General features: G+C 70.9%; 54 protein-coding genes and 1 riboswitch (1 of these 55 only partly in view). Of the genes, 21 read left to right on the plus strand and 33 right to left on the minus strand.

Annotated features, from left to right (window positions below):
* The 6 genes from ACZ6SA_RS25035 to lhgO form a co-directional block, all read right to left on the minus strand.
* Positions 1-1,706: YfjP family GTPase (locus ACZ6SA_RS25035; RefSeq protein ID WP_465830752.1), on the minus strand; the 1,706-nt coding region annotated here is incomplete at its 3' end.
* The gene (locus tag ACZ6SA_RS25040; protein ID WP_465830754.1) at positions 1,703-3,520 is read right to left on the minus strand and encodes a GTPase family protein; all 1,818 of its coding nucleotides are present in this window, start codon (positions 3,518-3,520) and stop codon (positions 1,703-1,705) included. The genes ACZ6SA_RS25040 and ACZ6SA_RS25035, both read right to left, overlap by 4 nt.
* A gap of 62 nt (positions 3,521-3,582) precedes the next feature.
* Positions 3,583-4,239 (minus strand): response regulator transcription factor, encoded by a 657-nt coding sequence (locus ACZ6SA_RS25045; RefSeq protein ID WP_347645859.1) that lies wholly within the window; start codon positions 4,237-4,239, stop codon positions 3,583-3,585.
* A gap of 65 nt (positions 4,240-4,304) precedes the next feature.
* Complete coding sequence (locus tag ACZ6SA_RS25050; RefSeq protein WP_347645606.1) at positions 4,305-5,714, minus strand: sensor histidine kinase; 1,410 nt, start codon at positions 5,712-5,714, stop codon at positions 4,305-4,307.
* Complete coding sequence (locus ACZ6SA_RS25055; RefSeq protein WP_347645605.1) at positions 5,714-6,406, minus strand: response regulator transcription factor; 693 nt, start codon at positions 6,404-6,406, stop codon at positions 5,714-5,716. Before ACZ6SA_RS25055 ends, ACZ6SA_RS25050 begins: the two co-directional genes overlap by 1 nt.
* A gap of 17 nt (positions 6,407-6,423) precedes the next feature.
* Positions 6,424-7,662: an L-2-hydroxyglutarate oxidase gene (gene lhgO / locus ACZ6SA_RS25060; protein WP_465830757.1), complete on the minus strand. Its 1,239-nt coding sequence runs from the start codon at positions 7,660-7,662 to the stop codon at positions 6,424-6,426.
* Positions 7,663-7,696: 34 nt separating this feature from the next.
* Between lhgO and ACZ6SA_RS25065 the strand changes: the two genes are divergently transcribed.
* Positions 7,697-8,095, plus strand: a complete 399-nt coding sequence (locus ACZ6SA_RS25065; RefSeq protein WP_347645603.1) for a hypothetical protein — start codon at positions 7,697-7,699, stop codon at positions 8,093-8,095.
* A 135-nt stretch (positions 8,096-8,230) separates the two neighbouring features.
* Positions 8,231-8,797, plus strand: a complete 567-nt coding sequence (locus ACZ6SA_RS25070; RefSeq protein ID WP_347645602.1) for a hypothetical protein — start codon at positions 8,231-8,233, stop codon at positions 8,795-8,797.
* Positions 8,798-8,803: 6 nt separating this feature from the next.
* Here the strand turns inward: ACZ6SA_RS25070 and ACZ6SA_RS25075 are convergent, their stop codons facing one another.
* The gene (locus ACZ6SA_RS25075; RefSeq protein ID WP_465830760.1) at positions 8,804-9,814 is read right to left on the minus strand and encodes a hypothetical protein; all 1,011 of its coding nucleotides are present in this window, start codon (positions 9,812-9,814) and stop codon (positions 8,804-8,806) included.
* Positions 9,815-9,948: 134 nt separating this feature from the next.
* Here ACZ6SA_RS25075 and ACZ6SA_RS25080 point away from each other — a divergent pair, with 134 nt between their 5' ends.
* The gene (locus ACZ6SA_RS25080) at positions 9,949-10,266 is read left to right on the plus strand and encodes a hypothetical protein (RefSeq protein WP_347645600.1); all 318 of its coding nucleotides are present in this window, start codon (positions 9,949-9,951) and stop codon (positions 10,264-10,266) included.
* A 3-nt stretch (positions 10,267-10,269) separates the two neighbouring features.
* Here ACZ6SA_RS25080 and ACZ6SA_RS25085 read toward each other — a convergent pair whose 3' ends face one another.
* A complete protein-coding gene (locus tag ACZ6SA_RS25085) occupies positions 10,270-10,449 on the minus strand; it encodes a hypothetical protein (RefSeq protein WP_465830762.1) in 180 nt (59 codons plus the stop codon).
* 224 nt (positions 10,450-10,673) lie between these two features.
* On the opposite strand from ACZ6SA_RS25085, the gene ACZ6SA_RS25090 reads away from it, so the two are divergent.
* The gene (locus tag ACZ6SA_RS25090; protein WP_347645598.1) at positions 10,674-10,988 is read left to right on the plus strand and encodes a hypothetical protein; all 315 of its coding nucleotides are present in this window, start codon (positions 10,674-10,676) and stop codon (positions 10,986-10,988) included.
* A gap of 14 nt (positions 10,989-11,002) precedes the next feature.
* Here ACZ6SA_RS25090 and ACZ6SA_RS25095 read toward each other — a convergent pair whose 3' ends face one another.
* Positions 11,003-12,259, minus strand: a complete 1,257-nt coding sequence (locus ACZ6SA_RS25095) for an MATE family efflux transporter (protein ID WP_465830765.1) — start codon at positions 12,257-12,259, stop codon at positions 11,003-11,005.
* A 97-nt stretch (positions 12,260-12,356) separates the two neighbouring features.
* Between ACZ6SA_RS25095 and ACZ6SA_RS25100 the strand changes: the two genes are divergently transcribed.
* Positions 12,357-13,325 carry an aldo/keto reductase gene (locus ACZ6SA_RS25100; protein WP_347645596.1) on the plus strand — a complete coding sequence of 323 codons (969 nt, stop codon included), beginning with the start codon at positions 12,357-12,359 and terminating at the stop codon, positions 13,323-13,325.
* Between the two features lie 97 nt (positions 13,326-13,422).
* On the opposite strand, the gene thpR is transcribed toward ACZ6SA_RS25100, so the two are convergent.
* The 4 genes from thpR to ACZ6SA_RS25120 form a co-directional block, all read right to left on the minus strand.
* Positions 13,423-13,980, minus strand: a complete 558-nt coding sequence (gene thpR / locus ACZ6SA_RS25105; RefSeq protein ID WP_465830767.1) for an RNA 2',3'-cyclic phosphodiesterase — start codon at positions 13,978-13,980, stop codon at positions 13,423-13,425.
* Positions 13,981-14,016: 36 nt separating this feature from the next.
* Positions 14,017-15,240, minus strand: a complete 1,224-nt coding sequence (locus ACZ6SA_RS25110; RefSeq protein WP_347645594.1) for an MFS transporter — start codon at positions 15,238-15,240, stop codon at positions 14,017-14,019.
* A 26-nt stretch (positions 15,241-15,266) separates the two neighbouring features.
* On the minus strand, positions 15,267-15,773 hold the full coding sequence (locus tag ACZ6SA_RS25115) for a MarR family winged helix-turn-helix transcriptional regulator (protein WP_465830769.1): 507 nt from the start codon (positions 15,771-15,773) through the stop codon (positions 15,267-15,269).
* Positions 15,774-15,884: 111 nt separating this feature from the next.
* Positions 15,885-17,327, minus strand: coding sequence for an NCS2 family permease (locus ACZ6SA_RS25120; protein ID WP_347645592.1), 1,443 nt, complete (start codon positions 17,325-17,327; stop codon positions 15,885-15,887).
* An 82-nt stretch (positions 17,328-17,409) separates the two neighbouring features.
* Between ACZ6SA_RS25120 and ACZ6SA_RS25125 the strand changes: the two genes are divergently transcribed.
* Both ACZ6SA_RS25125 and ACZ6SA_RS25130 read left to right on the plus strand, forming a co-directional pair.
* Entirely contained in the window at positions 17,410-17,622 is a 213-nt protein-coding gene (locus ACZ6SA_RS25125) for a DUF2530 domain-containing protein (RefSeq protein WP_347645591.1), read from the plus strand.
* A 116-nt stretch (positions 17,623-17,738) separates the two neighbouring features.
* Entirely contained in the window at positions 17,739-19,208 is a 1,470-nt protein-coding gene (locus ACZ6SA_RS25130) for an alpha/beta fold hydrolase (protein WP_465830772.1), read from the plus strand.
* 150 nt (positions 19,209-19,358) lie between these two features.
* On the opposite strand, the gene ACZ6SA_RS25135 is transcribed toward ACZ6SA_RS25130, so the two are convergent.
* Both ACZ6SA_RS25135 and ACZ6SA_RS25140 read right to left on the minus strand, forming a co-directional pair.
* On the minus strand, positions 19,359-22,391 hold the full coding sequence (locus tag ACZ6SA_RS25135) for a sacsin N-terminal ATP-binding-like domain-containing protein (protein ID WP_465830774.1): 3,033 nt from the start codon (positions 22,389-22,391) through the stop codon (positions 19,359-19,361).
* A 195-nt stretch (positions 22,392-22,586) separates the two neighbouring features.
* Positions 22,587-23,387: a DUF3027 domain-containing protein gene (locus ACZ6SA_RS25140; protein WP_465830776.1), complete on the minus strand. Its 801-nt coding sequence runs from the start codon at positions 23,385-23,387 to the stop codon at positions 22,587-22,589.
* A gap of 125 nt (positions 23,388-23,512) precedes the next feature.
* Here ACZ6SA_RS25140 and ACZ6SA_RS25145 point away from each other — a divergent pair, with 125 nt between their 5' ends.
* Positions 23,513-25,057, plus strand: a complete 1,545-nt coding sequence (locus ACZ6SA_RS25145; RefSeq protein ID WP_465830778.1) for an MFS transporter — start codon at positions 23,513-23,515, stop codon at positions 25,055-25,057.
* A gap of 5 nt (positions 25,058-25,062) precedes the next feature.
* On the opposite strand, the gene ACZ6SA_RS25150 is transcribed toward ACZ6SA_RS25145, so the two are convergent.
* Positions 25,063-25,458, minus strand: a complete 396-nt coding sequence (locus tag ACZ6SA_RS25150; RefSeq protein WP_347624328.1) for a cold-shock protein — start codon at positions 25,456-25,458, stop codon at positions 25,063-25,065.
* 94 nt (positions 25,459-25,552) lie between these two features.
* Positions 25,553-26,173 (minus strand): HAD family hydrolase, encoded by a 621-nt coding sequence (locus ACZ6SA_RS25155; protein ID WP_347645586.1) that lies wholly within the window; start codon positions 26,171-26,173, stop codon positions 25,553-25,555.
* Between the two features lie 101 nt (positions 26,174-26,274).
* Here ACZ6SA_RS25155 and ACZ6SA_RS25160 point away from each other — a divergent pair, with 101 nt between their 5' ends.
* Both ACZ6SA_RS25160 and ACZ6SA_RS25165 read left to right on the plus strand, forming a co-directional pair.
* A complete protein-coding gene (locus ACZ6SA_RS25160) occupies positions 26,275-26,670 on the plus strand; it encodes a hypothetical protein (RefSeq protein WP_465830781.1) in 396 nt (131 codons plus the stop codon).
* A gap of 60 nt (positions 26,671-26,730) precedes the next feature.
* The gene (locus ACZ6SA_RS25165) at positions 26,731-27,348 is read left to right on the plus strand and encodes a TetR/AcrR family transcriptional regulator (protein WP_465830783.1); all 618 of its coding nucleotides are present in this window, start codon (positions 26,731-26,733) and stop codon (positions 27,346-27,348) included.
* Here ACZ6SA_RS25165 and ACZ6SA_RS25170 read toward each other — a convergent pair.
* The gene (locus ACZ6SA_RS25170; RefSeq protein WP_465830785.1) at positions 27,341-28,318 is read right to left on the minus strand and encodes a hypothetical protein; all 978 of its coding nucleotides are present in this window, start codon (positions 28,316-28,318) and stop codon (positions 27,341-27,343) included. The two genes, ACZ6SA_RS25165 and ACZ6SA_RS25170, sit on opposite strands and share 8 nt — an antisense overlap.
* Before the next feature lie 45 nt (positions 28,319-28,363).
* Here ACZ6SA_RS25170 and ACZ6SA_RS25175 point away from each other — a divergent pair, with 45 nt between their 5' ends.
* Complete coding sequence (locus ACZ6SA_RS25175; RefSeq protein ID WP_465830787.1) at positions 28,364-30,946, plus strand: helicase-associated domain-containing protein; 2,583 nt, start codon at positions 28,364-28,366, stop codon at positions 30,944-30,946.
* 27 nt (positions 30,947-30,973) lie between these two features.
* Here ACZ6SA_RS25175 and ACZ6SA_RS25180 read toward each other — a convergent pair whose 3' ends face one another.
* Positions 30,974-31,657 (minus strand): hypothetical protein, encoded by a 684-nt coding sequence (locus ACZ6SA_RS25180; RefSeq protein ID WP_465830789.1) that lies wholly within the window; start codon positions 31,655-31,657, stop codon positions 30,974-30,976.
* A gap of 340 nt (positions 31,658-31,997) precedes the next feature.
* On the opposite strand from ACZ6SA_RS25180, the gene ACZ6SA_RS25185 reads away from it, so the two are divergent.
* From ACZ6SA_RS25185 to ACZ6SA_RS25195, 3 genes are all read left to right on the plus strand, one after another.
* Positions 31,998-33,476, plus strand: coding sequence for an AMP-binding protein (locus ACZ6SA_RS25185; protein WP_465830791.1), 1,479 nt, complete (start codon positions 31,998-32,000; stop codon positions 33,474-33,476).
* Between the two features lie 95 nt (positions 33,477-33,571).
* Positions 33,572-33,928, plus strand: a complete 357-nt coding sequence (locus tag ACZ6SA_RS25190; protein ID WP_347645579.1) for a DUF4190 domain-containing protein — start codon at positions 33,572-33,574, stop codon at positions 33,926-33,928.
* Positions 33,929-34,076: 148 nt separating this feature from the next.
* Positions 34,077-35,723 (plus strand): DNA repair helicase XPB, encoded by a 1,647-nt coding sequence (locus ACZ6SA_RS25195; protein ID WP_465830793.1) that lies wholly within the window; start codon positions 34,077-34,079, stop codon positions 35,721-35,723.
* Positions 35,724-35,945: 222 nt separating this feature from the next.
* On the opposite strand, the gene ACZ6SA_RS25200 is transcribed toward ACZ6SA_RS25195, so the two are convergent.
* Positions 35,946-36,278, minus strand: coding sequence for a hypothetical protein (locus ACZ6SA_RS25200; RefSeq protein WP_465830795.1), 333 nt, complete (start codon positions 36,276-36,278; stop codon positions 35,946-35,948).
* A gap of 124 nt (positions 36,279-36,402) precedes the next feature.
* Between ACZ6SA_RS25200 and ACZ6SA_RS25205 the strand changes: the two genes are divergently transcribed.
* Positions 36,403-38,466, plus strand: coding sequence for a HelD family protein (locus ACZ6SA_RS25205; RefSeq protein ID WP_465830797.1), 2,064 nt, complete (start codon positions 36,403-36,405; stop codon positions 38,464-38,466).
* A 64-nt stretch (positions 38,467-38,530) separates the two neighbouring features.
* A complete protein-coding gene (locus tag ACZ6SA_RS25210) occupies positions 38,531-39,061 on the plus strand; it encodes a YbhB/YbcL family Raf kinase inhibitor-like protein (protein WP_465830799.1) in 531 nt (176 codons plus the stop codon).
* Positions 39,062-39,113: 52 nt separating this feature from the next.
* Here the strand turns inward: ACZ6SA_RS25210 and ACZ6SA_RS25215 are convergent, their stop codons facing one another.
* From ACZ6SA_RS25215 to ACZ6SA_RS25240, 6 genes are all read right to left on the minus strand, one after another.
* Complete coding sequence (locus ACZ6SA_RS25215; protein ID WP_347645574.1) at positions 39,114-39,311, minus strand: hypothetical protein; 198 nt, start codon at positions 39,309-39,311, stop codon at positions 39,114-39,116.
* Between the two features lie 153 nt (positions 39,312-39,464).
* Positions 39,465-41,093 (minus strand): chaperonin GroEL, encoded by a 1,629-nt coding sequence (gene groL, locus ACZ6SA_RS25220; RefSeq protein ID WP_347645573.1) that lies wholly within the window; start codon positions 41,091-41,093, stop codon positions 39,465-39,467.
* 355 nt (positions 41,094-41,448) lie between these two features.
* Positions 41,449-41,649 (minus strand): cold-shock protein, encoded by a 201-nt coding sequence (locus ACZ6SA_RS25225; RefSeq protein ID WP_106250594.1) that lies wholly within the window; start codon positions 41,647-41,649, stop codon positions 41,449-41,451.
* A gap of 241 nt (positions 41,650-41,890) precedes the next feature.
* Positions 41,891-42,166, minus strand: a complete 276-nt coding sequence (locus ACZ6SA_RS25230; RefSeq protein ID WP_132331077.1) for a MoaD/ThiS family protein — start codon at positions 42,164-42,166, stop codon at positions 41,891-41,893.
* Between the two features lie 24 nt (positions 42,167-42,190).
* Positions 42,191-43,423 (minus strand): threonine synthase, encoded by a 1,233-nt coding sequence (gene thrC / locus ACZ6SA_RS25235; RefSeq protein ID WP_347645572.1) that lies wholly within the window; start codon positions 43,421-43,423, stop codon positions 42,191-42,193.
* 13 nt (positions 43,424-43,436) lie between these two features.
* A riboswitch (SAM riboswitch) is annotated at positions 43,437-43,578 on the minus strand.
* 79 nt (positions 43,579-43,657) lie between these two features.
* Complete coding sequence (locus ACZ6SA_RS25240; protein ID WP_132511701.1) at positions 43,658-44,212, minus strand: RNA polymerase sigma factor; 555 nt, start codon at positions 44,210-44,212, stop codon at positions 43,658-43,660.
* A gap of 178 nt (positions 44,213-44,390) precedes the next feature.
* Between ACZ6SA_RS25240 and ACZ6SA_RS25245 the strand changes: the two genes are divergently transcribed.
* The gene (locus ACZ6SA_RS25245; RefSeq protein WP_465830804.1) at positions 44,391-45,815 is read left to right on the plus strand and encodes an alpha,alpha-trehalose-phosphate synthase (UDP-forming); all 1,425 of its coding nucleotides are present in this window, start codon (positions 44,391-44,393) and stop codon (positions 45,813-45,815) included.
* A gap of 17 nt (positions 45,816-45,832) precedes the next feature.
* Here the strand turns inward: ACZ6SA_RS25245 and otsB are convergent, their stop codons facing one another.
* Entirely contained in the window at positions 45,833-46,603 is a 771-nt protein-coding gene (gene otsB / locus ACZ6SA_RS25250; RefSeq protein WP_347645570.1) for a trehalose-phosphatase, read from the minus strand.
* Positions 46,604-46,642: 39 nt separating this feature from the next.
* On the minus strand, positions 46,643-46,945 hold the full coding sequence (locus ACZ6SA_RS25255; protein ID WP_347645569.1) for a DUF3263 domain-containing protein: 303 nt from the start codon (positions 46,943-46,945) through the stop codon (positions 46,643-46,645).
* 117 nt (positions 46,946-47,062) lie between these two features.
* On the opposite strand from ACZ6SA_RS25255, the gene ACZ6SA_RS25260 reads away from it, so the two are divergent.
* The 4 genes from ACZ6SA_RS25260 to ACZ6SA_RS25275 all read left to right on the plus strand — a co-directional run bounded on the left by ACZ6SA_RS25260 (position 47,063) and on the right by ACZ6SA_RS25275 (position 50,981).
* On the plus strand, positions 47,063-47,869 hold the full coding sequence (locus tag ACZ6SA_RS25260) for an SAM hydrolase/SAM-dependent halogenase family protein (protein WP_347645568.1): 807 nt from the start codon (positions 47,063-47,065) through the stop codon (positions 47,867-47,869).
* Positions 47,870-48,221: 352 nt separating this feature from the next.
* Entirely contained in the window at positions 48,222-49,370 is a 1,149-nt protein-coding gene (locus ACZ6SA_RS25265; RefSeq protein ID WP_465830807.1) for a S8 family serine peptidase, read from the plus strand.
* Positions 49,371-49,395: 25 nt separating this feature from the next.
* Positions 49,396-49,800, plus strand: coding sequence for a Zn-ribbon domain-containing OB-fold protein (locus ACZ6SA_RS25270; RefSeq protein WP_347645566.1), 405 nt, complete (start codon positions 49,396-49,398; stop codon positions 49,798-49,800).
* Positions 49,797-50,981 (plus strand): lipid-transfer protein, encoded by a 1,185-nt coding sequence (locus tag ACZ6SA_RS25275; RefSeq protein WP_443152439.1) that lies wholly within the window; start codon positions 49,797-49,799, stop codon positions 50,979-50,981. Before ACZ6SA_RS25270 ends, ACZ6SA_RS25275 begins: the two co-directional genes overlap by 4 nt.
* Positions 50,982-51,034: 53 nt before the next feature.
* Here ACZ6SA_RS25275 and ACZ6SA_RS25280 read toward each other — a convergent pair whose 3' ends face one another.
* The 5 genes from ACZ6SA_RS25280 to ACZ6SA_RS25300 form a co-directional block, all read right to left on the minus strand.
* Entirely contained in the window at positions 51,035-52,051 is a 1,017-nt protein-coding gene (locus tag ACZ6SA_RS25280) for an ABC transporter ATP-binding protein (protein WP_347624307.1), read from the minus strand.
* Positions 52,035-53,081, minus strand: a complete 1,047-nt coding sequence (locus ACZ6SA_RS25285) for an ABC transporter ATP-binding protein (RefSeq protein WP_347645565.1) — start codon at positions 53,079-53,081, stop codon at positions 52,035-52,037. Before ACZ6SA_RS25285 ends, ACZ6SA_RS25280 begins: the two co-directional genes overlap by 17 nt.
* Positions 53,082-53,094: 13 nt before the next feature.
* A complete protein-coding gene (locus ACZ6SA_RS25290; protein WP_347645564.1) occupies positions 53,095-54,063 on the minus strand; it encodes an ABC transporter permease in 969 nt (322 codons plus the stop codon).
* Entirely contained in the window at positions 54,056-55,000 is a 945-nt protein-coding gene (locus ACZ6SA_RS25295) for an ABC transporter permease (RefSeq protein ID WP_465830810.1), read from the minus strand. Before ACZ6SA_RS25295 ends, ACZ6SA_RS25290 begins: the two co-directional genes overlap by 8 nt.
* Before the next feature lie 126 nt (positions 55,001-55,126).
* A protein-coding gene (locus ACZ6SA_RS25300; protein WP_465830812.1) for a peptide ABC transporter substrate-binding protein crosses the window boundary here: on the minus strand, positions 55,127-55,977 show its 3' portion. 658 nt of this gene lie beyond the right edge of the window; 851 of the gene's 1,509 nt are visible here — the last part of the coding sequence; the start codon falls outside the window, past its right edge; the stop codon is at positions 55,127-55,129.

The following is a 55,977-nucleotide window of genomic DNA, read 5'->3' on the forward strand; positions in this document are numbered from 1 at the left end:
AGTGGGGGGAAACGGGTTTCTCCTTCTCTCTGCTCTCCCCCCCCGCCCCCCCCCCCCTCCCCCCCCCCCCCCCTCCCCCTCCCCCCCCCCCCCCCCCCGCCCCCCCCCCCCCCCCCCCCCCGGCCGCCCGCCCAGGCGGCCAGCCTCGACAACAGCGCGACCAGCACGCCCGCGAGCGCGCCTCCCACCAGCAGCACCGTCGGCCACGGCACCACGCCGGCGGTCGGGAGCGGCGGCTGCGGCAGGCGCAGGTAGTCCATCGCGAACAGCACGCCCAGCCACAGCGCACCGGCCACCATGGCCGCGAACACCAGCCACTGCAGCGCGTTCACCGCCCGCCACCACCGAGGTCGCCTGGTCGCGCCGGCGGACGTCCTCGCGACCGCCCGGTCCACGGCGTCCGCCAGCTCCTGGGAGCGCGAGCGCGCCGCGTGCCGCACCGCCGCCGCCCACGGGCCGGGCAGCCCGGACGCGGCCGCCTCGCCGACGTCCCTGATCGCCGTCTCGACCTGAGCCCGCTGGACGGCCGACGCCGCCGGAACCGACGTGCGGCCCACGATTTCGCTCCCAGGCTCCCCGCCCGGCCCTTCGATCTCCCTGCCCGCCGCGCCGGTCACGCCACCGGCCACCGCGCCCTGCGGGGCCATGCCGTCGACGCGCAGCCTCCTGAGCGGGTCCGGCCGGAACCTCCTGAGCCACCTCGTGACCGGCCACCCGGTGGCGACGATCGCCCGGTGCCGGTGCCCCTTGGCCACGGCCTCCACGACCAGCGGCACCCCTGCCGCCTGCGACAGCGCCCCGGTGAGCGCCCTGCCCAGCCCTCCCGTCAGCTGCGCCGCCCCCTCCGTGCCCCGCCCTGAGGAGCCCGGCTTCTCCGCCGCACCCGGCAACCCCTCCGAGGCCCGGCCGGCGGTGGTGAGGTGGGTGGCGGCGGTCGTGACGTCGGCGGCCAGGCGGGCGGACCACGACTTACGTTCGGAGACCCGGTCCTGGAGGAGCGAGCGGAGCCGGGACAGCCCCGTCCCGGTCCTGGCGGAGACGGCGAGCACCGGAACGCCCTGCATCCCGTCGTCGTCCAGCAGCCGGCGCATGTCGCGCAGGCAGCGGTCGACGGCCTGCGCGGGCAGCCGGTCCACCTGGTTGAGCACCACCACCGTCACGTCCCGGTGCGCGGCCAGCGGGCGCAGGTAGCGCTCGTGCAGCGCCGCGTCGGCGTACTTCTGCGGATCCACCACCCACACCAGCAGGTCGACCAGCTCCACCAGGCGATCCACCTCCAGTCGGTGGGAGAGCCGGATGGAGTCGTGGTCGGGCAGGTCCAGGAGGATGAGGCCGGACAGGTCACCGGCGCCGGCCGCGTGGCGCTGCGGGACGTCGAGCCAGTCCAGCAGCGGGCCCGCGCCCTCGCCGTCCCACAGAGCCGCCTGCGCGGTCGAGGTCGTCGGCCTGGTGACGCCCACGGCCGCCAGCTCCGCACCGGCCAGGGCGTTGTAGAGCGACGACTTGCCGCTGCCGGTCGCCCCCGCCAGCGCGGCCACGGTGTGGTCGACCGACAGGTTGCGACGTGCCCCGGCCCGCTCGGCGACCGAACGCGCGCCGGACACCGCCTGCTCGGGCAGCCGCCCCTCAGCCAGCGAGGCCGCCTCGAGGAGGGCGGCGAGCCTGGAGTCGAGAGACGGGCCCTCCTTACGGCGCAGCAGCTTCACGGCCTCTCCTCGGGGTCAGGCGGCGTCGGACCTTGCACGGGCCCGACGACCGGAAGCTCGGCGGTGGGTGGTTCCGCCGGTCCGGCGAGTTCGGCGGCGGGTGGTTCGAGGGCGGGCGCGGGGAGTTCGGTGCGGTGGGCCTGGATGCGCTCCAGTGCCGTACGCAGCGCATCCGCCGTGTCCGCGGGCGGCTCGACCACCTCCAGCTGGGCGGTGAACCGGGCCGCCTCCTCGGCCAGCAGGGTGCGTACGCGCTCGCGCAGGTCCTCCCTGGCCCGCACGGTCAGCGTCCGTACCGCCTGGTCACCGAAGACGGCCTCCAGCAGTTTCTGCGTCAGCACGCTCGTCCCGCCGGCGATCCCCACCTCGATCCCGGTCAGCCCTCCTGTGGAGGCGAACACGGCCAGCATGAGCAGCAGCCCGGCCCCGTTCACCCCGAAGGACGCCACGCGGGCGGCCGTGCGCTTCTCTGCGCCCTCCTCGCGTACGAGGTCCAGCACGAACTCCTGCCACCCGCGCACCGCGACCTCGGCCCGCTTGGCCAGGTCGGGCGAGGCGCGGCCGAGCCGGGCGGACTCGACGGCGCCGAGCCGTTCGAGCAGCCCGGGGCCGCCGGGCGCGGCGGACCACCCCTCCAGGGCACGCTCCGCGGCGCCGTCGGCCGCGCCCCTGACCAGCGCCCCGACGCCGCTCTCCAGGGCGTCTCTGAGCCTGACCTCCGGCACCCGTCCCGTGAAGAAGCCGACGACGCGGTCGCGCAGCCAGCCCACCCGGCTCTCCAGCGAGCGCATGAGGTCGCCGGTGCCGATGAAGTCCTGCCAGCGGGCCAGCACCTCGCCGCGCAGCAGCGACCCGTCGCGCATGCCCTCGTCGAAGTCGGCCATGCCGCCCGCGTAGGCCGCCGTGACGATCGAGCGCAGGCCGTCGAAGGCGGCGCGCTGGCGGTCGACGGCTCCGGCCAGCGACGGCACCCGGATGGCGAGGCTGTCGAGCGCCCCCGACAGCGTCTGGCGTACGACGCGGGACCTTTCCGCGGCGTCGGAGGCCAGCCCCGCGAGCCAGGCGGCGATGGGCCGCACCATCTCGCGGGGCAGCCGGGCCTTCTCGTCGGGGAGCGGCGCCTCGGTGACGGTGAACAGCCGGGTGTCCGCCAGGCCGTTCTCGGCGAGGAGGCGGGACAGGTCGCGCGAGACGGGGTCGAGGGCGTCGGGCGGCACGCGGTCGAGGACGACGGCCAGCGCGGTGCTGCGTTCGCGGGCGGAACGCAGGAAGCCCCACGGCACCTCGTCGGCGTAGCGGGCCGCGGTCGTGACGAACAGCCACAGGTCGGCCGCGGCCAGGAGCTGGGCGGCGAGTTCCCTGTTGGCGGTCACCACGGAGTCGATGTCGGGCGCGTCGAGCAGCGCGAGCCCGGCGCCGAGCGCGTCGGACGTCACCACGCGCAGCGTGCCGGGGCCGGCGCCGGTGCCGCGGGACAGGCCGGGAAGCACGTTCTGGCCCATGAACCAGTCGCGGTCGGCGGGGCTGACCACGAGCGTGGGCACCAGCGTCGTGGGCCGCAGCACGCCCGGCTCGGCGACGTCGGCCCCGACCAGCGAGTTGACCAGCGTGGACTTGCCCGCGCCGGTGGATCCGCCGACGACGGCGAGCAGCGGCGCGTCGAGGGAGCGCAGCCGGGGCAGCAGGTAGTCGTCGAGCTGGCCGGTCAGCTCGCGCAGTGCGCGCCTGTCGGCCGCGGTCTCCCCGATCGCCAGCGGGAACAGCTCACGGTCGAGGGGGCGGCGCAGTGTCTCCAACGCGCCCAGCAGGTCCATGAACCCCACGCTACCCAGCGTGAACCACATTCACCGGCCGCGGAGCCCGAGGTGTCGCGCGCTCAGCCCGCGGGCGGCTCCCTCAGCACGTAGCCGACGCTACGGAGCGTGTGGATGAGCCGCGGCTCGACGTCGTCGACCTTGCGCCTGAGATAGGAGACGTACGACTCGACCACGCCGGCGTCGCCGCCGAAGTCGTAGTTCCAGACGTGGTCGAGGATCTGCGCCTTCGACAACACGCGCCCGGCGTTGACCATGAAGTAGTGCAGCAGCTTGAACTCGGTCGGCGACAGCCGCACCTGCCTGCCGCCCCGCCACACCTCGCGCGCGTCCTCGTCGAGCTCCAGGTCGGCCACCTTGAGCCTGCTGGCGGGCCCGCCCTCCCCGCGGGTGCGCCGCAGCACGGCCCGGATCCTGGCCTGCACCTCTTCGAGGCTGAACGGCTTCGTCACGTAGTCGTCGCCGACCCGCAGCCCGGCGATCTTGTCCTCGGTGGCGTCGCGGGCCGTCAGGAACAACACGGGCGTGCCGATCCGCTTGGCCACCTCGAAGCCGTCGAGGTCCGGCAGCATCACGTCGAGCACGACCAGGTCGGGCGAGGCGCGTTCCGCCACCTCCACGGCCTCCTGACCGTCGGCGGCGGTCAGCACCTCGAAACCGGAGAAGCGCAGGCTGGCGGAGAGGAGATCCCTGATGCTGGGTTCGTCGTCCACCACCATGATCAGCGCCTCGGGTTTCGTCACCTACTCAGCGTGACAAAATCACCTGAGGGTTTGCTGAAGGCTCACTCCAAGGCGAGTGGGAGTTCCACCCGGAAGGTGGAGCCGTCCTCGGGCGAGCTCTCGACCGTCACCGTGCCGCCGTGCGCCTCCACCAGCGCCTGCACGATCGCCAGGCCGAGCCCGCTGCCCCGGTCCTCCCCCGACCGGCGCGACCGGGCGGAGTCGGCCCGGTAGAAGCGTTCGAAGACCCGTTCCAGCTGGTCGGGGGTGAGGCCGGGGCCGCTGTCGGCGACCTCGATGAAAAGCGTTCCGTCGCCGGCCCCGGCACGCACGGTGATCGGCGAGCCCGGCTCGGTGTGGATGATGGCGTTGGTGACGAGGTTGCTGACGATCTGCCGCAGGCGCACCTCGTCGCCGGCGACGATCAGGGCGGCGCCGCCGATCACGTCGAGCTTCACCGCGCGGTCGGGCGCGAGGATCCTCGCATCGTGTACGGCGTCCGCGGCCAGCGCCAGCATGTCGACCGGGCGCATCTTCAACGGCCGCTGCTGGTCCACCCTGGCCAGCAGCAGCAGGTCGTCCACGAGCAGGCTCATCCGTCCCGCGGCCTTCTCCACGCGCTGCATCAGCTCGGCGGGGTCGGCGCCGGGGTTCTGCCTGGCGTACTCGGCGAAGCCGCGGATGGAGGTCAGCGGGGTGCGCAGTTCGTGGGAGGCGTCGCCGACGAACTCGCGCATGCGCACCTCGGAACGCCGGGCCGCCGCCTCAGAGTCCGACCTGGCGGCGAACGCGGTCTCGATCTGCGCCAGCATCCCGTTGAGCGACCTGGCCAGCCGGCCCACTTCGGTACGCGGGTCGCCGTCCGGCACCCGCCGGCCCAGCTCGCCGGCCGCGATGGCCTCGGCCGTGCGCTCGATCTGGCCGAGGGGGCGCATGCTGCGCCGTACGATCGTGATGCCCACGACGGCCAGGATGAGCAGGATCCCGCCGCCGCCGAGCAGCTCGATGAGCACGAGCCGCCGGGTGATGGCGTCGACCTCCTCCAGGTCCACCGCGACGACCAGCGTGCGCCGGCGGACCATGCTCTCCAGCACCCGCCACTCGCCGTTGCCCCTGATCGCGGGCGCGTTGTAGGGCTCGGCTCCCGGCGCGGACTGCAGGACCGGCTTCGGTTTCAGGTCGACGTCACGGTCGATCAGCATCGGCTCGAACGTGCCGCCCGGCTCCTTGACCAGGACGATCGCGTCGGACTCGATGGCGATCGGCCGGTCGGAGGTCTCCCTGTCCCTCTTCCAGTCGCTCAGGACCTTCTTGTGCATGCGCAGGCTGAGCAGGTGGAGCTGGCTGTCGACCCGGTCGATGAGGTAGCCGTGCAGCACCGAGACGCTCACCAGGCCGATGAACGTCATGCCGAACCCCAGCAGGGCCAGCATCGACGCGATCAGCTTGATCCGCAGCGGCAGGCCGCGCATCACGGGTTCGGCGGCAGGCGGAGGACGTAGCCGACACCGCGCAGCGTGTGGATGAGCCGCGGGCTGCGGTTGTCGATCTTGCGGCGCAAGACGGACACGTACGACTCGACGATGCCCACCTCGCCCCTGAAGTCGTAGTCCCACACGTGGTCGAGGATCTGCGGCTTGGACAGGACCCGGCCGGCGTTCGTCATGAAGTAGCGCAGGAGCTTGAACTCGGTCGGCGACAGCGCCACGGCGTTGCCACCGCGCCACACCTCGTGGCTCTCCTCGTCCAGCTCGATGTCGGCGAACGTCAGCCTCGGCGGCGGTGACTGCGGCTCCCCGCTCGTACGGCGCAGCACCGCGTGGATCCTGGCGATCACCTCCTCCAGGCTGAACGGCTTGGTCACGTAGTCGTCCCCGCCGATCGTGAGCCCGCGGATCTTGTCCTCGGTCTCGTCACGGGCGGTCAGGAACACCACCGGCGTGTGCAGCCCACCGCCGCGCAGCCGCCTGACGATCTCGAATCCGTCCAGGTCGGGCAGCATGACGTCGAGGACCATGAGGTCGGGGCGGTGCCGCTGCACGGCGGCCACGGCGTCGAGGCCGCTCTTGGCCGTGGTCACGTCGAAACCCGCGAACCTCAGGCTCGCGGCGAGAAGCTCGAGGATGTTCGGATCGTCCTCGACGATCAGCAGGCGTGCTTCCATCACCTTCAAGGATGCACTCATCGGACGGGTGCCGGGACAATTCCGGCAATGTGCCGGGCAATGGCCAGGCTGGACGTGGCGGCGGGTGAGGGCGCGTTACGTACGAGCACGACCGGGCCGTGTACGTCCACGACGAAGTCGTCGACCATGCGGCCGTCCCGCGCCACGGCCTGGGCGCGTACGCCGCCTTCGGTTCTTTCCAGGTCGGAGGCGGTGAGGGCGGGGACGTAGCGGCGGGTGGCGCGGAGGAACTCGCGTTTGACGAGGGAGCCGTGGAGTTCTTTGAGCCCGGTACGCCAGTGGGCGCGGGCCAGACGTAGCGTCCCCGGCCAGCCAAGAATTTGCCGAAAATTGCAGTAATTTCGCCATCGCACGGCAGAACCGTAGCCCTCATAAGCCAGGGCGAGCACCGCGTTCGGCCCGGCCAGCACCCGGCCGTCGGTCTGCCGCGTCAGATGGACCCCCAGGAACGGATAGCGCGGATCGGGCACCGGGTAGATCAACCCCCGGACGAGGTCCTTCGCCGCACCCTGGAGCGCGTAGAAGTCACCCCTGAACGGGACGATCCTGACGTCTCCCGGCGAGCCCGCCATCCTGGCCACCGCGTCGGTGTTCAGCCCGCCGCACACGACCAGGCGGTCGAAGACGAGCCTGCGCTGCCCGGCCAGCACCTCCACGCCTCCCGGGCGTTCCCTGATCGCCCTGACCGGGTGCGCGAGGCGTACGGACCCGCCCAGCTCCGCGACGTCCTGCGCGAGCCGGCGCGCGACCGCAGGGAAGTCGCAGATCGCGGTGTGCGGCGAGTGGATCGCGCCGACGCCGACCGCGTGCGGCTCGATCTCGCGCAGCGCCAGCCCGTCCAGCTCGGAGATGCCCGGCACCCCGTTGGCCCTGGCCCGCTCGGCCAGCGCGCCCAGCCGCGGCCGCTCGGCCGCGGTGCTCGCCACGACCAGCTTCCCGACCTCGACGTACGGCAGCGCGTGCGCGGCACAGTAGTCCTTGAGCAGCGCCACGCCCTCGCGGCACAGTTTCGCCTTCAGCGAACCCGGAGGGTAGTAGATGCCCGCGTGGACGACGCCGCTGTTGTGCCCGGTCTGGTGAGCGCCGACGCGGTCTTCCTTGTCGAGCACGGTCACCTCGGCGCCCCTGGTCCTGGCCAGCTCCCGCGCCACCGCCAGGCCCACGATGCCCGCGCCCACGATCCCGATCTTCTCCGTCACATGACAATTTTCCGACTTACCGCCCTCCCCCGCCATATCCGGACGAATCGAACATGAGTACGATGTCGCCATGTACGTTCCGCCGGAGTGGCCGCCCGAGGTCCGGCCGCCGAGCGTGCCCGACTGGGAGACCTCCGCGGTGGCCTGGCTGCTCGACGCGGTGCCCCCCGACTACCGCGCCTACGAGGTGCTCAGACGGCACCCGATCGCGCTCGCCAGCATGGCCAGGCACCACGTCGCCTCGGCCGTCGAGGCCGCCCGCGCGGGCTACCGGGCGGCGGCCGTCGACCTCAAAGGACACCTGCCGCCGCACACCATCGAGGCGGTGCTCGACGTGTACCGCGAGGAGGGCCCCCGGCTGGTCCGGCTGTCACGCTCCATCGAGGTGGTGGAGCGGGCGCTGCGCGGCGACCTGTTCACCTCTACGCTGCGTGGACGCGGGCGGCCGGCAGGTCCCCCGCCGCGCTGAGGCCGGACGTCCTGACGCCGGGCCGCGAAGTCGGCGTGCTGTCACCGACAGGCCACCATTCGTGACCTCCCCACTACGATGATCGCGGACCATGACGGGCGGCACATGTGCCGTTAGAACGCGCGAGGAGTGCGGATGCAGCCCAATCCACCGCAACCCAGGTTCCCCCAGTACGGGCAGCCGCCGATCGCGGGCGGACCCGCGCCGTGGGGTGGCGGGCCGAGCCCGCTGGGGCCGCCGCCCAGGCCGAGGGCGAACGTCGTGGCGGCCATGATCGCCGGCATCCTGGGGCTGTTCACTGCCGGCATGCTCGTCTGGTTCGCGCTCTACAACGTCGTCCACGCCAACGGGCCGGCCGGCATCTGGAACGGCGTGGTGGTGGTGAACGTGGTCGGCGGCGTCATCGGCGCCGGGCTGGTGGTGGTCGCAGCAGGGTTCACGTTCGCCCGCAGGATCCCCGGCGCGTGGACGCTCTGCGTGCTCTGCGTGCTCTACGTGGTGGCGACCTTCGTGGCGCCGCTCCTGCGCGGCACGCCCTTCAGCGCTCAGCTCGCGTTCGTCTTCGGCTTCGACAAGACCAACAGCGTCGCCATAGGACTGGCGATCATCTTCTGCGTTCTGACGACGATCATTGCGGCGATCGCCGGCAGCGTGAAGTCGTACGCACCCGCCACCGCCACGATGCGGCACCCCGGCCGATGACGGCCCTCAGCGGGTGCGGCGGGCGAGAAACGTGATCACGCCCACGGCGGTGGCGGCCGCGGCCAGCCAGATGAGAACGTCTTTGATCGTCAACCCGGACGCGCCGGCGCCGGCGGCCACCTCGTCAGGGCTCTCGTCCGGGGCCTGTTCCTGCGCCTCTTCCGGGGTCGGAGTGGGAGTCGGGGTGGCCCGCTCGGGCAGCGGGACACGGTAGACCGGGCTGCGCGGCCCCTCCGAGCCGACCAGCAGCGCCGTGCCGTCGGAGGTGTAGGCGATCGACTCGGCCTGTTCGAGCTCCGGCATCGTCACCTTGGCGATCGTCTCGCCGGAGGGCCGGTAGAGGGTCGCGGAGAAGTAGGTGCGGATGACGTACGACGAGCCGTCGGGGGCGTAGGCGGCGTCCGTGGCCATGAGGGGGGCGCTGGCGACCTTGCGCAGGATGTTCGTCCGGCCGGTGCGGAGCTTCTTCGGCGCCGCGTAGACCGAACCGGCGAACTCCTTGGACACCACGTAGAGCCGGCCGGTCCTGGGGTTGATCATGAGCCCTTCGGCGTTGCGGGCTCCGTCGGCGTAGCGGAAGCGGTAGCGGGTGGCGGGCAGGCTGGCGCTGCGCAGCGTCTGCGGCTCCATCACGCGATAGACCGAGATGTCGGGCCAGGCGCCGTCCAGGTTGTCGCCGATGTCGGCGAACCACAACACCCCCCGGCCCGTCTCCGGGTCCTTGGTCGCCGCCATCGCCTCCCAGTCTCGCGCCTGGGCGCCCTGCACCTGGAAGGTCGCTTTCGTACGGCCCCTCCCGTCGACGGCGTAGAAGGTGGGGGCGGCGGCGCTGTCGTTGTGCGTGTAGAAGACGCCTTCGTGCGTCGGCGACACGGCCAGGCCGCTGGACTCCGTGATCGCGGGATCGCGGAAGGTGAAGAGCTTCTCCGTGCCGTCGTCCGCCGCGTAGGCGGGAACGGCGGACAGACAGCAGATCGCCGTGACGACCGCGAGCATCCTGATCACGACATCCCCCACGCCGCCATCATGCCCCACCCACCGGCCACCCGGTCCGCACGACAGCACCGGCAGCCGCATCGGTGAAGACGCAACGTCAAGGTCTCGGGACGCTCCGACAAGGACATTCGCGCCGGCCAAGCTAACCTGACCGAATGATCATCACTAATCGCCGTTTGGCCACCGTGTTCGCCGCGACCGTGCTGGCGGGAGGCGGGGCACTCATGGCCGCGCCCGCCGCCGGCGCCGCCACCTCATCCGCGGCCGCGGCCGTCATCTGCCCCTACCAGGTGAAGACGAAGACGACTCCCAAGTGGCTGTCCGCCACCACCGTCTACATCAAGGGCTGGTGGAATTACCAGGACATCGTCAGCGTCTACCAGGGCTCCGGCAAGTTCGGCCGGGTGAAGACGACCTCCGGCTACTGGGCCACCGCGACCGACCTCACCAGCGCGGGACAGTGCCGCTCCTGAGTCTCAACCGGCCACCTTGGCGCCGTGGCGGTGGAAGCCGGTGCCCTGCAGCATCACCAGCAGCACGTTGGCCACCGCCATGGCCGCCCACAACCCGGTGATGCCCCAGGTCCTCGCCACGGGCACGGCGGCCAGGACCAGCAGCCCGTACCAGCGGGTACGGCGGGCGCGAAACATGATCACGCCCACGGGCGGTGGCGGCAGGAGAGGCCCGTTCGTCCGTGCAGCGGAACACGGTGGACCGGACTGCGCGGCCCCTCCGAGCCGACCAGCAGCGCCGTGCCGTCGGCGGCGTAGGTGACCGACTCGGCCACACGACAGGCGCCACGCCCGAGTGGAGGCAGCGCTAATAATCTCGCTACCCGCCGCTAAGGACATCGTCGCGGGCCGCGGCCTAGCCTTTCGGCATGATCACAAAAACGAGCCGTCTGGCTGTGATGCTCGCCGCCACCGTGATGGCGGGGGGCGCGGCGCTGGCCACCGCACCCGCCGCCGGCGCAACCACCTCGACCGCTACCGCGGCCACCCAGTGCCCCTTCGAGGTGACGAAGAAGACGCCCCGTTACAAGGGCTCGACGGGCAGCAAGGCCGACGGCTATTTCAGCAAGGGAGCCATCGTCTACGTCACGTCGGGCTCGTTGACGAACGGGCGGCTGCAGGTCTCCCCGTACTGGGTCGACAAGGACCACGTCAAGGGCACTGGTGGGGCGTGCCGCGGATGAGCCGGTCCTGAGCCTCAACGGGCCAGCCTGGCGCTGTGGCGGTGGAAGCCGGTGCCCTGGAGCACCAGCAGCAGCACGTTGGCCACCGCCATGGCCGCCCACAACCCGGTGATGCCCCAGGTCCTCGCCACGGGCACGGCGGCGAGGACCAGCAGCCCGTACCCGATGGCGAAGTAGCCCAGGCTGGCCCCCGAACGTTTGAGCGCGGTGAGCCCGGTCCCCTGCACGGCCTGGGCCGCGTCGGCCATCGACGCCAGCGCCATGAGCGGGAGCAGCGCGAGCACGCGCTCGCGTACCCCGGGATCGTCGCTGAACAGCGTGACCAGCGCCGGGCCGAACCCCAGCAGCAGGCCCGCGCCGGCGAGCGAGGCCGCGAGGGCGAGCAGGGCCGCCGTCCTGTTGGCCCGCCGCGCCCCTGCCGGGTCGGCGGCGCGGGCGATCTCCGGGACCGCGACCTGGCCGATGGAGAGCGAGGCCATCATCATGAGCGCGGTGAGCGTGGTCAGCACGGCGTGGGCGGCGGTGTCACGCGCGCCGGTCCCGCCCGCGGCGAGGGTGACGACCCCGAGCACCGCGAATTTGATCAGTACGGTGCCCGCCAGCGGCACGCTCACCCTCGCGAGCTTGACGATCTCGCCGATCCGTGGTCTGGCCTGCCCGATCGGGCCGCCGAGCGCGCGACGCAGCAGGAGGCTCGCCACGACCGCCGCCGCGACTCCCCCGGCCACCCACGCGATGCCCACACCGGTCAGCCCGAGCGACGGCACCAGCGCCACGGTGAGGACGCTCAGCAGCAGCCCGAAGGTCAGGGACGGCCAGAGCACGCTGCGGTTGCGCCCGAGCGCCACCAGGATGGTGCTCGCGCCGCCGGTGGAGGCGAAGACCACGAGGTAGACCGCGACGAGGTACGGCAGCGCGCCCAGCTCGCGCACCACTGCGCCGGGCACCCCCGTGGCGTGCGCCAGCAGCGGAACGCAGATCACCGCGAGCGCCCCGGCCGCGCCGGCGGCCATGCTGAGCCAGCGCGCGTCCCGCACGATCGGCACGGCCGCCGCGGGCGCGTCCCTGTGCTGGGCGACGAACGGCCCCAGCCCGCGCAGCGCGCCCTGCACGGTCGCGGACGCCGGGTTGAGCACGGCGGTCATGACCGCGAAGGCGGCGAGGGCGACGGTGTCGTACCGGCCGAGCACGGAGGTGACCACCAGCGAGCCGATCATGCCCGTGACCATGGCCAGGAAGAGCGGAACGGCCGCCCTGAGCAGGGCGATCACAGGGAGAGACGGCGCAGCAGGGAATGCCCCATTTCTCGATAGATCACGACTGGATCCTATGGCCTGGAGCGCACTCCAGGTACTTAGGGTTGAGAGCATGGATTACGTCAATCTCGGACGCAGCGGCCTCCAGGTGAGCCCGCTCTGCCTCGGCACCATGAACTTCGGCCCGCTGACCACGGAGGAAGACTCCTTCGCGATCATGGACCGGGCTCATGAGCTGGGGATCAATTTCTTCGACACCGCCAACGTGTACGGCTGGAAACTCGGCGAGGGCATCACCGAGAACATCATCGGCCGGTGGTTCGCTCAAGGCGGCGGGCGCCGGGAGAAGACGGTCATCGCGACCAAGCTGTACGGCGGGATGAGCGACTGGCCCAACGACCAGAAGCTGTCGGCGCTCAACATCCGCAAGGCCTGCGACGCCTCGCTGAAGCGGCTGCAGACCGACTACATCGACATCTACCAGGCCCACCACGTCGACAGGAACACCCCGTTCGACGAGTTCTGGGAGGCCATGGAGACCCTGCGCCAGCAGGGCAAGATCATATACGTGGGCTCCTCCAACTTCGCCGGCTGGCACATCGCCAAGGCCCAGGAGAGCGCCGCCAGGCGCAACACCACCGGGCTGGTCAGCGAGCAGTCGCACTACAACCTGCTGACCCGCGCGGTCGAGCTGGAGGTGCTGCCCGCCTGCGAGGACTACGGCCTCGGCGTGATCCCGTGGAGCCCGCTGGCCGGCGGCCTGCTCGGCGGCGTGCTGCGCAAGATCGACAAGGGCCGGTCGGCCTCGGACGCCGTGGTCAAGCAGCTCGAGAAGCACCGCGACCAGATCGAGCAGTACGAGAAGTTCTGCGACGAGCTGAACGAGGACCCGGCGTACGTGGCCCTCGCCTGGCTGCTCAAGCAGCGGGCGGTCACCGCACCGATCATCGGCCCGCGCACGCTGGAGCAGCTCGACGGCAGCATGCGGACCCTGGAGATCGAGCTGGACGAGGCCGCGCTGGCCCGGCTTGACGAGATCTTCCCCGGCCACCGCACCGCGCCGGAGGACTACGCCTGGTAGTGCTCAGGTCAGCAGGGCGCCGACCACGACGATCAGCAGCAGCAGGCCGAGCACGATGGGCAGCAACCAGGAACGAGGACGATCCACGCCCTGGAGCCTAGCCCCGCTCGGAGGGTGCGAGCGCCCATTCGGCGAGTGACTCGTACCTCACCTGCGGTCCGGTGTGGCTGCGGACGAGACGGACGCGCTCCGCCCGCCACGGCGAGCCGCTGAATCCCGACAGCGACTCGATCAGCGGGCGGAGGTCCGTCTCCGTCTTGGCTCTGGCCAGCGTGAGGTGCGGGTGGAACCGTTTGCCGTCCGTCTGCCCGGCCCCCGCCCGGCGGGCGCCGGCCTTGACGGAGTCGGCGAGCCGGGTCATCGGGTCGCCCGTTACGCCCACCCACAGGACCCTGGCCCGGCGGGCGGACGAGAACGCGCCGAAACCGTCGAAGGCCAGGTCGAGCACGCTGTAGCGGCGCACGGCACGGGCCAGGCGCAACTCCAGCTCGGGCAGCGCCCGCTCGGGCACCTCGCCGAAGAAGGCCAGCGTGATGTGCCAGGTGGCCCGGTCGGGCCAGCGCAGGCCCGGCACCTGCCCGACGTGCGGCGCTATCGCGCGGGACACCTCGTCCAGCGCCTCGTCGGGCGGCACCAGGGCCGCGAAGAGCCTCATGCCATCCGATTGTGCCCCGTGGCGGGGAGGGGTCGCTCAGGCCGTGGCGAGCGACGGCCTGCGTACCCGCGAGCTGATCAGCCGCGTCACGAGGACCGCCAGCCCTGTGCCCGCCAGGACGAGCACGCCCGACAACATCACGCCCGTACGCGGCCCGCCGAGCTCCGAGAGCCAGCCGATGAGCGGCGCGCCGAGCGGCGCCCCGCCGGTGAAGACCAGCATGTAGATGCCCATGACCCGCCCCCGCATGTCGGGGGAGGTGGCGAGCTGGACGCTGGCGTTGGCGGCCGTGTTGATGGTGATCAGCGCGATGCCCGTGGGGACCAGCAGCAGCAGGTAGACGGGGTAGAACGGGGCCAGCGCCGTCGCGATCTGGAACAGGCCGAAGCCGATCGCCCCGGCGAAGAGCACCTTGCGCGACAACCGTGCCCTGCGCGCCGCCAGCAGCGCCCCGCCGAGCGCGCCCACCGCGAACATGCTGGAGGCCAGGCCGAACGAGGACGCGCCGGCCTTGAACACCTCGCGTGCCATGAGCGCGATCGACATCGAGAACGACTGCGAGAACATCGACACGAACCCGATGAGCAGCACCGGCATGAGCAGTTCTTCGTGCCGCACCACGTAGCGCAGCCCTTCGCGGAGCTGGCCCTTGGCCCTGGGCACGCGCTCGGAGACGTTCAGCTCCGAGCTGCGCATGAAGACCAGGCTGGAGATCACCGCGCCGAACGTCAGCGCGTTGACCAGGAAGATCGGGCCCGTCCCGCCCAGCACGTAGATCAGCAGACCGGCGAGCGCCGGGCCGACCACGCGGGCCAGGTTGAAGATGGAGCTGTTCAGGGCGATCGCGTTGGACAGGTCGTCACGGCCGACCATCTCGACCACGAACGCCTGCCGCGTCGGCACCTCAACGCAGGAGATCATGCCGAGCAGGAACGCCATCGCGTACACGTGCCACACCTGGGCCGCGCCGGTCATCGTCAGCACGCCTATGGTCAGCGCGAGCGAGGCCATCAGCACCTGGGCGCCGACGAGGATGGGCCGCTTGGGGTAGCGGTCGGCCAGCACGCCGCCGAACATGCCGAACAGCAGCATGGGCAGGAACTGCAGCGCGGTGGCCGTGCCGAGCGCCGCCGCGCTGCCGTTGGTCAGGTCGAGCACCAGCCAGTCCTGGGCGGTGCGCTGCAGCCAGGTGCCGACGTTGGAGACGGCGCCCCCGGCCGCGAACATGCGATAGTTACGAACCCTGAGCGACCGGAACATTCCGGTCCTGGGTTCTTCAGGCTCCTCTAGATCCGGCTGAGCTTCTCCAGGATGGGCGCCGCCTGCCGGAGAATCGCCCTCTCCTCGGGGGAGAGCTCTTTCAGCCGCTGTGTCAGCCACGCCTCTTTGCGGCGCCGCTCCTCCTTCAGCAGCTTCTCGGCGGCCTCGGTCACGGTCACGGTCACCTGGCGCCGGTCGGTCGGGTGCGGATGGCGCGCGACCAGGCCGCGTTCCTCGAGCTTGGCGATCACACGCGTCATCGAGGGCGGCTGCACCTTCTCGAGCTCGGCCAATTCGCCGGGGGTTATCCCGAAATGCTGTTCCGTCTGGCTGTCGTGCCCGCTTTGCTGCTCGTGGGGTGGCGAGCTCCTGCGCTCGATGGCGGCGAGGGTCGCGAACTGGGTGGGCGTCAGCGAGTGCGCCGCTGCCTGTCGTCGTAGGCGCCTGGTCAGCCTTGCCAGAGAAACGCGCAAGGCCGAAGCCAGGCCTGCGTCGCTGCGCAGGTCCGTCTTGTGCTGGGGTTTGGTTAGCATGAGTCATTACCTTTGCTAACTATAGGCGAAGGCAGGATATTTCCCTAACCGGTTTTTGCCCTCCTGGATACCAGGAAGCCGTCCCGCACGCGCGAGACGGCTCCCACCTGCTCAGACGCCGAAGAGCGCGCGGATCGGTCCGATCGCGAAGTAGAGCACGAAGAGGATCGTGACCGCCCACAGCAGCGGATGGATCTCCCTCGCCTTGCCCCGCACCGCCTTGATCAGCACGTAGCTGACGAAGCCGGCGCCGATGCCGTTCGAGACCGAGTAGGTGAAGGGCATGACCACGACGGTGAGGAACGCCGGAATCGCGATCTCGTAGTCGTTCCAGTCGATGTCGCGGATCGAGGTCATCATCAGGAAGCCGACGACGACCAGCGCGGGGGCCGCGGCCTCGTACGGCACGACCGTGACGAGCGGCGCGAAGAAGATCGCCACCAGGAACAGCAGGCCGGTGACCACGCTCGCCAGCCCCGTGCGCGCGCCCTCGCCGACGCCGGCGGCCGACTCGATGTAGGTGGTGTTGGAGGAGACGGAGCCCGCGCCGCCGGCCGCCGCACCGATCGAGTCGACGAGCAGGATCTGCTTCGTACGCGGGAGCGTCCCGTCCTCCTGGATCAGGTTCGCCTGGCGGCCGACGCCCACCATGGTGCCCATGGTGTCGAAGAAGTCAGTGATGAGCAGGGTGAAGACGAACAACACGGCCAGCAGCACCGATATCCGGCTGAACGCCCCGAAGGGGTCGAACTCCGTGAACAACACCAGCGGGTTGTGGAAGCCGAGGATCTGCTCGGGCATCGTGGGCACGTTCAGCTGCCAGCCGCCGGGGTTCTCCGCCGAGAACGCGCCCGAATCGGTGAGCAACTCCACGATGATCGCCAGCACGGTCGTGCCCGCTATGCCGAGGAGGATGGCGCCCTTGACCTTCCGCGCCACCATCGCCGCCGTGGCCAGCAGCCCGACCACGAACACGAAGATCGGCCACGAGGTGAGGTTGCCCCCGATGCCCATCTCCAGCGGCGGCCCGGCCGGCACCCGCCGTACGAATCCCGCGTCCACGAAACCGATCAGCGCGATGAACAGGCCGATGCCGACGCTGATGGCGGTCTTGAGCTGGGCGGGAATGGCATGGAACACCGCCACCCTGAGCCCGGTCAGCACCAGGATGGCGATGATGACGCCTTCGAGGAAGACCAGGCCCATGGCCTCCTCCCACGTCATCACGCTGGCCAGGTTGAACGTGACGAAGGCGTTCAGGCCGAGCCCGGCCGCCATCGCGAAGGGCACCCGGCCGATGACGCCCATGAGGATCGTCAGCACCCCCGCCACGAAGGCGGTCCCGGCCGCGACCAGCGCCACGTTCGGCGTCGTGCCGTCACCGATGACCTGCTTTTCCACGTCCGTACCCGTGGCAATGATGATCGGGTTCAGCACCACGATGTAGGCCATGGTGAAGAACGTGGCCAGACCACCCCGCACCTCGCGGGAGACGGTGGAACCTCGTGCGGAGATTGCGAAGAAATGATCTATTTTGCTACGTGTGTCGCTCACGACGCGAACAGTGGCAGGCGCGGTGAGCTGCGGAAAGAGCCAGTAATGATTTCGAGACCCGATTGCAAGCTAGGGTGGACACGTGAAGCAGCAGTGGCACCCCGACCCTGAGCCGATCAAGACCAACGACACCGCCGCCGTGGCCGTCGGCACCGCCGTGTGGGCCGTCGCCCTGATCGCCCTGCTGATCGTCAATCCCGCCCCGGAGAACACGTGGTGGATCTGGACCTGCGTGACCGGGGTCGCCTTCGGCCTGTTCGGCATCTGGTTCGTGCGCAGGCCCGGCCGGGAGTGACCGCAGTGGTCCGTTCCGGCTGACATTCGTCATCTCCCGCTGCTCCTCGAAGTCACCCCCAAGTGGTGTTTCCGCCCACTACGTCAGCACTTCTCCGGTGAACCATGCTTATAGGCATGAAGAAGCCCATAGCGACATTCCTCCTGGGCGCGGCGGTTCTCACGGCCTGCGGCACCACCGGCGAACCCGCCCCGGCTGCCAAGGACAAGGACAAGGACACGGGAAGCGTGGCCTGGGCCCAGTGCACGGATCTGGTGGGCCCTGACGGCAAGCCGATCCCCCCGCCCGCCGGCACCGAGTGCGGCACGATCGAGGCCCCCCTCGACCACGCCGACCCCGGCGGAGAGAAGATCGACCTCGCCCTGATCCGGATGAAGGCCACCGGCGACCGCCTCGGCTCGCTCGTCTTCAATTTCGGCGGTCCCGGCGCGTCAGGAGTGGACACGCTGGCGCTGGCCGGCCGGGCCTTCGCCGACCTGAACCAGCGCTACGACCTGGTCAGCTTCGACCCGCGCGGCGTCGAGCGCAGCGCCGGCGTCAAGTGCGGAGGGCAGGTCGACAAGCTTCTGTCCGCCGAAGCGGAGGCCGACGCGGACCGGCTGGCCAAGGAGTTCGCGCAGGCCTGCAAGAAGGACTCCGGCAAGATCCTGCCGCACGTCGGCACCGTGAACGCCGCCAAGGACCTCGACCTCATCAGAGCCGCGGTCGGCGACAGGCAGCTCAACTATTTCGGCTTCTCCTACGGCACCCACCTCGGCGCCGTCTACGCCACCCACTTCCCCAAGAACGTCGGCCGTTTCGTCCTCGACGGCGCCTTCGACCCGACGGTGACCTTCGATGAGCGCGCCGTCATCCAGGCCACCGGCTTCGACCAGGCCTTCGACGCCTTCGCCAAGGACTGCGTGGCCCAGAGCTGCGAGCTCGGCGCCGACCCCGCGGCCGTCGAGAAGACCGTCGAGACCCTGGTCGACAAGCTCAAGACCGAGCCGCTCAAGGTCGGTGACCGCGAGCTCACCTACAGCATGGCCCAGCTCGCCGTCATCACCCCGCTGTACGCCAAGGCGAGCTGGCCGGTGCTGGAACAGGCCGCCGCCGCGGCGCTCAAGGGGAACGGCACCGCCCTGCTCGCCCTGGCCGACTCCTACACCGGCCGCAAGGCCGACGGGACGTACTCGACGATGATGACGAGCCTGCAGGCCATCAACTGCGCCGACAACGCGGACCGGCCCACGGCCGCCGAAACCGCCAGGACCAACGCCAAGGTCAAGAAGATCTTCCCCATCCTGTCGGTCGAGGGCTCGGGCGAGGCGTGCGCGCACTGGCCGGTGCCCGGGAACGACGACGCCAAGCGCGTCGACGCGACGGGCTCCGCGCCCATCGTCGTGGTCGGCACCAAGGGCGACCCGGCCACCCCCTACCGGTGGGCCCCCGCGCTCACCGAGCAGCTCAAGACCGGTGTCCTGGTCACCTACGAGGGCGAGGGCCACGGCGCCTACCTGACCGGCAACGGGTGCGTCATGAAGACGGTGGACGCGTACCTGCTGGAGGGGAAGGTGCCCGGCGAGGGCACCACCTGCGCCGCCTGACCTCTCCGCGATCGCCGCACCCCCACGCGCCACCGGACGCGCGGGGGTGCGCCGGGCCCTGACCTGGGACCCGCGGTGACACGGCCGGGAGGGGTTCGGTCGAGGGAGGACGCGGGGCCGGGCACGTGAAGGGCGGGGCGCCGGCCGGGGTCAGGAGAGGTCGGCCTCGGCGAGCAGGAGAGGAACCGCCTGGGGATCACGCAGCAGGGCGGCCACCGCGAGCCGGTCGTTCCACTGCCCCGTGGCCCACGCCAGCCCTCTGGCCAGCCCGTCGACCCCCGTGCAGTGCACCGCCCCCTCGAAGAACCGCCACGAGCACTCGACCCCGTCGACGAGCAGTTTCTCGTGCTGGACGTACGTCTCCGGCGCCGTGGGCAGCAGGGAGCGCACCTCGCGAGGCACCTGCAGGACCTCACCCTGGGAGGTGACCTCGCCGGAGGCGAGCTCTCCCGCCAGCGGCAGGTCGAGCAGCTCCGACAGCGCCTCGGCCAGGTCGTAGGGGGCGAGCACCAGCGGCCGGTCGGTGACGAGCTGCAGCAGGTCGGGGGCTTCGACCACCACGACGTCGTCGGCCGGGGCCACCACGATGGAGCCCTTCTGCACCGTGCGCACGCGGGAGGGCGGCGCGACCCTGGAGGGATCGACGGCGGCCAGGGCGACCCACAGGGCGCGCAGTTGCGCCCGGTCGACCTCGATCGACTCGTCGGCCATGAGGTCGAGCAGCTCTTCGGGACCGCCGTGGGAGTCGAGCAGCGCGGGCAGCGTGGTGCGTACGCCGAGCATGGACAGGGCGCCCTCGTCGAGGCCCGCGGGAGCGTCGGCGTAGAGGCCCTGCAACAGGGGGTCGGCGCCGGGGAGCCGCAGCTCCAGCGGCCTGCGCCCGCCGAGCACGGGGTGGCGGGCCAGCCACCACGCGGTGTAGGAGGGCACCTCCACGCCCTCGACGCGCAGCGGGTGGAGGGCGGCGCGCAGCGGCGGCCTGGTCAGCAGCTCGAGCGCGGCCGGCCAGTCGGCCACGAGCTCCAGGTCGCGCACCGCCACGAACTCTGGCACCAGCGGCGGCACGTCGAGCTCGGGCAGCAGGTCGAGCACGTGGTCGAGCCAGTCGTCCTCGCCGTCGAGGTCGTGGTCGCACTCGTCCTGGTCGAGCAGCACGTCGGACTCGTGCACGAGCGCGAAGCCGTCGAGCACCCCGGCGGCCGCGAGCACGCGCGAGCCGTAGGTCTCCGCCAGCTCCGAGGCGGCCACGCCGAGGTGGGTGTCGGGCTCGATCAGCCCGGCCAGCGCCCCGTCGGCCAGCATGAGCTCGCCCGCGGGATAGAGCTCGCCATCGGTGCCGCGCAGGGCCAGCTCGGCCAGCCACGGCGCCTCGCCGGGCGCCAGACCGGACGCCTCCACCAGGGACAACACGGCCCGCGCCACCGGCTCGGGGTCGGGGCTGTCGAGCGACTGCGCGACGGCGGCCTTGGTCAGCGGGTCGTCGAGGATCGTCCGGGGCGTGGCCTCGGCGGCGCCGAGCCGCAGCAGCGCGGGATGGGCGGCCTCCGGGTGCACGATGCGCAGCCCGAGCGGCGTCAGGTCGAGGTCGGCGCCGCCGTCGGTCAGGATGAGCGTACCGCGCGGCCCTCGCACGAGCCGGCCGTCGGTGAGCGGCACCGGCAGCGCGCCCAGCGACTCGGGATCGTCGACGGGCAGCACGTCGTAGAGCGAGCGCCACCACGCCGGCTCGCGCGCCTCCACGGCCTCACCGGACAGCAGGTCGACGACGTCGGCCAGCTCGACCCTGCGCACGCCCAGCGACGTCATCGCCGGATGCCTGGCCGGCCATCCGGCGGGCAGCAGCCCGGGGACGAAGCCGGCGACCGTCTCGAGCAGCTCGGCGGAGGCGCCCGCCACGACGGCGGCCTCGCGGCCCGCGACCACCCATCCGTCGTCGCCCGGCTCGGCCGCCGGGTGCTCGACCCGCCACTCGGCGTCGGGCTCGTAGACCTCTGCCTCGGCGAACGTGGGTGTCTGGACGGCCGGCGCGGGCGCCGACAGCGCGGGCAGCAGCGGCGTCTCGGGCAGCCGGGCCAGCACGGCCCTGCGGATGCGCGCGTCGAGCTCGCCCTTGCCCATGAGGGACGGGACCAGGTCGAGCAATCTGGACGTGCGCGGCAGCTCCTGGAGCAGCCGGACGTAGGCGTCGGCCACCCGCTCGACCAGGAAGCCGGTGAGCAGGCCCTTGGCGACGTGGCGGCGGTCGGTGGCCATCGGGAACGACGCGATCAGCAGCGCGGGCAGGTCGAGCGGCTCGTCGCTGGGCGTGGGCGCGTGCACGACGGCCGGCACCGTGCCGGGTGGCGAGCCCGGCTCGCCGGTGCCGGTCACCGGGACCGCCCAGCGCAGCGACCAGTAGGGGCGGGCACGCTCTTCGGTGGGCCTGTCGGCGAAGAGCCTGCTCACCTCGTCGGGCGTGAACTCGCCCGACTCCGACACGACGTGCCAGCCGTCGGCGACGACCGTGCGGACCGACCCGTCGACGTCGATCTCGATGGACTCCAGCGCGGGCATGCCGAGCAGCAGCGCGGGGCTGGTCTCGGTGAGCATCCGCCGGACCGCGTCGACGGCGGCCTGGTCGCGCAGCGGAAGGCGGACGAGCGTGTCGAAACCGTCGGGTACGTCGAGCGGCGGCGCGTCGTACGGCAACCGCAGCAGCGGGACGTGCCCCGAGCGGTCGGCCAGCTCGGAAGCCAGCTCGGGGATCTCCGCCACCGCGGCGGAGGTCTCGGCGCGCGACCAGCGCACGGAGCCGTGCCCGCGCGAGCCGATGGCCGGCTCGTCGCAGACCGAGACCACGGCCGCGAACCCGACGCCGAAGCGCCCCGCCGCGCCGGCGTCGTCACGCTTGCCGGAGACGCGCAGCGTCGACAGGCCCTCGACGCCCGTGGCGTCGAGCGGCGCGCCGGTGTTGGCGGCCGTCAGCACGCTGCCCTGGAGGGTCAGCCGCAGCACCCCTGGCACGCCCGCCTGCAACGCCGCGTCGGCGGCGTTCTGCGCCAGCTCGACGATCAGCCGGTCGCGGTAGCCGCCGAGCGCGAAGTCCTCCTCCGCGTTGGCGTCTTCGCGGAACCGGGCAGGCGAGGCCGTCCAGGCGGAGAGCACGGCCGCTCGCATCCGGTCGGTGCCGTAGGTGTCGCTCATCTATCACGATCCTGGTGTGAGGGTAGGGGGCCACCGTAGGTTAGCGGCCTTCACCGACAGGTGAGGCGCATCCGCGCCCCACCTACCCTCACGCCGCCGCGCATGCGCCCTGAGGGATCGCCGACCTCCCCAGCCGCGCGGGCGGCTCGGAAGTGGCCCAGCCCTCGGCCGGGCCCTTCACGCCGCCCCCGCAGGTCAGGAGTGGCCGAGCTCCTCGGAGGCGGACGCGTCGACCGAGCCCGTTTCCTCCTCCATCAGGTCGTAGCCCAGATCGTCGAGGATGGGGATGGCCTGCTCCATGGGGGCCGGCAGCACGGCGGCCTCCGAGTGGGCGCCGCAACCGTGGTCGGCGGCCACCACCTTGCCGTCGTCAGGCGCGTATTCGTTGGCGCAGACGCCGAACGACAGCCGGAGCTCACCCGCGAGCAACCAGTAGAAGCCGCAGGTGGAGCACTGCGCGGGAGCGGCGTGTGCGATCGGAGTGTGCGGCCCGTGCTCGCCCGCGTGCCAGCGCCTGGCAGCCCGGTCTCTGCCGATGGCCGAGAGCACACGGGCTCGGCCCAGGCCGTATTCGAAAACCATCTGGCGGTCGGTGTCATCGTCGGTCTCGGTGAAACCCGGCACCAGCCTGTCGTCGTCGTCCGCGGTCGGCAGCAGATCACCCACGCCGAGGTCGCCCGGCCGCAGCCGCTCGCTCCACGGCAGCCACTCGGGCGCCAGCAGCGCCCCCGAGCCGGGCAGGAGGACTGCCTCGCTGACCGTGACCTTCTTCGCGCGGGAGGCACGCGTGACGGTGACGGCCCAGCGCCAGCCGCGATAGGCGCGGTCGAGGCAGGCGAAATAGTGGGTGACGATCCGGTCGCCCTCGCCTTCGTAGCCGAGGTGCTCGCCGGGCTCGCCCGGGCGCGCCAGCTCCTCGGCCGCGGCGCGCGCCAGATCGACCGCGGCGACACAGGCCTGGTCGGGAGCGGAGACGCGGGCCCTGGTGCGGCTCATCGGACCGCCTCCGCCAAAAGGTGCTGTTCGCTCACACTTCATTCTCACCCATGGCGGGACCTAAGAGTCCCACAACGGGGGATCCCGCTCCGAGATCGCGGGCGAATCGGGTAAGACTGGTAGGCGTGCAGGGAGGCTGGGAGCGGGCGCGCGAGGTCTCGCGGCGGATGGCGCACGGCGTCGCCGACGCGGGTCGTGCCACTCTGCGCGCGAGCAGGGCCACGGCCAGCGGCACGGCGCGGGCGGGCAAGGTCACCGCGAAGGGCGCGCAGAAGGTCGGCCGGGCCACGCGCCGCCTCACCCACGCCGACGGCGCCGGCCGCACCGGGCTCGGCCGCCTGATCGAGCTGTCGGCGGGCAACAGCGCGAGCGACGCGCTGGTCACGGTGGCGCTGGCGAGCACGGTGTTCTTCGGGGTGCCCGTGGGTGAGGCGCGCGGCTCCGTCGCTCTCTACCTCGTCATCACGATGTTGCCGTTCGCGCTGCTGGCGCCGTTCGTGGGGCCGATCCTCGACAGGTTCAGGTCGGGGCGGCGCTACGTGATAGCGGGCACGCTGTTCGGGCGGGGCCTGCTGTGCTTCGCGATGGCCGCCGCGGTGGGGCCCGGCGACCTGCCGACGTTGTTCATCGGGGCGCTGGGCGTGCTGGTGTTGTCGAAGGCGCACAACGTGTCCAGGGCGGCGATCATGCCCAGCGTGCTCCCCGCCGACATCACGCTGGTGTCGGCGAACGCGAGGGTGGCGCTGTTCACGCTGGTCGCCGCGGGTGTGGCGGTGCCGGTCGGGGCCGGGCTGACCGCGTGGCTGGGCAGCGCGGCGGTGCTGCGCGTCGCGATGGTGGCCTTCCTGCTGCTCGGGGTCGCCGCCGTACGCCTGCCGCGGCACATCGACTCGCCCGACCTGGAGGAGGAGGGCGCCGCGCCACGCTGGCGCACCCTGCTCAAGGTGGGCCCCACGGTCGCCGAGGCCGTCTGGGCCAACGTGGCCGTCCGGGTCTTCTCCGGGTTCCTGCTGTTCTTCCTGCTGTTCCTGGTCCAGGACCGCGCGGTGCCGTGGCTGGCGGCGACGCAGTCGCAGGCGGCGGCCGACCCGTTCTTCGACATCCCCAGGACGATCGCGCTGCTCGCGGCGGCGGCCGGGCTGGGCGGCCTGGCGGGCGCCGCCGTCGCCAACTGGACCCGCAACCACGCGCCGCAGCTCATCGTGCTGGCCACGCTGGCCGTGACGAGCGTGACCACCATCCTGACCGCGATCTTCTTCGGCCTGTGGGCCGCGCTGGCGATCTCGCTGATCACGGCGTTCGCGCAGGAGCTGGGCAAGCTGGCGCTCGACGCGATCGTGCAGCGGGAGATCGGCGAGGAGGTGCGCTCGTCGACGTTCGGCGTGGTCGAGGCCGTGCTCCAGCTCGCCTGGGTGTTCGGCGGGCTGGCCGGGCTGCTGCTCTCGCTGTCGGAGAGCAGCACGGCCGGGCTGGTCACGCTGGCGGTCGCGCTGACCGCCGCGCTCGCGTGGCTGCTGGTCTCCAGGATCAGGCACAGGCGCGCCGCCGACGCCAAGCTGCACCGGCGGCGCGCCGAGGCCGCGGCCGACCAGCACCAGCACCAGCACCAGCACCAGCAGCGCCAGGACACCCTCGACCCGACCAAGCCGCTGACCAATCCCAACGGCTGAACGCGTTACGCGTCGAGGTCGTCGGCGACCGCCCGCAGCACCTGCGCGATCTTCTTGGTGTGCGCCGCGTCGGGGTGCTTGCCCCGCTGGTAGGAGGTCGACACGCCGTCGAGCAACTTGATCAGGTCTTCGACGATGACCACCATCTCGTCCGGCTTCTTCCGCTTGCCCTTGGGCTTGGCCTTGGCCAGCGTCGGCGGCTGCTCGAGGATCCGGACCGAGAGCGCCTGCTGGCCCCGGCGGCCCTCGGCCACGCCGAACTCGACCTTCTGGCCTGGCTTGAGCGGGCCTGCGCCGGTGGGCAGCGCGGATGAATGCACGAAGACCTCACCGCCGTCGTCGCGGGTGAGGAAGCCGAATCCCTTGTCGGCGTCGTACCACTTGACCTTGCCACTCGGCACAGGAGGACCTCGTTCAAACAGTCGAAAACGAAGGATGGATGAATGTAGGTTATGCCCCGAAGAGCGCCAGGGCGACCGGGTAAATGGCGGTGAATTACCCAAGTTCCGCTTGGGTGCGCCAGCCGGCGAACCAGGCGGCGAAATCGGTCAGGTCGGCCAACGCCACGTCCGCTCCGTGATCTCGCAGCTCTCCAACCGTGTACGGGCCCGTCGCGACCGTCACGCTCACCGCGCCGCCCGCACGTGCCGCTTCGATGTCCGCGACATGGTCACCAACATAGGCCGCCGCGCCGAACCGCGCGAGTGCCGATCCCTTCCCGGTGCCGAACGCCGAGCCGACCACCTCGTCCACGGGCAACCCCAGCAGCTCGACCGTGCCGATCGCGTCCCTGAGGTTCTTGGCGGTGACCACGATGACCCGCCCGCCGGCCGCGTGGACGGCCTCGATCGCGTCGTACGCACCCGCCATCGCCGTATGCACCGGGACGCCGAGTTCCGGATATATCTGACGGTAAAGATCGGCTGCCGCGGGCACCGCCTCGAGCGGCAGCCAGTTGGCCAGCTCCCTCTCCAGCGGAGGGCCCAGCCTCTCCACGATCGCCGCGCTGTCGAAGGGCACACCGAGGCGGACGGCCAGCTCGTCGTACGTGGCCGCGATCCCCGCCCGCGTGTCCGCCAACGTCATGTCAAGGTCGAACCCCACTGAAGTCACCACATGAGAAGGATGCCAAACAGTGCTCAACTCCCCGTAATGGGCCCTTGTTCTGGAACCCTGGTAATGGGAAGAAAGGAATTACTTATCGGAGAGGAGCGGCCGTGACCAACACCCCCAGACCGCCGCAGGCCGGAGACCGGCTCGTCGCCTCCCCCGCCCCGCCCCGCCCGCACCGGCCCGCCAGGCCCGGCGGCCGGATCGCGACGCCGTGGCGCCGTACGGTGTCGGCGGCGGCCTACCTGGTGAAGGTGGCCTGCAGGGTCGCCGCGCTCTCCGTCCTGCTCTACGCGGTGTTCACCGTGTTCAAGGCCAACCCGGCCAACATCTGGTACCAGTTCGTCGAATCGCTCGCCGCATGGTTGTCCCTGGGCCTGGCAGGCCTGTTCCAGCTCGCCGATCCGCGCTGGACGGCGCTCGTCAACTACGGCCTCGCCGCGATCGTGTGGCTGATCATCGGCTCCGCGCTGGCCGGCCTGATCCGGCGCGCCGCTCCGTGAGGGCGGCGGTGGGCCGCTCCGGGCAACGGCTACGCTCCTTACGGAGGTATCAGGATAGACATGACCAGATCGACCCGTGAGCGGATCGTCGACGAGGCTCTGCGACTGTTCGCCGAGCGGGGCTACGCCGCCACGTCCGTGGCCGAGATCGAGGCCGCTTCAGGGCTGTCCCCGGGCGCCGGAGGGCTCTACCGGCATTTCAAGTCCAAGTACGAAGTGCTCGCCGCCGCGATCAACCAGCACGCCGCGCGCACCAGGAGCCAGGTGGCGGAGAGCCTGGCCGAGCTGAGCGCCATGGAGGCGTCGGCGGACCTGGAGGAGCGCCTGGCCCACATGTGCCGCGCGGGGCTGGCCAAGGTGCGCGAGGAGTCGGAGCTGACCCGGGTGTTCTTCCGCGACCTGAGCCAGTTCCCCGAACTGGTCGCCGTGGTCAGGCAGGGGCTGCTGCAGCCCATGTTCGACGCGATCGTCACCTGGTTCATGGCGCAGCCCGAGTTCCACGACGTGGATCTCGACTGGGCGGGCATCGCGGCCGTGCTCGGCGGCTCGGTCGTGCACTACCGGCTGTTCCAGGAGACCGTGGGCGAGCTCCCCGGGCACGCGGAGAAGGACCAGTTCGTCACCGCGTGGGTACGCCTGGCCGTCGGCCTGCTCCCCAGCCCGGCGCCCGTCAGGTGACATCGAGCAGCCGGTAGGCCAGCCACACCACGCCCAGACCCGTACCGATCATGAACATGGTCCCGCTGACGTCGAAGAACTGCGTCACGAACGCCGACAGCCCGGCCTCCGTGCCCACCCGCAGGCCGCCGATCAACACACCGCCCACCGAGTAGCCGAGCATCGGCGCGCCGACGCCGAGGACCTTGTCGCGGATCGTCCAGGTCTCGCTGAACAGCACGAGCGCGGCGCCGAGCGCCCACACCATGACCGGCACCTGGAAGATCGCCACGGGCGGCAGGTCGAACGGCACCAGCAGCGCCGCCACCACCAGGATCACTATGGCGGCGGTGTCGCGCGGGTGCTCCTTGACGATGGTCCTGGCGTCCCTGCCGTCGGTGGCCAGCGGGTTGGCGCTGAACATGGCGACCTTGCGCAGCCCGGCGAACGGCAGGTCCATGCCGGGCCGCCGGGTCAGACGCTCCTGGGCGATCCTGCGGTGCTCGCGTACGCCCGGCGGCAGGTCACGGTCGCCGGCGACGGCGGCGAAGCGCAGCGTGGCGCCGGCCTCCTCCTTCGGCGGAGCGCCGGGAGCCGGGGCGGCGCCTGACCCGGTGCCTGACGCGGTGGTCGTGCCGGGCGCGTCGGCGAGGCCCGGCACGGGCCCAGTGGTAGAGGCCGCGGTAGAGGCGGTGGTGGGGGTCGTGACGGGCGCGGTGGTGGGGGCCGCCGGCGATCTGGAGCGCAGCGTCGCGATCCCGGCCGCGGCCAGCCGGCCGGCCTCGCGCTCGACCAGCGCGACCGGATCACCGAACCTGGCCAGCACTTTCGACACATCGCGCGGTTTCCTGCCGCCGCTCAGCTCGGTCTCGATCCTGGCCCGCAACCGCTTGGCGAAGTCGAGCCGCTGGTCGGCTCTGAGCACGCCGTGCGCGGCGTCGGCCGCCTTGGAGACGTAGTTCAGCACCTGCTGGTCGGCTCGCTCAATCACGTCAAGCAATGCTGCCCCAATCGGGGTGCACATACCATGGCAACGATGGAGTTCACGGAGTGGATCAGGGGACGCACCGACGGGCAGCTGCGGGTGCTCGTGTCCGCGCGTCCCGAGCTGATCACTCCGGTGCCCGCGCATCTGGAGGGCCTGGCGTCGCGCGCGGCCAGCCCTTCGGCGATCGGCAGGGTGCTCGACCGGCTCGACCGGTTCACGCTGGCGGTCGTCGAGACGCTCGCCGTCCGGCCCGGGCCGACATCCAGGAAACAGTTGCGCGACCTCATCGGCGCGGCCCTGGACGGCGACGAGGAGGCGGGGCGGGCCGACCCGGAGCCGGCGCTGTCGGAGGCGCTCGGCAGGCTGTCCGACCTCGCCCTGGTCTACGGCCCCGACGACGCCCTCGACCTGGGCCCCGGCGTGCGCAAGGTGCTCGAGGACCCGGCGGGGCTCGGCCCGAGCGCCGCCGACGCGTTCCGGCACCACGCGCCCGAGCTCCTGGAGGAGATGGCCGACGACGTCGCGCCGGGCACCGAGGGTGCGGGCAAGGAGCGGCTGGCGGCGGCGCTGGCCGAGCCGGCCGCGCTCGTCGGCGCCGTCTCCGCCGAGGCCAGGGGCGCGCTCGACCAGCTCGTCTGGGGCCCGCCGACCGGGCGGGTGCCCAACGCCAGGCGCGAGGTGCGCGTGGCCTCCGCCCGTTCGCCCATCGAGGAGCTGCTCGCGCGCGGCCTGCTGGCGGCCACCGGCGAGGAGAGCGTGACGTTGCCCCGCGAGGTGGGGCTCTACCTGCGCGGCGGGCGAGTGCACCGCGGTCTGCGGGCCACGCCGCCACCGCTCGAAGGGACCGCGCGCGACCCGGACCTGGCCGACCGCACGGCGGCCGGGCAGGCGTTCTCGTTCGTCAGGTCCGTGGAGGAGTTGTGCGAGCGATGGGGCGCCGACCCGCCGGGCGTGCTGCGCACCGGCGGGCTGGGCGTACGCGACCTGAAACGCACGGCGGGCGAGCTCGACCTGCCCGAATGGGTGACGGCGCTGGTCGTCGAGGTGGCGCACGCGGCCGGCCTGATCGCGGCGGGCGGCGGCGTCGACGGCGAGTGGCTGCCGACCTCCGGCTACGACCTGTGGCGGATCAGGCCGGCTGCCGACCGGTGGATGACGCTGGCGGCCACCTGGCTGCGCATGGACCGGGTTCCCGGTCTGGTCGGCGACCGGAGCGCAGGAGCTCGCCGGGAGAGAGCGGGCACAGCAATGCCAACGAGCGGCGAAGCGGGCGCGACCATCAAACACAGCAGCGCAGGAGCTCGCCGGGAGAGAGCGGGCGCAGCGATGCCAACGAGCGGCGAAGCGGGCGCGACCATCAAACACAGCAGCGCAGGAGCTCGCCGCGAAAGAGCGGGCGCAGCGACGCCAACGAGCGGCGAAGCGGGCGCGACCGCCAGACGCGGCGACGAGCGCGACAGGCCGCTCAACGCCCTCCACGCCGACCTGCGCCGTTCGTCCGCCGCGAGGGTCAGGGAGGCCACGCTTCGGGTGCTGGCCTCCTCCCCCGGCCTCGCGCCCGAGCGTGATTCCGTGCTCGAACGGCTGGCGTGGGAGCAGCCGCGCCGCCGGGGACCGCTGCGCGAGCAGCTCGTCGAGTTCGCGCTGCGGGAGGCCGAGCAGGTGGGCATGACCGGGCTGGGCGCGCTGGCCGGGCACGGGCGGGCGCTGATCGAGGGCGACGACCCGGCGGGGGTGCTCGCGCCGCTGCTGCCGGAGCCCGTCGACCACGTGCTGCTCCAGGCCGACCTCACCGCCGTCGCGCCGGGCCCGCTGACCAGCGAGCTCAACCGCTGGATGGCGCTCACCGCCGACGTCGAGTCGAAGGGCGGGGCCACGGTCTACCGGTTCAGCGAGGGCTCCGTACGCCGGGCGCTCGACGCGGGGCACGGCGCGGAAGAGCTGCTGTCGGTGCTCGGCCGCCACTCGGCCACCCCGGTGCCGCAGGCGCTGTCCTACCTGGTGACCGACGTGGCCAGGCGGCACGGCCGCATCCGCGTGGGCACCGCGAGCGCGTACATCCGGTGCGACGATCCGGCGCTGCTCGACCAGATCATCGCCGACCGCCGCTCCGCCGCGCTGCGGCTGCGCCGGCTCGCCCCCACCGTCATCGCCTCCCGTTCGTCGCGGGCGGCGCTCGTCGACTCGCTGCGCGCCATGGGGTACGCCCCGGTCGCGGAGTCGATCGAGGGCGACGTGATCGTCTCCCAGCTCGAAAGCCGCCGCACCGAGGGCACGGCGCCGGTGCGCACCATCGCGTCGGCGAACGGCCTCGACCCGGAGGTGGCGGCGGCGGCCGTACGCGCGCTGCGGGCCGGCGACGCGGCGCACCTGGCGCGGCGCGAGCCCGTCGACGCGCCCAACGGCCAGGTGCCGCGCGGGCCCGCCACCGCGACGATCTCGGCCCTGCGGGAGGCGATCAAGCAGGGGGCGCGTGTGTGGATCGGCTATCTCGACTCCCAGGGCAACGCGACGTCGCGCATCCTGGAGCCGGCCCGGATGGAGGGCGGCTACCTGACCGCCTACGACGAGACCAGGGCCGCCGTGCACCGCTTCGCCCTCCACCGCATCACGGGCGTGACCGGCCTCTGAGGTGGGCGAGGCCGGTGAGGGCCGCGATCAGCGCGCCGGCTCGCCGTCGCGGACCAGCCTCGTGGCAAGCCGGACCACCGCGGCGGGCGTCGGCAGGGTGAGTGCCTGATTCCTGGCGGCGGCCAGCTGCTCGGCGCCGGTGCCCGCGCGCGGTCCGTAGGTGCTCAGGCAGAGGTCGAACAGCTCGCCGGGGTCGGGGGCGCACCACGGCTGCTCCACCTCGACCGCCTGGGAGGGGCCGCCGTTCCTGGTGATGACGAGGTAGGAGCCCAGCTCGGCCAGCTTGCGGGCGAGGTTGACCAGCTCGATCCGCTCGGCGCCGGCCGCGATCCAGTCGTGCAGCACGTACGCCTGCCCGGGCCCGTAGTCGGTCGCGGAGAGCAGTTCCAGAGCGGTGGCGGCCGGGGACAGCACGGTGATCGTGCTCTCGGCCAGCGACATGCGCGAGAGCAGGGCGATGGCCCCTAATCGTTTGCCGGTCTCCTCGGCGCCCACGAGGACCAGCAGGTGCCGCATGGCCAGACGGCGCACCGCCTCGGGGAAGCAGCCCGGCTCCCGGTAGGAGCGGAGCAGGATGTCGGCCTCCCGCCGGCTGAGGTCGTGCGTGACCGGGTCGGTCGTGGCGCGCGGCCGGTCATTGACGGCGATGACGCTCTGACTGAGCGTTATGGTGTCGAGGTCGATCTCGCCTGGTTCAGGCGTTTCGGTCACGAAGCCACCTCGGTAGTTGACTGGAAACTTGTCTACAGAAAAGATGGAAGATCAAAAACTTTCTTCCTTTCCCACGAGGGCAATACAGAGCGTCACAACAGCGCCCCGAACAGGCCTTATACGTGACTCGCGGGATTATACGGACACGTCGACCACTCCCTTCACCTAGATCTTCCACCATGGAACGATCGAGGTCGAGCAGAAAGCACAAATGGCCACAGCTGGAGCCTTATATCGATTTACCGACCCCGGCGAGTATCGTCCGCACGGGCCGGTCAAGGGTGCCCAGGCACGGCTTCAAGGGTTGACGGCGCATCATCATTCGCATCAGGTTGGGCATGTGACCGAGCAGACGCTGGGCAGGCTGGCCGAGGAGTCATGGAGCCGCTTCGACGACCACGACGCGATGTTCTACGACGGGGCGTGGCTCCGCAGCCACGCGCTCGCCGAACGCGCGCGCCGCATGTGCGGCGGATTCGTCGAAGCCGGCATCCGGCCGGGCGACCGGGTGGCCGTCATGATGGCGACCTCGCCCGAGGTGCCGCTGCTCTACCAGGCGTTGTGGGCGGCGGGCGCGGTGGTGACGCCGGTGGTGTTCCTGGTGGGGCCCGCGGAGCTGCGGCACATCCTGCTCGACAGCGGCGCCCGCGCGATCGTCACCTCGCCCGAGCTGGAGGAGACCGTACGCGCCGCCGCCGTCGACATCCCGACCTTCGTGGACACGGCCGAGCTGGAGCGGGCCTCCGAACACGGGCTCGTGCGGAGGGACCCCGGCGACCTGGCCGCGCTCATGTACACCGGCGGCACCACGGGCAAGGCCAAGGGCGTCATGCTGAGCCACCAGGGCCTCTGGCAGGTCGCCAGGGCCGCCTACGAGCTGTCCCGCCAGGAGGGCAAGAACCGCGCGCTGGTTCCCGTGCCTCTGTCCCACGCGTACGGGCTGATCACCTCGGTCGCCTCGATGCACGCCACGGAGCCGCAGCAGGCGGTGCTGATGCGCTGGTTCGAGCCGAAGGCGTTCCTGTCGCTGGCCGCCGAGCAGCGCGTCCAGTACGGCACCGTCGTCCCGTCCATGATCCAGATGCTCCTCGCCGAACCGCTGGAGTCCCATCCGCTGCCCGACCTCGCCTTCCTCACGTGCGGCGCGGCCCCGCTCGGCAGGCAGACGCTGGCGGAGTTCGAGCGCAGGATGCCGGGCGTGCAGATCCTTGAGGGCTACGGGCTGACCGAGACCAGCGCCGTGACGACCTTCAACCCGCCGGACCGGCGCAGGGTCGGCAGCGTCGGCCTGCCGCTCCCCGGCTACACGATCACCATCCGCGACAGCGAGGGCGAGGCCACGGAGCCCGGGGACATCGGTGAGATCTGCGTCTCCGGCGAGTCGCTGATGCTCGGCTACTGGGGCGAGCACGAGCCCGACCCCGAGGGCACGGCGCTGGCCGGCGGCGAGCTGCGTACGGGCGACATCGGCTGCGTGGACGACGACGGCTACCTCTACATCGTCGACAGGAAGAAGGACCTGATCATCCGCGGTGGCTTCAACGTGTTCCCCCGCGACGTGGAGGACGCGCTCAACCGGCACCCCGACGTGGTGATGTCGGGCGTCGTCGGCCGTCCCGACCCGCGCGTCGGCGAGGAGGTCGTGGCATTCGTGCAGCTCAGGCCGGGTGCTGAGGCCGGGGCCGAGGAGCTGATCGGGTGGGCCCGCGACCGGGTCGGCAGGGTGAGATATCCGCGGGAAGTGAGGTTCGCCGACTCGATCCCGGTCACGAGCGTGCTCAAGCTCGACCGCAAGGCGCTGCGCGCGCTGCTCGGCTGAGGAGCTTCCCGGCACGTCACGGCCCGACCGAGTACGCTCACTCGGTCAGCCGCGCCTCAATTCCGTGATAAGTGTTGACCTGTCTGGAGGTGACCATGAGCCAGCAAGACCCGTCGGGCTATCCGTACCAGCCGTACGGCGCGCCCTACGGCGACCAGCCGCCCCCGCAGTACGGCTACGGCTACGGCTATCCGCCGCCTCCGCGCGACGAAGGTCCGCTCGCCAACGCGATCGTCTCGCTCGTGCTCAACCTCCTCGCGCTCGTCTCCTGCTGCAACGTCCTGGGCCTGCCGGGCGCGATCCTCGCGGGACTGGCGCTGAGCAAGGCGCGCAACGAGCCGCAGACCGCCCGCACGATGGTGATCTGGAGCTGGGTCCTGTTCGGGGTGGGCTTCGTGCTGGGCGTCGGCACGTTCCTCTTCCTGGGCCTCAACGGCTACTTCGACGACTGACGGAGCTCAGCGGGTCTCCACGAGACCACCTCCGAAGGGCGGCAGGACTAATCCTGACGCCCTGGATGTTGCACACTGGAGCGACCGAGCCGGGATCAGGAGACGATGGTCCTGCAGGGCCCCGCCCCAACCCCACGGAGACAAGCCAGTGAGCGATGGACCGCTGATCGTCCAATCGGACAAGACGCTGCTGCTCGAGGTCGACCACGAGCGGGCCGACGCGTGCCGCAAGGCGATCGCGCCGTTCGCCGAGCTCGAGCGCGCCCCCGAACACGTGCACACCTACCGCGTCACCCCGCTGGCGCTGTGGAACGCCCGCGCGGCCGGGCACGACGCCGAGCAGGTCATCGACGCGCTGATCAGCTTCAGCCGCTACCCGGTGCCGCACGCCCTGCTGGTCGACGTCGCCGAGACCATGGCGCGCTACGGCCGCCTGCGGCTGGAGAAGGACCCCGCCAACGGCCTGGTGCTGACCTCCACCGACCGGGCCGTGCTGGAGGAGGTGCTGCGCTCCAAGAAGATCCAGCCGATGCTGGGCGAGCGGCTCGGCCCCGACTCCGTGATCGTGCACCCGAGCGACCGGGGCAACGTCAAGCAGGCCCTGCTCAAGCTCGGCTGGCCCGCCGAAGACCTGGCCGGCTACGTCGACGGGGAGCAGCACCCGATCACGCTGAAGCAGGACGACTGGAAGCTGCGCCCCTACCAGCAGGAGGCGGCCGACGCCTTCTGGCACGGCGGCTCCGGCGTGGTCGTGCTGCCGTGCGGCGCGGGCAAGACGCTCGTCGGCGCGGCCGCCATGGCGCACGCCCAGGCCACCACGCTGATCCTGGTGACGAACACGGTCTCCGCCCACCAGTGGAAGACCGAGCTGCTCAAGCGCACGTCGCTGACTGAGGACGAGATCGGCGAATACTCCGGCACGAAGAAGGAGATCCGCCCGGTCACCATCGCCACCTACCAGGTGATGACCACCAGGCGGAAGGGCGTCTACAGCCATCTGGAGCTGTTCGACGCCCGCGACTGGGGCCTGATCGTCTACGACGAGGTGCACCTGCTGCCCGCCCCGATCTTCCGGATGACCGCCGACCTTCAGGCCCGCAGGCGGGTCGGGCTGACCGCGACGCTGGTGCGCGAGGACGGCCGCGAGGGCGACGTGTTCTCGCTGATCGGCCCCAAGCGTTACGACGCGCCGTGGAAGGAGATGGAGAACCAGGGCTGGATCGCGCCGGCCGACTGCGTCGAGGTGCGGGTCACGCTCACCGACGAGGAGCGGCTGGCGTACGCGATGGCCGAGTCGGAGGAGCGCTACCGGTTCTGCGCGACCACGCCGTCCAAGACGCAGGTGACCGAGGCGCTGGTCCGCCGCCACCTGGGCGAGCAGGTGCTGGTCATCGGCCAGTACATCGACCAGCTCGACGAGCTCGGCGAGCACCTCAACGCGCCGGTCATCAAGGGCGAGACCCGGGTCAAGGAACGCGAGCGCCTCTACCAGGCCTTCCGCGACAAGGAGATCCAGGTCCTGGTGGTGTCGAAGGTGGCCAACTTCTCCATCGACCTGCCCGAGGCGGCCATCGCGATCCAGGTGTCGGGGACGTTCGGCTCGCGCCAGGAGGAGGCGCAGCGGCTCGGACGCGTGCTGCGGCCCAAGGCCGACGGCGGTGGCGCCCGGTTCTACACGGTGGTCAGCCGCGACACGGTCGACCAGGAGTTCGCGGCGCACCGGCAGCGGTTCCTCGCCGAGCAGGGGTACGCGTACCAGATCATCGACGCCGACGACGTGCTCGGCGGCGTGTGACGGCGATGCCGGCGGTCATGCCCAGCCGCTCGCCCGAGCGGCCGGGCATCAGCGTGGCTTCACGTCCACGAGACTCCGCGGGTCGAAGACAATCGAACCACCCCCCTCACCTGCGTACTATCACGCCGCCTGCGACATACCCCCATGATCCGACAAACCCACCTGATATGCCCGAATATTTCGGTATTCCGAGCTTGATCCCTTGTGGGCTGATCTGCCCCTCTATCTGACCAGCAGACCGCCGACGAAGAGCACCGCCCCCGCGACGATCCAGAGCAGCACGCCGGCGCCCATCAGGTGGCCGAACGTACGCGGATCGTGCCGCGACCACGGCAGCAGCCAGGCCGCCACCGTGCAGCACGCGGCGACCACCGCGAACACCCCCGACAGCGTGGCGACCGTGCCGAGACGCTGCGAACACGTCGCCATCGACTCGCCACCGGCGCAGAACGCCTGCAGCCCCCACCCCGCGAACACCGAGAGTCCCCACAACGCCGCCAGGAGGAAGCTCGCGACCGTGGGAATGATCGGCGAGAAGCGGAGCCGGACCCGCACCACCCCCTATGCGTACCCAGGCCGCCGGAGCTAAATGCTTTGGAAGCCCGCAATCGTGGCGACTAAACTGGCGGATTCGCTGCCTGTAACCACCTCCGTCGTTCAACCAGGGAGGCGCTTCCGCATGCCCGCACACCAACTGGCCCCCGACATACCCACCGACGTGCTCGCCGCCGAGCAGGCCCATCTGGCCGAGTCCCGAGCCGCGCTCAAAGCCATGCGCGCCCACGCCCAGTCCCTCTCGTCCGACGCGGCCGGCGACTGGGTGTCGCAGCAGATCCTCCAGTCGCTGCTCGACCAGCGGGTGGCCGCGCTCGCCGACCATCCCGACACCCCGCTGTTCTTCGGCCGCCTCGACCGCGCGGAGCGGAAGAGCCCGCGGCAAGGGAGCGACGGGCCGGGAGATCGCGACCATGAGCACGAGGGAGAGAGCGACGACCTTCCCGGCACGATCTACGTCGGGCGCCGCCACGTGCACGACGGCCACAGCAGGCCGCTGGTCATCGACTGGCGCGCGCCGGTGTCCCGCGCGTTCTACCAGGCCAGTCCCGCCGACCCCATGGGGATCGCGCGCCGGCGCCGCTTCGGCTACCACGGCGGGGCGCTGACGGCGTTCGAGGACGAGCCGCTCGGCGAAGGCGTCGAGATCGGCCCGTCCAGGATCCTCACCGAGGAGATCGAACGCCCCCGCACCGGCCCGATGCGTGACATCGTCGCCACGATCCAGCCCGACCAGGACGAGATCGTCCGCTCCACCCTGGCCCAGACGGTGTGCGTGCAGGGCGCCCCCGGCACCGGGAAGACCGCCGTCGGCCTGCACCGCGCCGCCTATCTGCTGTTCACCCACCGCGAGCGGCTGGCCAGGTCGGGCGTGATGATCGTCGGGCCCAACCGGGCGTTCCTGTCCTACATCTCCTCGGTGCTGCCCGCGCTCGGCGAGGTCAAGGTCGACCAGACCACGGTGGCCGGCCTGCTCGGCGAACACGCCGCGCCCGAGGACCCGATGGTGGCCGCGGTGAAGGGCGACGCCAGGATGGCGGCGGTGCTCGACCGCGCGCTCTGGATGCACATCGTGAAACCGGAGGAGGGCCTCGTCTACACCAAGGGCGCCTACCGGCACCGGGTGGCCGACTACGAAGTACGCGAGATCGTGGCCTCCCTGCGCGGCACCACGCGCTACAACCCCGGCCGGGCGGCGCTGGCGCAGCGGCTGGCCCACATGGTCCTCGTACGCATGGAGCAGCGCGGCGAGTCGCCCGACGACCGGGTGCAGGACGCGGTGGCCCGGTCGAAACCGGTGAAACAACTGGTGGAAGCGGTCTGGCCCAAACTGACGCCCGAACAGGTCCTTCACCGCTTGCTGTCAGATCCGGAATTCCTAGCGCGAGCCGCTAAATCAGATTTGTCGCCTGAAGAGCAGGAAACGCTCCTGTGGCGCAAGCCGTACCGGAGCTGGAAGTCCGCCAAATGGTCGGCCGCCGACGCCGCGCTCCTCGACGAGCTCCGCGACCTGATGGAACGCACGCCGTCGCTGGGCCACCTCGTGGTCGACGAGGCCCAGGACCTGTCCGAGATGCAGCTGCGCGCCCTCGGCCGCCGCTGCCGCAACGGCTCGGCCACCGTGCTCGGCGACCTCGCCCAGGGCACCACGCCATGGTCGACGCGTTCGTGGGAGTCGGTGCTCGGCCACCTGGGCCAGCGGGAGGGCGAGGTCACGGAGCTGACGCTCGGCTTCCGCGTGCCGAGGGAGGTTCTCGACTACGCGGCCCGCCTGCTCCCCTCGATCGCCCCGGGCCTCGCCGCCCCGCAGTCGCTGCGGCCCGGCGCCGGGTCGCTCACCGTCCGCGAGGGCGGCTCGGTCGCGCAGGCCGCCGAGGAGGCCCTGGCCAGGGACGGCTCGATCGGCGTCATCGCCCCTGACGCGACGGTCGACGCGGTCTCCGAGGCCCTCGCCGGCCTCCCCCACGCCGTTCTCGGCCCCGACTCGACCGAAGAGCACCGCCTGCTCATCGTGCCCGCGACCCTCGCCAAGGGCCTGGAGTACGACCACGTCGTCGTCGTGGAGCCCGCCGACATCGTCGCGGCCGAGCCGCGCGGCCTGGCCAGGCTCTACGTGGTCCTCACCCGGGCGGTGACCTCGCTGACGGTCCTGCACGACAAGGCGCTGCCGCCACAGCTGGCGGGCTGACGGGCGTCCGGCACGGCCGCTTCTAGGATGGCTGGGCAAGGAGCTCTCAACCTAGGAGGATGCCGTGCCAGCACCCCTTCCCCATGAACACCTGCCGTCGGTCCCCGCGCTCGTGGTGGAGAGCGACGACCTCCAGGACGGCGAGCGGCTCAACGACCTGCACGTCTTCAACGACTGGGGCATGACCGGCCAGAACCTCTCGCCCCAGCTGCGCTGGTCCGGCGCTCCCGCCGGGACCCGCTCCTACGCCGTCACCTGCTTCGACCCCGATGCCCCCACAGGCAGCGGCTTCTGGCACTGGGTGCTCTTCGACCTCCCCGCCTCGGTCACCGAGCTGCCGACGGGCGCGGGCACGGCCCCGGAGTTCAAGGGTCTGCCCGCGGGCGCGGTGCACGCCCGCAACGACTACGGCACCAAGGACTACGGCGGCGCCGCCCCGCCTCCTGGCGACCCGCACCGCTACGTCTTCACGGTCCACGCGCTGGGGGTCGACTCGCTCGGCCTGGACAGCGGCACCAGCCCGGCGGTGGTGGGCTTCAACATCACCGCCAACACCCTGGCCCGCGGCCACCTCATCCCCCACTACGGGGTCTGACGACGGGAAAGGCGCCCCACCGCACGCTGGTGGGGCGCCTTTCGCGTGGGCGCTAGTCGCAGCTCTCGGCCAGCGACCCCACGTTGCCGAGCAGCGGCACCCAGGCTTGCAGCGTGCACAGCGGCCCGCTCCGGGTCACGGTCTGGGTGAAGACGACAGGATTGTCGGCATGCGCGGGAACGGCGGTGAGGGTCACGGCGGCGAGGCCGAGAACGGCCACGCCCAGCATGCGCTTGCTGCGGGAGAACACTTGTCTGCTCCTTCGATGAGGTGATGCGTGGGGACAACCCTTTCTCACTCCACGTAGCAGTTCAATTGCGAAACGTAATGGCAGTTAAACAAAAGCAAGAGCGGCCCGGAAAAACCGGGCCGCTCTTTTGGGACGCGCCTCGCGAAATAGGACCTAGAAGTCCATGTCGCCGCCGCCGGGCATGCCGGCGGGAGCGGCCGGGGTCTTCTCCGGCTTCTCGGCGATGACGGCCTCGGTGGTGAGGAAGAGCGCCGCGATGGAGGCGGCGTTCTGCAGCGCCGAGCGCGTCACCTTGGCCGGGTCGAGAATGCCGACCTCGAACATGTTGACGTATTCGCCCGACGCGGCGTTGAGGCCCTCACCCGGGGTGAGGTTGCGCACGCGCTCGACCACGACGCCGCCCTCGAGGCCGGCGTTGACCGCGATCTGCTTCAGCGGCTCCTCCAGAGCCTTCTTCACGATCGCCGCACCGGTGGCCTCGTCGCCGTTGAGCTCGAGCTTGTCGAACGCCTTGGCGCCGGCCTGCAGCAGCGCCACGCCACCACCCGGGACGATGCCCTCCTCGACGGCCGCCTTCGCGTTGCGGACGGCGTCTTCGATGCGGTGCTTGCGCTCCTTGAGCTCGACCTCGGTCGCCGCGCCCGCCTTGATGACGGCCACGCCGCCGGCCAGCTTGGCCAGCCGCTCCTGGAGCTTCTCGCGGTCGTAGTCGGAGTCGGTGCGCTCGATCTCGGCGCGGATCTCGTTGACCCGGCCGGAGATCTGCTCGGCGTCACCGGCGCCGTCGACGATCGTCGTCTCGTCCTTGGTCACGACCACCTTGCGGGCACGGCCCAGCAGGTCGAGGGTGGCGGTCTCGAGCTTGAGGCCGACCTCCTCGGCGATGACCTGACCACCGGTCAGGATCGCGATGTCGTTGAGCATGGCCTTGCGGCGGTCGCCGAAGCCCGGGGCCTTGACGGCCACGGAGCGGAACAGGCCGCGGATCTTGTTGACCACCAGGGTCGCCAGGGCCTCGCCCTCGACGTCCTCGGCGATGATCAGCAGCGGCTTGCCCGACTGCACAACCTTGTCGAGCAGCGGCAGCAGGTCCTTGTTGGCGGAGACCTTGCCGTTGACGATCAGGATGTACGGGTCTTCGAGCACGGCCTCCATGCGGTCGGAGTCGGTGACGAAGTACATCGACGTCATGCCCTTGTCGAAGCGCATGCCCTCGGTGAGCTCGAGCTCGAGACCGAAGGTGTTGCTCTCCTCGACGGTGATGACGCCTTCCTTGCCGACCTTGTCCATCGCCTCGGCGATGAGCGCGCCGATCTCGGGGTCGGCGGCGGAGATGGAGGCGGTCGAAGCGATCTGCTCCTTGGTCTCCACGTCCTTGGCCAGCTTGGAGAGCTCCTCGCTGACCCGCTCGACGGCCGCCTCGATGCCCTTCTTCAGAGCCATCGGGTTGGCGCCGGCGGCCACGTTGCGCAGGCCCTCACGCACCAGCGCCTGGGCGAGCACGGTGGCGGTCGTGGTGCCGTCGCCGGCTACGTCGTCCGTCTTCTTGGCGACTTCCTTGACCAGCTCCGCGCCGATCTTCTCCCACGGGTCCTCGAGCTCGATCTCCTTGGCGATGGACACACCGTCGTTGGTGATCGTGGGAGCGCCCCACTTCTTCTCCAGCACGACGTTGCGCCCCTTGGGGCCCAGGGTCACCTTGACGGCGTCGGCGAGCTGGTTCATACCGCGCTCGAGACCGCGCCGGGCGTCCTCGTCAAACGCGATCATCTTGGCTGCCATAAGGCTAGACCTCCCAGATGCAGGGTGGCTTGTCGTGGACCGAGCCGACGCCCGCGACGGCATGGGTCAGCATCTCCGTTCGGCAGACCCCATCGTCTCGATCCGGTGTTGGCACTCTACTGCATAGAGTGCCAACGAACTGTTTAGCACTCTACCTTGCCGAGTGCAAGCGAACTCACCCGTGGCCGGCGCTCCCCCCCAGGTCAGTCGTCTGTCCGGCGAGCCGCCCCGTGGGCGCACCGCTGGCCGCGGTTCGCGCACGCGGCTCGCCGTACCAGGATCGACGAAAGGAAGGTGACGGTTCGCCCGGACTGCGCTGCCGCGCGATCCCGCCGGTGCATACCAGTGCGGTGAATCAGACCGTCCTGACGGACTCCGCCTGCGGCCCCTTCTGGCCCTGCGTGATCTCGAACTCGACACGCTGTCCCTGTTCGAGAGAGCGGTACCCGTCCATCATGATCGCTGAGTAATGGACGAATACATCCTTACCACCGTCTACCGCGATGAAGCCGTAGCCCTTGTCCGCGTTGAACCACTTGACGGTGCCCTGCGCCACTTCCGACTCCTCTTACTGGGCTCCCAGACCTCGCCCATTCCTTCGCGAGACCCGTAATCGCCTGACTTAACGGAAAATCAGCCAGGCGATCGCCCTCGACCATACCTGTGGCACGGGGTTTGGCAACAGAGTCAATCCGCAGACTGCGCATTTCCTCTCATCGACGGTTCAACGTTGAATTGCCGGGAAAAGAAGAAGGCGCCCACAAGGGGCGCCTTCGCCGAAGTGTGATCTGCCGCACTCAACCGCCGGCGACGGCGGGGATGATGGAGATCTGGGTGCCCTCCGGGGCCGGAGTGTCCAGCCCTTGGGCGAATCGGACGTCCTCTTCCCCCACATAAACGTTGACAAAACGCCGAATCTTGCCCGATTCATCCAGAATTCTCGCGCCGATACCCGGGTAGTCAGAGTCCAGCTTGGCCAGCACGTCACGAAGAGTCGCACCCTCGCCACTGACCTCCGCGTTGCCCCCGGTGTAGGTGCGCAGAATGGTGGGAATCCGCACAGAAACGCTCATGGTTTAACTCGCCTTTCCTGGTTGTCAGACAGTCGCGCGGAACGCGTCGAGGGAGGGCTTGATCACGGCCGTGGGCCTGGCGTCGCCGCTGATCGCGTCGAGCGTCTTGAGGCCGTCGCCGGTGTTCAGCACCACGGTCTCGGCCTCCGGGTCGAGTTGCCCGGTCTCGGTGAGCTTCTTCAGCACGCCCACGGTCACGCCGCCCGCGGTCTCGGCGAAGATGCCCTCCGTCGAGGCCAGGAGCTTGATGGCGGCCACGATCTCGGCGTCCGTGACGTCCTCGACGCCCCCTCCGGTCCGCCGCGCGATGTCCAGCACGTACGGCCCGTCAGCGGGGTTTCCGATGGCCAGCGACTTGGCGATGGTGTCGGGCCTGACCGGCTGCACGACGTCGTGCCCCGCCTTGTAGGCGGTCGACACCGGCGAGCACCCGGCCGCCTGCGCCCCGAAGATCTTGTAGGGCGTGTCCTCGACCAGCCCCAGCGCCACCAGCTCCTTGAAGCCCTTGTCGATCTTCGTGAGCTGCGAGCCCGAGGCGATGGGGATGATGATCTGCTCGGGCAGCCGCCACCCGAGCTGCTCGGCGATCTCGTACGCGAGCGTCTTGGAGCCCTCGGCGTAGTAAGGGCGCAGGTTGATGTTGGTGAACCCCCACTTGTCACCGAGCGGGTCGCCGATCAGCTCGGAGCAGAACCTGTTGACGTCGTCGTAGGTGCCCTCGATGCCGACCAGCCGGCCGCCGAACACCCGGGCCATGGCGATCTTGGCCTGTTCGAGGTTGGCCGGGATGAACACGCACGCCTCCAGCCCGGCCCGCGCCGCGGCGGCCGTCACCGCGCCCGCGAGGTTGCCCGTGGAGGAGCAGGAGAGCGTGTGGAAGCCGAAGTTGCGGGCCGCCTCGACGGCCATGGCGACCACGCGGTCCTTGAAGGAGTGGGTGGGGTTGCCCGAGTCGTCCTTGACGTGGAGGGATCTGATGCCGAGCGCCCGCCCGAGATTGCCGGCCCTGACCAGCTTGGTCCACCCGGGGTTCATGTTGGGCTTGTCGGCGACGTCGGCCGGCACGGGCAGCAGCGAGCGGTAGCGCCAGATGTTGGCGGGACCCGACTCGATGGCCGCGCGGGTCACCTCGCCGAACTCGTAGGCCGCTTCGAGCGGCCCGAAACACTCCTGGCAGGCGAAGCTCGGACCGAGCGGGTAACGCGCGCCGCACTCGCGGCAGGACAGACCGACGGCGGGACCGAAATCGAGCGACATGAAGCGAGGCCTTCCCTCATCTTCGTCTGCGGCCACCTTGACCACAGACCGGAATTGGCACCTTGTCCCGGTCGGCCTCGCCAGGTCGCGAGTCACAAGCCGGGAGGGTTGCCGGGGCTTCGCAGGGCCGGTCCCTCCACCCCTCTGGATGAGCAATATTCAGTTGTCGACTCGGACTCTACCCGCCCACGTGGCGGAAACGTCCTCCCGTCTCAAATAATGGGACGAGAGGTCTCAGCGATAGTCATCTCCCAGCACGCCCTGCACGTACTTGCGCGCCTGGTGGATGCGCGACTTCGCGGTGCCGAGCGGGATGCCGAGCTGGTCGGCCACCTCGTTGTAGTCGAGCTGGACGATGTCGCGCAGAACCAGCGCCTGCGCCAGATCCGGCTTGTCGGCCTCCAGCGCCTCCATGGCGTCGAGCAGGTCGAGCCGCGAGCCCGCGATCACGCTGACGCGCCGCACGTCGGGCTTCTGCATGGGCAGCTCGTCCGAGCTCTGCTCGGCCGCCCGGCGTTTGAGCGACCGGTACGTCGTGCGCGCGCAGTTGGCCGTCACGATGTGCAGCCAGGTGCTGAACCTGGCCCGCCCCTCGAAGCGCCCGATGTTGCGCGCCACGGCCAGCAGGGTGTCCTGGGAGGCCTCCTCGGCGTCCTGGTGGTAGGGCAGGATGCGGGCGCAGTGACGCATCACATCGGGCTCGATCCGCCGCAGCAGCTCGCCAAGAGCACGGTGGTCTCCTGCCGCGGCGGAGCGGGCGAGTTCCTCGGTTAGCTCATCAAGCGCCATAGCTGGGATCCTATGGTCGTAGGGAGCCTTGTTGGCATCCTTCCTTTTCCGATGGGCCGATCACCACGATGATCAGTGTGGTTCCGTCTACGCCGACACGCCAGTCGGAAGGAGTCTCCTTGAGGTCTCACGCCAGCTCACCGCCCTGCGCGCGGCCCGCTCGGTAGGAGCGGTCGCCGTGAACAACGTCCTGGTGGCCTCCAACCGCGGCCCCGTCTCCTTCACCGTCTCCGACGACGGCGAGCTGACCCTGCGGCGCGGCGGCGGCGGGCTGGTGTCGGGATTGTCCGGCGTGGCCAAGGGCGATGGCGTCCTGTGGGTCTGCGCGGCGCTGTCCGACGGCGACCGCAGCGCCGTGCGCCTGGCCCCCGGCGGCCGCATCGACCAGGCCGGCTACGACACCGGCCCGCTGCGCATGCTCGACATCCCGCCCGCCACCTTCCACCGCGCCTACAACGCCGTGGCCAACTCCACGCTGTGGTTCGTCAACCACCTGCTCTACGACATCCCCAACGCGCCGCTCTTCGGCACCAAGTTCGGGCGCGAGTGGGAGTCCTACCGCGACTACAACGGCGCGTTCGCGCTGGCGCTGGCCGAGGAGGCCGGCCACGAGGCCAGGGTGATGGTGCAGGACTACCACCTGACCCTGACCCCGGCGATGCTCCGCGCCGAGCGGCCGGACCTGCGCATCGCCCACTTCAGCCACACGCCGTGGGCGCCGCCCGAATACTTCTCCCTGCTGCCCGACGAGGTCGCGCGAGAGGTCCTGGAAGGCATTCTGGGGGCCGATCACGCCGGATTCCTCACCGGCAGGTGGGCGCAGGCGTTCATGGACTGCTGCGAGGCGCTGCTGGGCGCGGAGGCCGACCGCGTCGGGCGCAGCGTCACCCACGACGGCAGGACGACCCGCATCGGCGTGCACAGCCTCGGCGTGGACGGCGCCGCTCTCTGGGAGCGGGCCTGTGAGCCCGACGTCGAGTCCCACATGACCGCGCTGAGGGAGCAGGTGGGCGACCGCAAGCTGATCGTCCGCATCGACCGCACCGAGCTGTCGAAGAACATCGTGCGCGGCCTGGTGGCCTACGGCGAGTTCCTCGGCGCCCACCCCGAGTGGCACGGCCGGGTCGTGCACCTGGCCTTCGCCTACCCGAGCCGGCACGACCTGCCCGAATATCGCGAATACACCGCGTCGGTGCAGCGCTGCGCCCAGCAGATCGAGGACAAGTACGCCACGGAGGACTGGGACCCGCTGATCCTCAACGTCAACGACGACTATCCGCGCTCGCTCGCCGCGTACCGGATGGCCGACGTGCTGCTGGTCAACCCGATTCGCGACGGCATGAACCTGGTGGCCAAGGAGGGCCCGGTGCTGTCGCCGCGCTGCGCGCTGGTGTTGTCGCGGGAGGCGGGCGCGGCGGCCGAGCTGGGGCCCCACGCGCTCCTGGTCAACCCGTACGACGTCAGCGGCACCGCCGCAGCGCTGCACGACGCGCTCGTCATGCCCGAGGACGAGCGGCGGACGCGCCGCGACAAGCTGCACGCGGCGGCCACCGCCCTGCCGCCGCAGAAGTGGCTGGAGGCCCAGCTCGACGCCCTCGCCTGAGGGGTGCCGGAGCGCGGTCAGGAACGGCTGAACGCGGACGCCAGCTCGCCGAGCAGCGCCACCACTCCCTCGGGGCCGTCCACCACGATGTCGGCCCGCTCGGCCAGCGCGGTCACCTCGGCCGAGCCGCTGCACACGGTCACGCCGGGCAGGTTGGAGGCGTCGACGGCGTCGTAGGCGGCCAGGTCGCCGAGGTCGTCGCCGGCGAACAGGACGGATCTCGCGGCCCGCTCGGCCAGGAACAGGCTGAGCGCCTGGCCCTTGTCCATGCCCGGCGGCCGCAGTTCCAGGACGTAGCGGCCGGGCTCGATCACCAGGCCGTGCTTCTCGGCCAGCTTGGCCAGCGGCTCGCGCAGCTTGGCGAGGGTGCCGTCGGGGTCGGGGCTGCGCCGGGTGTGCACGGCCACGGCCCGGCCCTTGTCCTCGACGGTCACGCCCTCGACGCCCAGCGAGTCGAGCAGCAGCGGCAGTTCGGCCTCGCTGCGCGGCACGCCGGCGGGGGGCGGGGGTGCGGAGACGCGCCCGTGCTCCCAGCGCTCGAACCCGTAGTGTCCGAGCACGACCAGCCCCGGCACGTCGGCCAGCCCTGGCCCCAGCTCCAGCACGGTGGCCGGGGGCCTGCCGGTCACGATGACCACTGCGAGGACGTGGGCGCCCAGCTCGGCGAGAACCTCGGGGGCCTTCGGGTGGATCACGGCCTCGGCGGGATCGGGCACGATCGGCGACAGGGTGCCGTCGAAGTCGAGCCCGATCACGGCGCCTGCCGGATCGCTCAAGATCGCTTCCATTCCAGGGATGTTCCTCACGCGGCTGCCGTACCCAGCCGGTCAGGGGCGCATGCCAAGCCTTCTGGCGGCCCGGTCACGCTGACGGGTGGAGCGTAACCTGCGCAGCCTCTTGACCAGCATGGGGTCCTGCTCGAGCGCCTCCGGCCTGTCGATCAGCTCGCCGAGCAGCTGGTAGTAGCGCGTGGCGGAGAACCCGAAGGTCTCCTTGATGGCCTGCTCCTTCGCGCCCGCGTGGCGCCACCACTGGCGCTCGAAGGCGAGGAGCTCCTGATCGCGTTGTGAGAGTGATTGCCGGCGGGACGGCTCCTGGGCAGCATTGTCACCGCTGAGCGGTGCTCCCATGGTGTCCTCCTCGGAAGGGGCGTGTGACGTTCACGTCGCACGCACGCGGCCCGTGGCCATCGTAATGTGCGGGGCGCTGCTGTTCATGGCGGTTGGACAGACGTACAGTCACCAAATGTGACCTCAGTAATCACGCTGCTCACGGACTATGGGCTCGAAGACGGCTATGTGGCGGCCTGCCATGGAGTGATCGCCGGGATCGCCCCCGAGGCCAGGGTGATCGACGTGTGCCACCTGATCCCCGCGGGGGACGTACGACGCGGCGCGGCCGTGCTCGCCCAGACCATCCCCTACCTTCCCGCGGGCGTCCACATCGCCGCGGTCGATCCGGGGGCGGGCGCGTCCAGGCGCGCGGTGGCCGTGGAGGCGGGCGGCCGGGTGTTCATCGGGCCCGACAACGGGCTGCTGTCGTGGGCCGTGCGCGCCGGCGGCGGCGCGCAGGCGGCCCACGAGATCAGCGACGAGCGGCACTTCCTGCGGCCGGTCTCGCCCACGTTTCCCGGGCGTGACGTGTTCGCGCCGGTGGCCGCGCGGTTGTGCGGCGGGCTGAGCCCGGCGGAGCTGGGGCCGGAGATCCCGGTCGGCAGGCTGGTCTCGCTGCCGGAGCCGACCTCCCAGTTGCGTGAGGGCTCGGTGGAGGGCGAGGTCGTCTCGGTCGACCGCTACGGCAACACGCAGTTGTCGATCACGGCGGGCGACCTGCACGCGCTGGGCGTGCGGGTGGGAGACACGCTGGGGGTGCGGCTGGGGCGGCGGCAGCTCTCGCTGCCGTACCGGGAGACGTTCTCGGCGGTGCCGCCAGGGGAACTGGTCGCGTTCGCGGACTCGGCAGGGCTGATCGCGATCGCCGTGAACTCCGGTGACGCGGCGCAGCGCCTGGGGCTCCCACCCGGAGCACATGTCCGGCTTTCCCCTCTTTCCTAGGGCGAAAAGCCACAGATCGGAATTACTCCGCGTATCGGTCTGTTTACTGAAGCGTCGGGCTGGCGCAGCGGTCGCGTGTCAGAATGCCGGTCAAACGTCCCCTCCCCCTCCCTTTCGAGGTCGACGTGTACCAGCCCTCCGTTGTCCCGCTGCCGATGTCGTCCCCGCTCCTGCCTGCCCCGGAGCCTCCCGTGCCCGAACGCCGGTTAGTCCGACCGATCTTCACCGTGCCAGGCCTCCGCCCGGGCGCGCGAGTCACGTACATGCCTGCCGGGGTGGGTGTCGGCGGCCCGCCGCCGGCCCTCTCCAGCACCGGACGGCCCGCGACGGCACCGCACCGGGCGCTGACCGGATGAGCAGGATCCTCGTGCCCGCCCTGGTGTCAGCGCTGGCAGTGGGCACGGTGCTGGGCGTCGCCGCTCCGAGCGCCTCCGACGACGTCGGCCGGGTCGCGCGGGCCGGCCAGTGGCAGCTCGGCGCGATGCGGCTGCCCGACGCCTGGCGGACGAGCAAGGGCGCGGGCGCCGTGGTGGCCGTGCTCGACACGGGCGTGAACGGCCGCCACCCCGACCTGGCGGGCGCCGTGATCCAGGGGCCCGACCTGACCGGGGTGGCCAGGAGCCCGCACCGGTGGGGGCGCCACGGCACCGCCATGGCCAGCCTGATCGCCGGTCACGGGCACGGTGAAAAGCGTGAGGGCGGCGTCCTCGGGGTGGCGCCGGACGCCAAGGTGCTGTCCGTCAGGGTCACGCTGGACAACGGCGACCCGCAGCGCAAGAAGCAGCGCTCGGGCGGGCGCAACGCGCTGGCCAGGGGCATCCGCTACGCGGCCGACCACGGCGCCGAGGTGATCAGCATGTCGCTCGGCGGGGGCAGCGGCTCCTGGGAGGGCTCGGCGACGGAGGAGGCGGCCGTCCAGTACGCGATCGCCAGGGGCGCCGTGCTCGTGGCCTCGTCGGGCAACGACGGCGCCGCCGCGAACAGGAAGAACTTCCCCGCCGCCTACCCCGGCGTGATCGCCGTGGGCGCCGTGGACCGGCGGCTCGCGGTGGCCGGGTTCTCCAACAGGCAGGACTACGTCTCGGTGGTCGCGCCCGGCACGGACATCGTGACGGCCGACGGTCGCCGCTCGTACGTGATCGGCGACGGCACCAGCTCGGCCGCGGCCATGGTCGCGGGCGTGGCGGCCCTGATCAGGTCGGCGCATCCGAGCCTGTCGCCGTACCACGTGCGGCGGGCCATCGAGCTCGGCACCAGGCGGCGGCCGGCCGGCGGCCACAGCCGCGCCTACGGGCACGGGGTGGTCGACGCGGCGCTCGCCCTGCGGGCGGCCGGCCGGCTGGACGTGCCGGCGCCAGGCGGCGTGGCGCCGGGACCGTATTTCTGCGAGGCGCCGCCGTCCTCCAGGACGCCGGTGATCGCGGGCATGGTGATGCTGGTGGCGGCGATGTCGGCGCGGGTGCTGGTGACGCAGCGCAGGCGGCGAAGGGATGTAACCTAGCAAGCGCTTGTGTGATACTCCGGCTATGACGTTTGCGATCGACGGCTGGTTCGCCATCGACCACGACGGCGTCCGCCTCCTCGGCACCGGATGCGCGGACTGCGGCACCGTCTGCTTCCCGCCGCGGCACGGCCTCTGCCCCGACCCCCGCTGCGGCGGCACGGAGCTGCGCGAGGTCCGGCTGCCGAGACGCGGGCGGGTCTGGTCGTACACGAACGCCTGCTACCCGCCGCCGGCGCCGTACGTGGCGGCGGAGCCGTACGAGCCGGTGACCCTGGCCGCGGTCGAGCTGGAAGAGGCGGGCATCGTGGTGCTCGGCCAGGTCACGGGCCTGACGGTGGCCGAGCTGGAGGTGGGCATGGAACTGGAGCTCACCTCGGGCCCGCTGGCCGACGGGCCCCAGGTGTGGATGTGGCGGCGGCCGTCATGAGCGTCGTGGTGCTGGGCGCGGGCATGCACCCCTGGGGCAAGTGGGGCCGTCCCTTCGTGGAGTACGGCGTGGCGGCCGCCCGCGCGGCCCTGGACGACGCCGGCGTGGCCTGGACCGACGTGGACTTCCTCGTCGGCGCGGACACGATCAGGAACGGCTACCCCGGCTTCGTCGCCGGCGCCACCTACGCCCAGGCGCTCGGCTGGTCGGGCGCCAGGATCGCGTCCTGCTACGCCGCCTGCGCCTCGGGCGCCCAGGCCGTCGACATCGCGCGCACCCGCATCCTGGCGGGCCTGTGCGAGGTCGCCCTGGTCGTGGGGGCGGACTCCACGCCCAAGGGCTTCTTCGCGCCGGTGGGCGGCGACCGGCCCGACGACCCCGACTGGCTGCGCTTCCGGCTCCTCGGCGCCACCAACCCCGCGTACTTCGGCCTCTACGCCCGCAGGCGCATGGCCGTCCACGGCTCCACCCGCGCCGACTTCGCCGCCGTCAAGGTCAAGAACGCGCGGGCCGGCTCGCTCAACCCCATGGCCCGCTACCGCAGGCCCGTCACCGTGGACGAGGTGCTGGCCTCCCCCATGGTCGCCGATCCTCTGCGGCTGATGGACATCTGCGCCACCTCCGACGGGGGCGCCGCCGTGGTGCTCGCCTCGGAGGAGTACGCCCGCCGCCGCGGCACGACCCCCCTGGTACGCCTGGCCGCCGTGGCCACCGTCACACCGACCTTCCCCAGCGCCGTCCTGGAACTCCCGAACTTCGCCACCGACTCCTGGGCCGCAGTTCCGCCGCCCGAGAGGCCGTTCAGGGCGGCGATCGCGCACGCCGCCTACGAGGAGGCCGGGGTGGGGCCCGAGGAGGTCTCGCTGGCGGAGGTGTACGACCTGTCGACGGCGCTGGAACTGGACTGGATGGAGGACGCCGGCCTGTGCCCGCCGGGGGAGGCGGACAAGCTGCTGCGCGCCGGCGAGACGGCCGTCGGTGGCCGCCTCCCGGTCAACCCGTCGGGCGGGCTGGCCTCGTTCGGCGAGGCCGTCCCCGCCCAGGCCATCGCCCAGCTCTGCGAGCTCACCACCCAGTTGCGCGAGCGCGCGGGCCCTCGCCAGGTTCTCCGCCCCCGCGTCGGCCTGGCCGTCAACCAGGGCCTCTTCGGCCACGGCTCCGCCCTCATCGCCACCCTCTGAGACGCGCAGGCCCTCCGAGCAGGGCTCGGAGGGCCTGCGCCGTGCAGGGTGGTTCAGCCGACGTGGACGACGTCGTGCGTCTCGGCGAAGTGGCAGGCGCTCTCGTGCGCCGTGCCCGGCCGGATCTGCAGCAGCGGCTCCTCCTCCGCGCAGATCTCCTGCGCCTTCCAGCACCGCGTGCGGAACCGGCAGCCCGACGGCGGGTTGGCGGGCGACGGCGGATCGCCCTGGAGGATGATGCGCTCGCGCTGCTCCCGCCCCTCGGGGTCGGGCACCGGCACCGCCGACAGCAGCGCCTGCGTGTACGGGTGCGCCGGCCGGTCGTAGATCTCGGTGTCCTTGCCGAGCTCCACGAACTTGCCGAGGTACATCACCCCGACCCGGTCGGAGATGTGGCGCACCACCGACAGGTCGTGGGCGATGAAGATGTACGCCAGGTCGAACTCGTTCTGCAGCCGCTCCAGCAGGTTGATGACCTGCGCCTGGATCGACACGTCGAGGGCCGACACCGGCTCGTCGCAGACGATGATCTCCGGCTGCAGCGCCAGCCCGCGGGCGATGCCGATGCGCTGCCGCTGGCCGCCGGAGAACTGGTGCGGGTAGCGGTTGATGTGGTCGGGGTTGAGGCCCACGACCTCCAGCAGTTCCTGCACCTTCGTGCGGCGGTCGCCCTTGGGCGCCACCTCGGTGTGGATCTCGTACGGCTCGCCGATGATGTCACCGACGGTCATCCGGGGGTTCAGCGAGGTGTACGGGTCCTGCATCACCATCTGGATGTTGCGCCGCATGCGCTTGAGCTCGTTGCCCCTGGCCTTGGCGATGTCCCGGCCGTTGATCGTCACCGAGCCCGACGTGGGCCGTTCGAGCGCCATGAGGACCTTGGCGAGGGTGGACTTGCCGCAGCCCGACTCGCCCACGATGCCCAGCGTCTCGCCCTTGTGCAGGTCGAACGAGACGCCGTCGACGGCCTTGATGGCGCCGATCTGCCTCTTGACCACGATGCCCTGGGTGAGCGGGAAGTGCTTGACCAGGTCGCGCACCTCGAGGATGCGCTCACTGGAGCTCGCCATCGAGGACCTCCCTCCAGTAGTGGCAGGCGCTGTTCCGCGTGCCGCTGACCTCGTGGAGCGGGGGCGTGTCGGTCACGCAGTCGTCCTGACGGTACGGGCACCGGGGGTGGAACGCGCAGCCCGTCGGCAGGTCGAGCAGGTTGGGCGGCAACCCCTTGATCGCGTACAGCTCGTGGCCCTTGAGGTCGACCCGGGGGATCGACTCCAGCAGGCCCTTCGTGTACGGATGCGCGGGCCCCTTGTAGATGTCGTGCACGGGGGCGTTCTCCACGATGCGCCCCGCGTACATCACGGCGATCTTGTCGGCCACGTCGGCGACGACGCCCAGGTCGTGGGTGATCAGGATGAGACCCATCTGGCTCTCGCGCTGCAACTCGGCCAGCAGCTCCATGATCTGGGCCTGGACGGTCACGTCGAGCGCCGTGGTCGGCTCGTCCGCGATCAGCACCTCGGGGTCCAGCGCGATCGACATGGCGATCATGATGCGCTGCCGCATGCCTCCGGAGAACTGGTGCGGGTAGTCGTGGACGCGCTGCTTGGCGGCCGGGATGCGCACGCGGTCCATCAGCTCGACGGCCTTCTTCAGCCCGTCGGCCTTGGACATGCCCCGGTGCACCCGGAACATCTCGCTGATCTGCCAGCCCACGGTGAACACCGGGTTGAGCGCGGAGAGCGCGTCCTGGAAGATCATCGCGACCCGCTGGCCGCGCACCTGCGTGCGGGCCTCCTCCGACAGCTGGAGCAGGTTGGTGCCCTTGAAGCGGATCTCCCCCTTGGGGATCACCGCCGGCGGCATGTCGAGAATGCCCATGATCGCCTGCGCGGTCACGGACTTGCCCGAACCGGACTCGCCCAGCACCGCGAGCGTCTCGCCGGGGTTGACGGTGTAGCTCACCCCGTTGACCGCGCGTACGATCCCGGCGCGGGTGCGGAACTCCACGTGCAGGTTGTCGACCGCGAGCAGTGGATGGTCGCCCAGCGCCCCTCCTTCGGAGAGCTCAGGCAGCACGTCCGCTGACGTCTTCTTCACGTGATCCCCCCTTCTACCTGAGCTTCGGGTCGAGCGCGTCGCGCACCGCGTCGCCCATCATGATGAACGCGAGCACGGTGACGCACAGGAACGCCGCAGGGAACACCAGCGGGAGCGGCGCCTCCAGGAACCGGTTGCGCGCGTCGGCGATCATCAGACCCCACGAGATGTCCGGGGACAGCACGCCGACGCCCAGGAACGACAGCGCGGCCTCGGCGGCGATGAAACCGCCCAGGTTGATCGTGGCCACGACGATGACCGGCGCGAGCGAGTTGGGCAGCAGGTGCCGGAACATGATCCGGCCCGCTCCCGCTCCCAGCGCCCTGGCGGCCACCACGAAGTCCTGGCTCTTCGCGGTGATCACGGCCGCTCTCATGATGCGGTACGTCATCGGCCAGCCGAGCACTCCCAGCGCGACGATGACCAGCAGGATGCTGTTGGCCTTGCCGCGGAAGGTGGCCGCGATCAGCAGCGCGCCGAGGATCGCGGGGATGGCGAAGAAGATCTCGGTGAACCGCGAGGACACCGCGTCGACGGCGCCGCCCTTGTAGCCGGCGATGATGCCGAGCAGGCTGCCGATCAGCGTGGTGACGATCGTGGTGAACACGCCGATGATGATCGAGTTCCGGGCGCCGTAGATCGTCCTGGAGTAGAGGTCGCAGCCCAGGTTGTCCCTGCCGAACAGGTGGCCGGGGCTGGGCCCCTGACGCGCCGTCGACAGGTCGCAGCTCCTGGCGTTGAACGGGTCGATCGAGGTGAACAGCGACGGCCAGAACGACATGACCAGCAGCACGAAGATGATGATCACCGAGATGATGAACATCGGCCGGCGCCGTAGGTCGTACCACGCGTCGGTCCACAGGCTGGCGGGCTTGCCGCCCTTGGGCTTCTTGCCCTCGCGTTCCGGTGCCTGGGTGGGCTCCGTGACCAAGGTCTGCGTATCCGGGAGCCCGGGCCCGACCGGCGGGGTTGGGTTACTCATAGCGGATCCTCGGGTCGAGCAGGGCGTACAACATGTCGACGACCAGGTTGGCCAGGATGTAGATCAGCACCAGGATGGTGACGATGCCCACGACCACCGGTTGTTCCCGCAAGTAAACCGACTGGAAGAGCTGATTTCCAATCCCCTGCAGGTTGAAGATCGTCTCGGTGATGACCGCGCCGCCCATCAGGTTGCCGAGGTCGGCGCCCAGAAAGGTGACCAGCGGGATCAACGCGTTGCGCAACCCGTGCCTGCCGATGACGCGGCGTCTCGACAGGCCCTTGGCCGTGGCCGTGCGGATGTAGTCGGCCCTCAGGGTCTCCGCCAGGCTGGTCCTGGTGAGCCTGGTCAGATAGGCGATCGACGTTCCCGCCAGCACGAAGCCGGGCAGCAGGTAGCTGCGCCAGCCGGCGAAAGTGCCGGCGACGGGGAAGATGTCGGCGCCCGTCCACTGTTTCAGTTTCACGCCGAGCAGGAGCTGCAGCACGAACCCCGTCACCAGCGTCGGGACTGAGATGAACAGCAGCGTCGAGGCGAGGATCATGGTGTCGGTGGCCTTGCCCCTGCGCAGCGCGGCCCAGAGACCGAGCCCGACGCCGATGACGGCCTCCATGACCAGCGCTGTCAATGCGAGGTTCAGGGTGACCTGGAACTTGCCCGCCATGACCTGGGAAACGGGCACGTCGGCGAAGTTGACGCCGAAGTCGCCTTGGAAGAGCACGCCGCTGATGTAGTACCAGTACTGCACCAGCAGCGGATCGTTGAGGTGGTATTGCTCGCGCAGGACCTCGGCGATCGCGGGGTCGGGGCGCTTGTCCCCGAACAACGCCGCGACGGGGTCTCCGGGCAGCGCGAAGACGATGCAGAAGATGAGTAGCGTGGCGCCGAACAGGACGGGGATCGCCTGGATCAAGCGCCTGATGACATAACGGCCCATTCAAGCCCTCCGGTACACACCTGGAGGCAGCCCTCGGAGTCCGCGAACTACCCGGCTCGAGCGGCTGCCTCCAAGTTCAGCCCTCCGACGGGTGGACGGCGCGGCCGCCCACCCCGGCGAACGACGTCAGGCCTTCTCGACGTCTGCCCAGTCAATCTGGTTGAGCAGGTTGAGCTTGACGTTCTTCACCTTAGTGGAGTGCCCGAAGTTGCTCCGGTAGAAGTAGACCGGGATGTACGGGAGTTCCTTGATCAGGATGTCGTCGGCCTGCTGGTAGAACTTCAGGCCCTCGGCGGCGTCGGTCGCCTGGTCGCCCTTCTGCAGCAGCTCGTCGAACTCCTTGTTCGAGTAGCCGCCGTAGTTGGAGCCGGACGCGATGGCCCCGGTGGCGAAGATCGGGGTCAGGTAGTTCTCGGCCGCCGGGTAGTCGATCGCCCAGCCCATGCGGAACAGGCCCTTGTACTCCTTGTTGTCCAGCGCGTCCAGGATGCCCTGGAACTTCTCGAACGGCTTGGGCGTGACGTCGATACCCAGGTTGGCGCGGAGGTTGTTGGCGACGGCCTCGATCCACTCCTTGTGGCCGCCGTCGGCGTTGTAGCCGATCTCGATGGTCTTGGGGCCGCCCGCCTCGTCGTACAGCTTCTTGGCCTCGGCCGGGTTGTACGTGCACGCGTCACAGGCGCCCTGGCGGTAGCCGGGGATGGCCGGGTTGATGAAGTCGTCGGCGGGCGCGCGGGTGCCGGAGAAGACCGTCTCGGCGATGGTCTTCCTGTCGATGGCCAGCGAGATGGCCCGGCGGACCTGCACGTCCTGGAAGTCGGGGTTGTACTTCAGCGGGACGCCGATGTAGCCGATGGAGGCGTCGGCCTCGTCGAAGTAGCGGTCACCGAGCGCGGCCTTGGCGCTGGCGATCGCGGAGGGAGGCAGCGAGTCGTGGACGTCGAGGTTCTCGGCCTGGAGGTCGTTGTACGCCGTCT

The organism is Nonomuraea sp. NPDC049378 (assembly GCF_055586745.1).

Excerpts from the sequence above, each read along its gene's own strand:
- ACZ6SA_RS25290 (WP_347645564.1), bottom strand. The coding sequence starts at position 54,063 with ATGAGTAACCCAACCCCGCCGGTCGGGCCCGGGCTCCCGGATACGCAG.
- ACZ6SA_RS25045 (WP_347645859.1), bottom strand. The coding sequence starts at position 4,239 with ATGGTGGTGGACGACGAACCCAGCATCAGGGATCTCCTCTCCGCCAGC.
- ACZ6SA_RS25135 (WP_465830774.1), bottom strand. The coding sequence starts at position 22,391 with ATGAGCGACACCTACGGCACCGACCGGATGCGAGCGGCCGTGCTCTCC.
- ACZ6SA_RS25270 (WP_347645566.1), top strand. The coding sequence starts at position 49,396 with ATGACGTTTGCGATCGACGGCTGGTTCGCCATCGACCACGACGGCGTC.
- ACZ6SA_RS25110 (WP_347645594.1), bottom strand. The coding sequence starts at position 15,240 with ATGTTCCGGTCGCTCAGGGTTCGTAACTATCGCATGTTCGCGGCCGGG.
- ACZ6SA_RS25055 (WP_347645605.1), bottom strand. The coding sequence starts at position 6,406 with ATGGAAGCACGCCTGCTGATCGTCGAGGACGATCCGAACATCCTCGAG.
- ACZ6SA_RS25115 (WP_465830769.1), bottom strand. The coding sequence starts at position 15,773 with ATGCTAACCAAACCCCAGCACAAGACGGACCTGCGCAGCGACGCAGGC.
- lhgO (WP_465830757.1), bottom strand. The coding sequence starts at position 7,662 with ATGGCGGGGGAGGGCGGTAAGTCGGAAAATTGTCATGTGACGGAGAAG.
- ACZ6SA_RS25080 (WP_347645600.1), top strand. The coding sequence starts at position 9,949 with ATGATCATCACTAATCGCCGTTTGGCCACCGTGTTCGCCGCGACCGTG.
- ACZ6SA_RS25265 (WP_465830807.1), top strand. The coding sequence starts at position 48,222 with ATGAGCAGGATCCTCGTGCCCGCCCTGGTGTCAGCGCTGGCAGTGGGC.
- ACZ6SA_RS25230 (WP_132331077.1), bottom strand. The coding sequence starts at position 42,166 with ATGAGCGTTTCTGTGCGGATTCCCACCATTCTGCGCACCTACACCGGG.
- ACZ6SA_RS25165 (WP_465830783.1), top strand. The coding sequence starts at position 26,731 with ATGACCAGATCGACCCGTGAGCGGATCGTCGACGAGGCTCTGCGACTG.
- ACZ6SA_RS25280 (WP_347624307.1), bottom strand. The coding sequence starts at position 52,051 with ATGGCGAGCTCCAGTGAGCGCATCCTCGAGGTGCGCGACCTGGTCAAG.
- ACZ6SA_RS25130 (WP_465830772.1), top strand. The coding sequence starts at position 17,739 with ATGAAGAAGCCCATAGCGACATTCCTCCTGGGCGCGGCGGTTCTCACG.
- ACZ6SA_RS25190 (WP_347645579.1), top strand. The coding sequence starts at position 33,572 with ATGAGCCAGCAAGACCCGTCGGGCTATCCGTACCAGCCGTACGGCGCG.
- thpR (WP_465830767.1), bottom strand. The coding sequence starts at position 13,980 with ATGAGGCTCTTCGCGGCCCTGGTGCCGCCCGACGAGGCGCTGGACGAG.
- ACZ6SA_RS25255 (WP_347645569.1), bottom strand. The coding sequence starts at position 46,945 with ATGGGAGCACCGCTCAGCGGTGACAATGCTGCCCAGGAGCCGTCCCGC.
- ACZ6SA_RS25090 (WP_347645598.1), top strand. The coding sequence starts at position 10,674 with ATGATCACAAAAACGAGCCGTCTGGCTGTGATGCTCGCCGCCACCGTG.
- ACZ6SA_RS25295 (WP_465830810.1), bottom strand. The coding sequence starts at position 55,000 with ATGGGCCGTTATGTCATCAGGCGCTTGATCCAGGCGATCCCCGTCCTG.
- ACZ6SA_RS25070 (WP_347645602.1), top strand. The coding sequence starts at position 8,231 with ATGCAGCCCAATCCACCGCAACCCAGGTTCCCCCAGTACGGGCAGCCG.
- ACZ6SA_RS25100 (WP_347645596.1), top strand. The coding sequence starts at position 12,357 with ATGGATTACGTCAATCTCGGACGCAGCGGCCTCCAGGTGAGCCCGCTC.
- ACZ6SA_RS25275 (WP_443152439.1), top strand. The coding sequence starts at position 49,797 with ATGAGCGTCGTGGTGCTGGGCGCGGGCATGCACCCCTGGGGCAAGTGG.
- groL (WP_347645573.1), bottom strand. The coding sequence starts at position 41,093 with ATGGCAGCCAAGATGATCGCGTTTGACGAGGACGCCCGGCGCGGTCTC.
- ACZ6SA_RS25140 (WP_465830776.1), bottom strand. The coding sequence starts at position 23,387 with ATGAGCCGCACCAGGGCCCGCGTCTCCGCTCCCGACCAGGCCTGTGTC.
- thrC (WP_347645572.1), bottom strand. The coding sequence starts at position 43,423 with ATGTCGCTCGATTTCGGTCCCGCCGTCGGTCTGTCCTGCCGCGAGTGC.
- ACZ6SA_RS25050 (WP_347645606.1), bottom strand. The coding sequence starts at position 5,714 with ATGCGCGGCCTGCCGCTGCGGATCAAGCTGATCGCGTCGATGCTGGCC.
- otsB (WP_347645570.1), bottom strand. The coding sequence starts at position 46,603 with ATGGAAGCGATCTTGAGCGATCCGGCAGGCGCCGTGATCGGGCTCGAC.
- ACZ6SA_RS25240 (WP_132511701.1), bottom strand. The coding sequence starts at position 44,212 with ATGGCGCTTGATGAGCTAACCGAGGAACTCGCCCGCTCCGCCGCGGCA.
- ACZ6SA_RS25065 (WP_347645603.1), top strand. The coding sequence starts at position 7,697 with ATGTACGTTCCGCCGGAGTGGCCGCCCGAGGTCCGGCCGCCGAGCGTG.
- ACZ6SA_RS25040 (WP_465830754.1), bottom strand. The coding sequence starts at position 3,520 with ATGGACCTGCTGGGCGCGTTGGAGACACTGCGCCGCCCCCTCGACCGT.
- ACZ6SA_RS25175 (WP_465830787.1), top strand. The coding sequence starts at position 28,364 with ATGGAGTTCACGGAGTGGATCAGGGGACGCACCGACGGGCAGCTGCGG.
- ACZ6SA_RS25205 (WP_465830797.1), top strand. The coding sequence starts at position 36,403 with ATGCCCGCACACCAACTGGCCCCCGACATACCCACCGACGTGCTCGCC.